This window comes from Cupriavidus oxalaticus (assembly GCF_004768545.1).
Classification (GTDB): domain Bacteria; phylum Pseudomonadota; class Gammaproteobacteria; order Burkholderiales; family Burkholderiaceae; genus Cupriavidus; species Cupriavidus oxalaticus_A.
In genome coordinates this window covers 734,305-791,975 of record NZ_CP038635.1, presented here as the reverse complement: position 1 = coordinate 791,975, position 57,671 = coordinate 734,305, and the positions used below count along the sequence as shown (strand labels likewise).

Here is a 57,671-nt window from a genome sequence, read left to right as displayed (position 1 = left end):
TCGATATTCGCCAGCGCCACGGCCAGGCCTTCCAGCACATGGCCGCGTTCGCGCGCCTTGCGCAGCTCGAACACGGTGCGGCGGGTCACGACCTCGCGGCGGTGCGCGAGGAAGTACTCCAGCATCTGCTTCAGGTTCAGCAGGCGCGGCTGGCGGTCGACCAGCGCCACCATGTTCATGCCGAAGGTGTCCTGCAGCTGGGTGTTCTTATACAGGTTGTTAAGAACGACCTCGGGGACCTCGTTGCGCTTGAGCTCGATCACCACGCGCATGCCCGACTTGTCCGACTCGTCGCGGATATCCGAGATGCCTTCGATCTTCTTTTCCGTAACCAGCTCGGCGATGCGCTCAAGCAAGGTGCGCTTGTTCACCTGGTAGGGCAGCTCGTCGACGATGATCGCCTGGCGCTGGCCCCGGTCGATATCCTCGAAGTGCGTCTTGGCGCGCATGACCACGCGGCCGCGGCCGGTGCGATAACCTTCGCGCACACCCTGGATGCCATAAATAATGCCGGCGGTCGGAAAATCCGGAGCCGGAATCAATTCAATCAGTTCATCCACCGTCGCCTGCGGATTGCGCAGCAGATGCAGGCAGCCGTCGACGATTTCATTCAGGTTATGCGGGGGGATATTGGTGGCCATACCCACTGCAATACCCGAGGAACCATTGATTAGCAGATTGGGAATACGGGCCGGGAGAATAGAAGGCTCTTTTTCGGAGCCGTCATAGTTGCTGTCGAAATCGACGGTTTCCTTGTCGATGTCATGCAGCATCTCGTGGGCGATTTTCGACAGGCGGATTTCGGTATAACGCATGGCCGCGGCGTTATCGCCATCGACCGAACCGAAATTGCCCTGCCCGTCCACCAGCATGTAGCGCAGGGAGAAGTCCTGCGCCATGCGGACAATGGTGTCGTATACAGCAGTGTCACCGTGCGGGTGATACTTACCAATCACATCCCCGACAATACGGGCCGACTTCTTGTACGGACGGTTCCAGTCGTTGTTGAGCTCGTGCATCGCAAACAGCACGCGCCGGTGCACCGGTTTCAGGCCGTCCCGCACATCGGGAAGCGCGCGCCCGACGATCACGCTCATGGCGTAGTCGAGATAGGAGCGGCGCATTTCCTCTTCGAGGGAGACCGGAAGGGTTTCTTTTGCGAATGGATCCATTGCGGCGTGGTTTATGCGGCAGGTTTAAGCGAATGACAGGCCCTTTTGCACGTGGCGCCGGCAGGCGCCTGACGGCTGGGCAACGTGCCATTCTAACATGCCGGCATCCCCGACTTACCGCCCTCGGACAGCCTCGCCGGAGCCAGCCGGCGGCCTTGCCCGAATCCCGGAAACCCTGATGCCACAAGGCTTTGCGGGCGACACAAGACCTATGTTGCACAAACACCACAGGCCCAAAACCCATGGGGCGAATCGAATATATTTACTTCTTAGGAAACGACCCTTGTGGCACAATTCCCCAGCGAAGAGCCAGACATTGTTCGAAGTGGAGCATACACCACATCGAGAATGTTATACTCCGAAGAATGTATGACTTGTTTTCGTCCATTTGCTCGCAGTAACCCTGCGGTGATCTCATCCTGAGAGGAGAAATATGAAAAAATTTGCCAAGCTCGCGCTCGTTGCAGCTACCGCAGTAATGGCTGCATCCGCTCAAGCCCAGTCCGTCCCCTACGAAAAGAAGGCAGTGAACGATAACTGGGGCAACGGTACGAGCGAGTACGTGTGGAAGAATGGCACGAACGAGCTCTGCTGGCGCGACAGCTCCTGGACTCCGGCCACCGCCAACGCCCTGTGCGACGGCGCGCTGGCTCCCGCAGCCCCGGCACCGGCACCGGCCCCGGTGGCTCCGCCGGTCGTGTCGAGCGAGAAGGTCACTTTCGCTGCTGACACCCTGTTCGACTTCGACAAGGCTGTCCTGAAGCCGGAAGGCAAGGCCAAGCTGGACGACCTGGTCTCGAAGCTGCAAGGCATCACCCTGGAAGTCATCATCGCCGTTGGCCACACCGACTCGTTCGGCTCGGACAAGTACAACGATCGCCTGTCGATCCGCCGTGCTGAATCGGTCAAGGCTTACCTGGTGAGCAAGGGCGTTGAAGCCAACCGCGTCTACACCGAAGGCAAGGGCAAGCGCCAGCTGAAGGTCGACCCGAAGTCGTGCAAGGGCAACCGCAAGGCCCAGATCGCCTGCCAGCAGCCGAACCGCCGCGTGGAAGTCGAAGTGGTCGGCACCCGCAGCGCACGTTAATCGGATCCTTTCCGATCAAGAAAGCCCAGCGCAAGCTGGGCTTTTTTTTTGATACAGTTGCCCACACACCTCCTCCGCCGGCGTGGGCAGTTGCCGCCGGCCCGCATACGATGACGTTGCCCTCCCAGACCCTGTCCACCCATCCCGATCCGCTGCGCCGGAACGCCGACCCCAAGGAAATCGACAAGTTCAGCGAGCTCGCCCACCGCTGGTGGGATCCCGAGAGCGAGTTCAAGCCGCTGCATGAACTCAATCCGCTGCGCCTGGGCTGGATCGACGGCATTGCCGGACTGGCGGGCAAGCGCGTGGTCGACGTGGGCTGCGGCGGCGGCATCCTGTCCGAGAGCATGGCGCGCCTCGGTGCGACCGTGCGCGGCATCGATCTCTCCGGCAAGGCGCTCAAGGTCGCGGACCTGCACAGCCTGGAGTCCGGCGTTGCCGTCACCTACGAGGAAATCGCGGCGGAAGCGCTGGCGGCGCGCGAGCCGGGCAGCGTGGAGGTCGTGACGTGCATGGAGATGCTCGAGCACGTACCGGATCCGGCCTCGATCGTGCAAGCCTGCGCGACGCTGGTAAAGCCGGGCGGCTACGTTTTCTTCTCGACCATCAACCGCAACCTGAAGGCCTACCTGCTGGCCATCGTGGGCGCCGAGTACGTGCTGAACATGCTGCCGCGCGGCACGCACGATTATGAAAAATTCATCACTCCGTCGGAACTGGCGCGCTTCGCCCGCAACGCAGGGCTTGACCTGATCGAGATGCGCGGCATGACCTACAACCCGCTGTCGCAGGTCTATGCGCTCGGCCGCGACACGGATGTGAATTACATGATGGCGTTCCGCCGGGTGTCGGCATGAGCGGGGGCATCGCAGGCGTCTTCTTCGACCTCGACGGCACGCTGGCGGACACGGCGCCCGACCTGGCCGCCGCCGCCAACCGGCTGGTCGTCGAGCGCGGCCGCCCGCCGGTGGCGTATGAGAAGCTTCGGCCCGTCGCCTCGCATGGCGCGCGCGGCCTGCTCGGCGCGGCGTTCGGGCTGGTGCCCGACGATGCCGACTTTCCGGCGTTGCGGGATATCTTTCTCGACTATTACGAAGCCGACATCGCCGTGCACACGCGCCTGTTCGACGGCATGCCGCAAGTGCTGTCGGCGCTCGAAGCAGCGGGCATCCCCTGGGGTATCGTCACCAACAAGATTGCGCGTTTCACGGTGCCGCTGGTCGCCGCCATCGGGCTGGCGCCGCGCGCCAGCGCAGTGGTCAGCGGCGACACCACGGCCCACGCCAAGCCCCACCCCGCCCCGCTGCTGCACGCCGCCGCGAGTGCCGGTGTCGACCCACGCCGCTGCGTGTACGTCGGCGACGACCTGCGCGACATCCAGGCGGGCAAGGCCGCCGGCATGATGACGGTCACGGCCGCCTATGGCTACTGCGGCGACGGCGAGCCGCCGGAGGCATGGGGCGCCGACCACCTGGTGCGCCATCCGGCCGAACTGATCCCGCTGCTGGTCCCCGTCGCGGTCGGCTAGCGGCGTGGCGGCCAGCGCACAGCTGGCGGCCATGGAACTCCCCGAGACACTTTCCATCCAACCGGGTACAATCCAGCTTCTTCTCACTGGGGCCGACCTGGTTTCGACGTGGGTTACAAAGCAGTGGAGGGCATACCGAGGACCCGTCACCTCGTTAATCAATGGGAATGCAATAACTGCTAACGACGAACGTTACGCACTGGCAGCCTAAGGGCCGCCGTCCTCGCACTGGCTCGCTGACGGGCTAGGGTCGCAAGACCACGCGAGGTCATTTACGTCAGATAAGCTCCGGAAGTGTCACGGGTCCGGGGACGAAAATTTAGTGACTCGCCGTCGTAGAGCGTGTTCGTCCGCGATGCGCCGGTTAAATCAAATGACAGAACTAAGTATGTAGAACTCTCTGTGGAGGGCTTGCGGACGCGGGTTCGATTCCCGCCGGCTCCACCAGTCAACACTTCGGAGACCTCCATCTCCGAAGCCCGGGAAACCCGTGATGACCAGCGTCTTCACGGGTTTTTTGTTTCCGGCGCACGCGGCGCGGCATGATCGGTTTCCGAGGTGACAACCGGGCGATCAGCCATTCCCATGACTGCGCGATACTACGAGACCAGCCCGGTGGCATCGAGCGGACTCGCAAATATCGTCGCAACGTTCTCGATGAACTACCATTAGCGTTCGCCGAACCGGGAAAGGCGACCGCCGCGCATTGGCGGCGGCACAGCGTTTCCTCGGGCATCCGGACGATTACAATACCCCGCCGAAGTCCTCCACATCTCTCCCCATGTCCGACTATCCCCGCTATACCATCAACCGCGCCATGGTCGCGCTGGTTCCGGAACAGCCGTTCCTGGACTGGATCCAGGCGGTCGATCCACAGCCGGTTGCCGGTCTCACGCTAGAGCAGGTGCGCGAGGACCAGAGCGTGTTCCTGCTGCCCGAAGAACTCGCGGATACGCACGCCAACGCGGTCCACTGGGTCGAGAAGCGCTGGCAGGAGTTCTTCGAATTCATGCTGGGCGAATGGTTCGACGATTCGCTATGGCCCGAGACCCTGACGCTGGAGATGTTCCGGGAGTGGTTCAGCGTACGCTACCACTCCATGGTCTTCGACATGGCGCCAGATGCGCCGATGATGCACGATGATTGGGACGAGGACGACGACTCGTCGGAGATGTTGCATTAGTCCTGCCCGCGCAGGGCACGGGTATTGCATCAACGGGCCGCCGTGGCCCGTTTTTCGTGTCCGCAAGCTGCTGAGCAGCGGTGACATTGTCAGCCTGGGCGCCGCAACTGCCGAAATTTTCCTAACGCATTCGGAATTTTCCGGTCATGGGCACAGAGCGGTACGACTAAAGTTGGCTCGTCCTTCAACCGCAAGGCAGCGCCGACTGCAGCGAACCCGAACTTCGCGCGGTCACAGCCGGCCTCCGCTACTGCCGACACCTATGCACATAGCCCTACCCATCGCCGCTCGCCTGCTCCGTGCGCTCAAACGCGGGCTAATGCTCGCCGCCTGCCTGGCAGCCCCGAGCCTCGCTCATGCCGACTGCACTGCCACGCCTGCCATGCCCTACCTCCAGACCATGAACAACATGGCGGTAGCGGTTAACCTGCCGGTGGGGAGCACCATTCCCGGCACGACGCGCTACTACACATTCACCGGCGCCTGTACCGAGAAACCGCCTGCCGTGGTAGCCGGCGCGCCCATCATCTCCTGCTACTACGGATCAGGCAGTGAAGTCATGCCTGGCGTCTATTCGACCGGTGTGGCCGGCATCGGCATCCGCTTGCGCAACGCCGCAGGGCAGCCGATGACCAATGCGAAAGGCATCAACTGCGATACGCGGACGGCCAACCTTGGCAGCCTGAATAACGACTTGACCTATTCCGTATCGGTATCGGTTGAGTTCGTCAAGACGGGCCCAATCGCAGGCGGCGATCTTGACCCAACCCAGACACGCTTTGGCTTCGGCGTGTACCAAGGCTCGCTTTCAGGCGCGCTCGGTGGCGGCTACGTCAACTACATCGGCTTTTCGGGCAATGCCTCGCCACGTGAGATTGCCTGCACAGTCAACTACCCCGCCGTGGTGACGTTGCCCAATGTCAGCGCCCGCACGCTGGCCACACAAGGCGCCGCCGGTAATACACCCTTCTCGATCCAACTGACCTGCAGCGGGGCTGCCATCGTCGGCCTGACGCTGGACGGCGGGGGGAGCACGCCGGTGCAGTCGGCACCCAATGGCATCCTCGGCATCGCTGGCGCCGGCACGGGCGGCGTGGCCAGCAACGTGGGCGTGCAGATCGTCGACGCCATCGGCAGCGCGCCCGTGCCGCTGCAAGTACGGAATGCCATGGGCAACGTTGCCGCCAACGTGCCTTCCACCTACCGCTTCGGTGCGCGCTATGTCTCGCTGGGGGGCGCGCCATCGCCTGGCAGCGTGTCGAGCGCCATGATATTTACGCTCGACTACCAGTAAACGAAACGCTGCGTCGCCAGCCTGCCGTCAAAGGAACCGGTCCAGCAGCTTGCGGCTGTGCTTGTCCAGCGCCATCAGGTCACGGATCAGGTAATGAATGCCGTGGCTGTCGGACACCATCAGCGTGTTGCCTGACAGGCGACGGATCGCTTCTTCCCCGCGCAGCACGAGAGAGGTACGCCCGCGATCAGTCTGCACGGTCCATACGCTCGGCGTGGCAAAGGTCGACACCTCAACGATGCGCTCGATCTCCGGCATGAACTCGCGCGATGCGAGTTCTTCTTCGATCATCCTGCGCTCGTTGGCGGGAAGGGCCTCAAGCCGCGGAATCCACACCACCTCGTGCCCATCGGCGCTCATCATGCCGATGCCGCCTTGCGGCGCGGAGATCGGAAAGGCCCGCACCGGCACCACCCCTTCATAGATCGTGCCGTCGCCATGGTTCAGCGTCAGGCGGCCAAACGGATTGCGCGACAGCGTGAAGGCCGCGCTGGCTGCGGCATTGGTGTCCGCCAAGGTCATATCAGTGGGCATTGGCCACCTCCGGCAGTTCGGTCACGGCTTCGCGCTCGTCGTCATCCTCGGTATCGACGTTACGCGCCTGCGCCTGGTACAGCTTGAAGTAAGCGCCCTCGCGCAACAGCAGTTCGTCGTGGCTGCCGACTTCGACGATCTTGCCGCGGTCCATCACCACCAGGCGGTCGGCCTTGCGCAGCGTCGACAGGCGGTGCGCGATGGCGATGGTGGTGCGGCCTTGCACCAGGTTGTCGAGCGCCTTCTGGATTTCCTTCTCGGTCTGCGTGTCCACCGATGACGTTGCCTCGTCCATGATCAGGATGCGCGGGTTGATCAGCAGCGCACGCGCGATCGAGATGCGCTGGCGTTCGCCACCCGACAGCGCCTGGCCGCGCTCCCCTACCAGCGAGTCGTAGCCGTGCGGCAGGCGCAGGATGAACTCGTGCGCATGCGCGGCGCGCGCGGCAGCGATGATCTCCTCGCGCGTGGCATCCGGCTTGCCGTAGGCAATGTTGTCGGCGATGGTGCCGAAGAACAGGAACGGCTCCTGCAACACCAGGCCGATATGGCGGCGGTACTCGGACACCGGCAGCGAGCGGATGTCGACGCCGTCGACACGGATCGCCCCCTCGGAAACATCGTAGAAGCGACAGATCAGGTTGACCAGCGTGCTCTTGCCCGAGCCGCTGTGCCCGACCAGCCCGATCATCTCGCCCGGTGCGATCGACAGGTCCAGCCCGCGGATCACCGCCCGGTTGCCGTAGCGGAAGCCCAGGTCGCGCATGTCGATGGCGCCTTCGACCTTGTCGAGCTTGGTCGGACGCACCGGCTCCGGCACGCTCGAGACGTGGTCGAGGATGTCGAAGATCCGCTTGGCCCCCGCCGCGGCCTTCTGCGTCACCGAAACGATGCGGCTCATCGAATCGAGGCGCGTATAGAAGCGGCTGATATAGGTCAGGAAGGCAACCAGCACGCCCACGGTGATGGCGCTGTGCGATACCTGCCAGATGCCGAACACCCATACGATCAGCAGCCCGATCTCGGTCAGCAGGGTCACGGTCGGCGTGAACAGCGACCATACCGCGTTGACGCGGTCGTTGATGGCCAGGTTGTGCTTGTTGGCCTCGCGGAAGCGCGTCACTTCGCGCTTTTCCTGCGCGAAGGCCTTGACCACCCGGATACCGGGGATGGTGTCGGCCAGCACGTTGGTGATCTCCGACCAGATACGGTCGATCTTCTCGAAGCCGTGCCGCAGGCGGTCACGCACCAGGTGGATCATCCAGGCGATGAACGGCAGCGGCACCAGCGTCACCAGTGCCAGCCACGGGTTGATCGAGACCAGGATCACGGCCGTCATCACGATCATCAGCACGTCGGTGGCGAAGTCCAGCAGGTGCAGGGACAGGAACACGCAGATGCGGTCGCTTTCCGAGCCGATGCGCGCCATCAGGTCGCCGGTGCGCTTGCCACCGAAATATTCCAGCGACAGCTTAAGCAGATGTTCGTAGGTCGTTGTGCGCAGATCCGCACCGATGCGCTCCGACACGCGTGCCAGCAGATAGGTACGCGCCCATCCCAGGCTCCATGCCACCAGCGCGGCGCCAAGCAGGCCCCCCAGGTACATGCGCACGCGGTCGTAATCGATCGGTACCCCGTTCTGGTACGGAATCAGCACCTTGTCCATCAGCGGCATGGTCAGGTACGGCGGTACCAGCGTGGCGCCGGTGGACAGCACCGTCAGCAGGAAACCGGCCAGCAGCTGCCAGCGGTAGGGCCGGGCAAAGCGCCACAGGCGCAGTAGCGCCCAGGTCGACGGTGGCGTTTCCAGCTCGCGGTTGCACTGCGGGCACTCCTCTTCATCCGGGGGCAGCGGCGCCTTGCAGGTCGGGCACGCCACTTCGCCAGGCTCGCCAATTTCGGTAGCGGAGGTGGCATCGCGGCGCATCTCGAACTGGTCGGCCAGCCGCAGCGCGGCAGGATTGTAACCAAGCGTATATCGCCAGCTGGCCAGCCGACCCTTTGGGCCGGCCAGTTCGAGGGTGCCGACCCCCGCATGATCGGTATGGGAAAGGCGCAGTTCGGGCGAGATGTTCCATTCCCGCACATTTTTTTCACCTGGCGGGCGGGCAACGATGCGCTGGTCCGTCACAACCAGCCACCCTTGGGTAAAATGCAGCCTCGCGTCGAGGTCCAGCACCAGTCCGGCCAGGACGTTTTCGCCGGGACGGAGCCACGTTCCGGATTCGGCACGCCACGGCTCGTCGGCGGGGAAGGTGTTGAGGGCAGGCAGGGAGGACTGGGTCATGGATGGCGCAGCATGCAGCGTCCAGGGGAAAAGGACATAACTTGAAACAAATTTAGGCCGGGCGCCCACTGGCTGCCCGTGAATTCGCCCGCAGTATACATAACGACGTAAATAACAGCGAACCCGCGGGTTGCCCTGATGCACTGCACAAACACTTTTAATCGAAGAAAGTCAACCTGTACTAAGCTGTAACGTTATTGAAAGGTTAGGCTTCCATTTCTCGGGCGTTCCGCCCACTGCCTCAAGCAAATTCAATGAAAAAGAAGGACATTGAGATTTTCGATGTCATGTCGCTGCGCGGCCCGAATATGTGGACATATCGGCCCGTGCTGGAGGCATGGGTCGATATCGGGGAACTGGAGGACTTTCCCTCCAACACGATTCCGGGGTTCTACGAGCGCCTGTCGGCATGGCTGCCCTCGCTGATCGAGCATCGCTGCAGCATCGGCGAGCGCGGCGGCTTCCTGCAGCGCCTGAAGGAAGGCACCTGGCCCGGCCATATCCTGGAACACGTGACGCTTGAGCTGCAGAACCTGGCGGGCATGCCCGGCGGCTTCGGCAAGGCGCGCGAGACTCCGGTGCGCGGCGTGTATAAAGTGATCGTCCGTGCCTGGCACGAAGAAGTCACCCGCGCCGCCCTGTTCAGCGCGCGCGACCTGGTCATGGCCGCGATCGAGGACCGTCCCTTCGACGTCCCCGCCGCCGTGGACAACCTGCGCCGCCTGGTCGACGAGCACTGCCTCGGCCCCAGCACCGCATGCATCGTCGATGCCGCCGACGACCGGGACATCCCCGCCATCCGCCTGTCGGACGGCAACCTGGTCCAGCTGGGCTATGGCGCGCGCCAGCGCCGCATCTGGACGGCCGAGACCGACCGCACCAGCGCCATCGGCGAAAGCATCTCGCGCGACAAGGACCTGACCAAGAGCCTGCTGGAGTCGTGCGGCGTGCCGGTGCCGGAAGGCCGCATGGTCGACTCGCCCCAGGACGCCTGGGACGCCGCCGAAGACATCGGCGTGCCGGTGGTGGTGAAGCCCTACGACGGCAACCATGGCCGCGGCGTCTTTACCAACCTGGTCACCCGCGAGGAAGTCGAGACTGCCTACGCCGTGGCGCTGGGCGAAGGCAGCGGCGTCATCGTCGAGCGCTTCATCCCCGGCAACGAACACCGCCTGCTGGTGGTGGGCGGCCGCATGGTTGCCGCCGCGATGGGCGAGACCGCCTGCGTGGTCGGCGACGGCAAGTCCACCATCGACGAGCTGATCGAGCTGCAGATCAATTCCGATCCGCGGCGCGGCAGCACCGAAGATCACCCGCTGAACCGCGTGCGCCTGGATGCCGCCGCGCGGCTGGAGCTCAAGCGCCAGGGCATGGATGGCAGCTCGGTGCCGGCGGAAGGCCGCACCGTGCTGATCCAGCGCAACGGCAACGTCGCCTTCGACGTGACCGACCGCGTCCACCCGAGCGTGGCCGCGCATGCATCGCTGGCCGCGCGTGTGGTCGGACTGGACATCGCCGGCGTGGACCTGGTGGCCGAGGACATCTCGCGCCCGCTGGCCGAACAGCGCGGCGCCATCGTCGAGGTCAACGCCGGTCCGGGCCTGCTGATGCACATCAAGCCGGCCGAAGGCACGCCGCGTCCGGTTGGCCGCGCCATCGTCAACCACCTGTTCCCCGAGTCCGAGCAGGACGACTGCGGGCGCATCCCGGTGGTCGGCGTGACCGGCACCAACGGCAAGACCGTGGTGGCGCGCCTGGTCGCGCGCCTGCTGCAGCTGTCGGGCAAGCAAACCGGCCTGGCCAGCAGCGACGGCCTGTTCCTGGACCGCCGCCTGGTGCAGGGCGGCGACCGCGCCAACTGGGACGCCGGCCACCGCATCCTGATGAACCGCGCGGTCGAGGCCGCCGTGTTCGAGAACGACAGCGGCAGCATCCTGTCCGAAGGCCTGGTCTATGACCGCTGCCAGGTCGGCGTGGTCACCAACTTCGACCAGCCCGACCACCTCGGCGACTACTACGTCGAGGACGAGGACCGCATGTACAACGTGCTGCGCACGCAGGTCGACGTGGTGCTCAAGGATGGCGCCGCGGTGCTGAATGCGCGCGACGAGCGGCTGGTCGAGATGGCCGAGCTGTGCGACGGCGACGTGATCTTCTTCGGCCTGACGCCCGAGCTGCCCGCGATCATGTCGCATCGCGCCGCAGGCAAGCGCGCGGTGTATGTGCGCGAAGGCAAGATCGTGCTGGCCGTCGGCAGCAAGGAAACGCCGCTGGTCGACGTGGCCGCGGTGCCGCTGACCTACGCCGGCCGCGTGGCGTTCCAGGTCGAGAACGTGCTGGCGGCCGTCGCCGCGGGCTGGGCGCTGGGCATCTCCAACGACCTGATCCGCGCCGGCGTGGTGACGTTCGACGTCGGCCAGGTCGACGTGCCTGGCCGTTTCACGCTGTTCGAGCGCAACGGCGCCACCGTGGTCGTCGACGACGCCCACAACGCGCCCGCGCTGGAAGCGCTGGCGGCCGCGCTGGACCGCTTCCCGTCCGAACGCCGCATGGTCGTCTACGGCGCCGGCGTGAAGCGCCGCGATGAAGACCTGGTGCGCCAGGGCAAGGTGCTGGGCCAGCATTTCGACCGCGTCTTCCTGTGCGAAGACCGCAGCGTCAAGCGCGACCTGCCCGATGCCGAGGCGCGCGCGCTGCTCAAGCAAGGGCTGTACGAAGGCCGCCGCGTGACCAAGATCATCGACGAAGGCGCACGTGCCAATGCCATCGAGACCGCGCTCGGCCAGCTGGTGCCGGGCGACCTGCTGGTGCTGCAGTGCGACGAGGCCGCCACCGCGGCCACCGTCGACCTGGTGCACCACTGGATGGGCCAGCCTGCGCGCCGCGCCTGACGCGGCGCCCGAACACAGCGCATAGAAGACACGGAACCGTTCCATGGAAGTCTCCCGTATCCGGGCCCTGCGGGGCCCGAACCTGTGGTGCCGCCACACCGCCATTGAAGCCATCGTGGCCTGCCAGGACACCGCCGACATGCTGTCGGACCTGCCCGGCTTCGAAGACCGGCTGCGCGCGCGCTTTCCCGAGATCGGGCCGCTGCGCCCGGACGAGGAATCGGGCGAGCTCTCGCTCGCGCACGTGCTGGAAGTCGCCGCGTTGCGCCTGCAGGCGGCCGCCGGCTGCCCGGTCACGTTCAGCCGCACCGCGCAGACGGTGGAGCCCGGCACCTACCAGGTGATCGTGCAGTACAGCGAGGAAGAAGTCGGCCGGCTCGCGTTCGGGCTGGCCGAGGCCCTGTGCCTGGCCGCGCGCGACGACTCCGCCTTCGACCTGGCCGACGCGCTGCATCGCCTGCGCGACCTGGACGAAGACGTGCGCCTGGGGCCCAGCACCGGCTCGATCGTCTACGCCGGCGTGGCGCGTGGCATCCCCTACCGGCGCCTGACGCAGGGCTCGATGGTGCAGTTCGGCTGGGGCAGCAAGCAGCGCCGCATCCAGGCCGCCGAGACCGACCGCACCAGCGCCGTGGCCGAATCGATCGCGCAGGACAAGGAACTGACCAAGAGCCTGCTGCACGCCGCCGGCGTGCCGGTGCCGCTGGGCCGCTCGGTGCGCAGCGCCGAGCAAGCCTGGGCCGCCGCGCAGGAAATCGACGCCCCGGTGGTGGTCAAGCCGCGTGACGGCAACCAGGGCAAGGGCGTGGCGGTGCGGATCCGCACCCGCGAGGAAGTGATGACGGCCTACGAGGTCGCCTCGGACATCAGTTCCGACGTGATCGTCGAGCGCTACATCCCCGGCCATGACTTCCGCCTGCTGGTGGTGGGCAAGCAGCTGGTGGCGGCCGCACGCCGCGACCCGCCGCAAGTGACCGGCGACGGCGTGCACACCGTGCGCCAGCTGGTCGAGGAAGTGAACCGCGATCCGCGCCGCGGCGAAGGCCATGCCACCTCGCTGACCAAGATCCGCTTCGACGATATCGCGCTGGCCGTGCTGGCCAAGCAGAACCTGACCGCCGACTCCGTGCCGGCCAAGGGCACGCGCGTGGTGCTGCGCAACAACGCCAACCTGTCCACCGGCGGCAGCGCCACCGACGTGACCGACGACGTCCACCCGGACATCGCCGCGCGCGCCGTGGCCGCGGCGCAGATGGTGGGCCTGGACATCGCCGGCGTCGACGCCGTGTGCGAGACCATGCTCAAGCCGTTCGAGGAACAGGCCGGCGGCATCGTCGAGGTCAACGCCGCGCCGGGCCTGCGCATGCACCTGCAGCCGTCGTACGGCAAGGGCCGCGCGGTGGGCGAGGCGATCATCTCGACCATGTTCTCCGATGGCGACGATGGCCGCATCCCGGTGGTGGCCGTCTCCGGCACCAACGGCAAGACCACGACGGTGCGCCTGATCACCCATATCATGGCCACCAGCGGCCTGCGCATGGGCATGACCGGCACCGACGGCGTCTATATCCAGGGCGAGCGCATCGACACCGGCGACTGCAGCGGCCCGCGCAGCGCGCGCAACGTGCTGCTGCACCCCGATGTCGACGCGGCCGTTTTTGAAACCGCGCGTGGCGGCCTGCTGCGCGAAGGCCTGGCCTTCGACCGTTGCGACGTGGCCGTGGTGACCAACGTCGGCGAAGGCGACCACCTGGGCCTGTCGTACATCAATTCGGTGGAAGACCTGGCGGTGCTCAAAAGCGTGATCGTGCAGAACGTCGCGCCGCACGGCATGGCCGTGCTCAACGCCGGCGACCCGATGGTGGTGCGCATGGCCGACGCCTGCCCCGGCAGCGTGACCTTCTTCGCGCACGATCCGAACCAGCCGGCGATGGCCACGCACCGCGCGCAAGGCAAGCGCGTGGTCTTTGTCGACGGCGCCGAGATCGTGGCGTCGGAGGGCGATACCCAGGTGCGCATCGCGCTGGCGGAGATCCCGCTGACTCGCAACGGCACCATCGGCTTCCAGGTCGAGAACGCGATGTCGTCGATCGCCTCGGCGTGGGCGCTGGGCATCGACTGGGCCATCATCCGCCGCGGCCTGGCCACCTTCGTCAATGACGCCGCGACGGCTCCCGGCCGCTTCAACGTGTTCGACTACAAGGGCGCCACTCTGATCGCCGACTACGGGCACAACCCGGACGCGATCCAGGCATTGTGCAACGCGGTCGAGACCATGCCGGCCGGCCGCCGCGTGGTCGTGATCAGCGGTGCCGGCGACCGCCGCGACGAGGACATCCGCCGTCAGACGCAGATCCTGGGCGGCGTGTTCGACGAAGTGGTGCTGTACCAGGACCAGTGCCAGCGCGGCCGTGCCGACGGCGAGGTGCTGGCGCTGCTGCGCGAAGGCCTGCAGGGCGCGCAGCGCACCAGCCAGGTCGAGGAAATCCGCGGCGAATTCCTGGCCATCGATACCGCGTTGTCGCACCTGAAGCCGGGCGACCTGTGCCTGGTCCTGGTGGACCAGGTGGAAGAGGCGCTGGGGCATATTGCCGGGCGCATCGCGCAGGGCTGAGCGCGCGGGCCGGCAACGGCCCGCATTGCCGAAAAGAAGAGCCAGCTCTCCGGAGCTGGCTCTTTTGCTTTGGCAGCGGCGCGGCTCAGTGCCTGCCCGGCAGCGACAGCTTGCGCTCCAGCATATGCTGCAGCCCGGACAGCCCGGTGCTCAACACCCAGTAGATCGCCGCCACCGCCAGGTACAGCGGCAACGGCTGGTATGTCGCCGCGATGACCTCCTGCGCGGTGCGCAGCAGTTCGGTCACCGTGATCACCGACACCAGCGACGTATCCTTGATCAGGCTGATCAGGCTGTTCGACAGGCTCGGCACCGCCAGCCGCAGCGCCTGCGGACCCACCACGTAGCGCAGCGCCTGCGCCGGCGTCAGCCCCAGGCTGTACGCCGCCAGCCATTGGCCCCGCGCCACGCCGAGGATGGCGCCGCGCATGCTTTCCGACAGGTACGCCCCCACGTTCAGGCTCAGCGTCAGCACGCCGGCCGGCGTGGGCTCCAGCGCGATGCCGACGCCCGGCAGCCCGTAGTACACGACGAAGATCTGCACCAGCAGCGGCGTGCCGCGCATGATGCTGACGTAGGCGCGCGCCACCGCCTTGAGCGCGCGGCTGTGGCTGATGCCCATCAGCGCGACCACGGTGCCAAGCACCAGTCCGAACACCATCGACCACAACGCGAACTTGATGGTCAGCAGCGTGCCCTGCAGCAGCACGGGCAGGGAATCGATGACGAGCTGGAGAGCGGACATGGGCGTGGCGGCGGACTGAAGGTAATAAAACAAAGCGGCGCGGCAGCCCTGCAGGCCGCCGCGCCGCGACATGATACCGCCCGCCTCGCGGGCCGGCTTAGTTGATCCGCTTACTTGATGCGCTTACTTGATGCGCTTAGTTGACCGGCTTACTTGACCGGCTTGCCGGCGGGCTTGGTCACGTCGGTGCCAAACCACTTCACCGACAGCTTGCCAAGCGTGCCGTCCTTGCTCAGGTCTTCCAGCGCGTGGTTGATGGCCTGCGCGAACTTGGGATTGTCCTTGCGGAACGGGATGGCCACCTGCGTGGTCGCGCCCGCCACGATCGCGCCCGCCCGCAGCGGCAGGTTGGCGGTCTTGACCAGGTAGGCGACCATGAGCCGGTCATTCAGCGCGGCGTCGACGCGCTGTGCCGCCAGGTCGCGCAGGTACTCGGGCGCGCCGGGATAGGTCTTGACGTCGATGCCGGCCACCGACTTGGCCAGCTCGTTGTAGTTGCTGCCCAGGCTGACGCCGAGCTTGTGGCCCTTCAGGTCTTCCAGCGACTTGAACTGGCGCTTGTCGTCCTTGCGCTGGATCAGCTGCGCATCCGAGTAGACGTAGGGCGTGGAAAAGTCCAGCACCTGCTGGCGCTGCGGCGTGACGTTGACCTGGTTGACGATCACGTCGAACTTGCCTGCCTGCAGTCCGGCAATGATGCCGCTCCATTCGGTGGTGACGAACTCGGGCTTGACCCCCAGCTTGCCTGCGACCGCGCGCGCGACATCGACGTCAAACCCTTCCAGCTCGTTCTTGGCGCCGCGGAAGCCGAACGGCGGGTACGTGCCCTCCAGCCCGATCTTGAGCACGCCGGCCTGCTTGACGGTGTCGAGCAGGTCGGCGGCATGGGCCGCGGTGGCCGCCAGGCCGGCCCCCGCCATCAGCGAGGCCGCCAGCAGCGACTTGAACCAGCCAGTACGAATCGATCGCATATGTTCTCCAGTGGATGCGGATAGGCAGTAAGTGGGCAGGCAACGCCGGCTGGCCTCTCGTGGAAGGCTGCCGGCCGGTTGTGCTGCTATGAGCCTATATCGGGCTCTACACTACCGCAAACGCTATCGATGGCGAAATAACGATTCATTATGGCTATATAACCGCCGGGGCGATGCATCCGCCACGGCGGCTATGCCCTTCGCCGTTACTGGTAGGCCTTGTCGTTGGGCGCCGCGAACAGTGCCTTCATGTCGGCCGACAGCGGGTAGTTCATGTTGATGTTGCGGGGCGGGATCGGCGACATGAACCACTTGTTGTAGAGCTTCTCCGCGCGGCCGCTGGTCTGCAGGTCGGCGATCACGCCGTCGGCCAGCTTCTTGAACGAAGGGTCGTCCTTGCGGAACATGCAGGCGTAGTTCTCGATCTGCAGCGGCGCGCCGACCACCATCCAGTCGCCGGCGCTCTTGGCCTTGGTGCGCTCGCCATACAGCAGCGGCTCGTCCATGACGAAGGCCGCAGCGCGGCCGCTTTCCAGGATCAGGAAGGACTGGCCATGGTCCTTGGTGCTGATCAGGTTCATGTTCATCGCCTTCTCGCCGTTCATCTTGACCAGCAGGCGCTCGCCGGTGGTGCCGGCGGTGGTGACCACGTTGCGGTCCTTCAGGTCGGTGAACTCCTTCACGCCCGAGTCTTTCTTGGTCAGCATCTTGATGCCGTAGACGAACAGGCTGTTGGAGAACGCCACCTGCTTCTGGCGCTCCAGGTTATTGGTGGTGCTGCCGCACTCGATATCGATGGTGCCGTTCTGCACCAGCGGGATGCGGTTCTGCGAAGTGATCGGCGTCAGCCGCACCTGCAGGTTCGGCATCTTCAGCTCGCTCTTCACCTTGTCGACGATCTGCAGCAGGATCTCGTGCGAGTAGCCCATCACCTCCTTGCCGTCGGTGTACGAAAACGGGATCGACGATTCGCGGTAGCCCAGCGAGATCACGCCGCTGTCCTTGATCTTCTTCAGCGTGTCGCCGTCGGCAGCCTGGGCCGCGCCGGCGGCCAGCAACAGCGTGGCAGCCGCGAGCATACGTCGGGTGGCAAGGCGGGTGTGCAATGGTTTCATGTCGCGCTCCTTGTAGTGGGGCTTGGTCATTGAGGCTCGTTTTCTCGAGGTAATGCGGTAATGCGAACTCATGGGTACTGCAGGAACCATTGCTTCATGCCGCTGCGCTACGCGCGCGCGGCATCGAAATCCGCGGCGTCGAGGGCCGGGCGCCGCCCCGCCAGCCGGTCGGCCAGCAGGCCGGCGCTGCCCATCGCCAGCGTGAAGCCCAGCGCGCCATGGCCCAGGTTCAGCCACAGGCCCGACACGCGCGACGGCCCGATCAGCGGCAGCCCGTCCGGCGTGGCCGGACGCAGGCCCGCCCACGGCTGCAGCTGCGCCAGCGGCAGGTCCGGCACGATGCCGTCGAACAAGGCGCGCGTCTGCGCCACCAGCGTGCCGACCCGCTCCGGGTCGATGCGGGTGCCGCCGCGCACCAGGTCGGCCATGCCCGCCACCCGCAGTGTATTGCCGATCCGCGCGTAAACGATCTTGTTGGCGAAATCCGTCACGCTGATATGCGGGGCGCGCGCGCCACTGGCCAGCGGTACGGTGATGCTGTAGCCCTTGAGCGGCCACAGCATCGGCCGCACACCCAGCGGACGCAGCAGCGGCACGCTGCCGATGCCGCCCGCGACCACGACCGCGTCGGCCGGCACCTCGCCGGCATCGGTGCGCACCCCGGTCACGCGTCCGCCCTGCTGCTGCAGTCCGTGCACCACGGTGCCGAAGCGCAGCGACACGCCAGTGCGGCCGCCGCCGTGTTGCAGCAACCGTGCCAGCGACACGCAGAAGCGGTGGCAGTCGCCCACCTCCTCGCTCGGCGTATAAATGGCGCCGGCGATCTCTTCGCGGATGCCGGCCAGCGCGGGCTCCAGCGCGACGCAGGCATCGCGGTCCAGCGCCTGCTGCTCGCAGCCCAGCCTGGCCTGGTAATCCAGCAGCCGGCAGGCCGAGGCGAACGCCGCTTCGTCGCGGTGCACTACCAGCTTGCCGCGCCGCGCAAAATCGAAGCCGAAGCCGCTGTCCTCGTGCTCGTGCTGCGCCACGAACGCCTGCAGCTGGTCGCGCGAATAGAAGCCCAGGCGCAGCAGCTTGCGCGTGGTGGCCTCGCTGGTGCCGGCATTGCAGGCGCCCATGAAGGCCGCCAGCCAGCGCCATTGCGCGGGATCGGCCACCGGGCGGAAGCGCATCGGCGAATCGCGCCGCAGCAGCCAGCCCGGCACCTTGCCCATCACGCCCGGCCCGGCCAACGGCGCCACGTAGCTGTAGCTGAGCTGCCCGCCGTTGGCAAAGCTGGTTTCCTCGCCGGGACCCTGGTGCCGTTCCAGCACCGTCACCTCATGCCCGTCCTGGGCCAGGCGCCACGCCGTTGTCATGCCGACCACCCCGGCGCCCACGATCACTACCCGCATTGACTTCCTTGTTGCATCAAAAGACCGATGCCAGAGGGTAGATCAGCGGGGCCGGCTTGCCCAATGCGAATACGTGCCAGAATATGTCTTCAGGCTATGGATGGCCTGTGCCTATCGTTCCAGACGTCCCTAATTCCAGACGCCCTAAGCCAATGCGCCTGCGCCAGATCGAGGTTTTCCGCGCCGTAATGCTGACCGGCACCGTCAGCGAAGCCGCGCGCCTGCTACACGTGTCCCAGCCCGTGGTCACGCGCGTGCTGCAGCATGCCGAGGCCTCGCTCGGCTTCCGCCTGTTCGAGCGCGTGCGCGGGCGGCTGCAGCCGACTCCCGAGGCCAACGCCTTGTACGGCGATGTCGAAAGGCTATACGGCGAGATCGAGCGCGTGCGCCGCGTCTCGGAAAGCCTGCGCCACAAGGGCGCCGGGCGCCTGCGCGTGGCGGCCACGCCGAGCCTGGCCAACCCGCTGCTGGTGCCGGCGGTGCGGCGCTTCTGCGCGCGCCACCCCGACACCCAGGTGCAGGTGCTGACCCACCATACCGACGAGATCGTCGGCGCGCTGCTGGCCAACCAGATCGACCTGGGTTTCGCCTTCTCGCCGCCGCGCCACGAGGCCATTTCCAGCGAACCGGTGGCCAGCGGCCGCATGTTGCTGGCGGTGCCGCGCGGCCAGCCGCTGCCCGCCGCGGGACGCCGCCGCCAGGTGCCGATGCAGCGGCTGATGGATCGCCCCTTCATCGGCTATGACGACAACAGCTCGCTCGGCCTGCTGGTGCGCCAGACGCTGGCGCGGCACGCGCTCGAGCCGCGCTCGACGCTGGAGGTGCAGACCTATTCGCTGGCGCTGGCGCTGGTCGATGCCGGACTTGGCCTGACGCTGCTGGACCAGTACACCGCGCTCAGCGCCAATCCCGGCCATGTCGCGCTGCATGACGTGGCGCCGGAACTGCCGTTCGAGATCCAGATGCTGCGCGCCAGCCACCGCGCCGGTTCCAGCCTGGCCGACGACCTGCGCGTGCAGTTTGCGCAGGCCGCGCAGGAACTGGCAGCAACGCTGCCGCAACGGCTGGAAGCGCCGGTGGTCAGCCTGGACGGCGCACTGCCGGGCGGCGCCAGGGTGCGCACGGCCATACTGGAATGACGGCCGCGCCGGCGCCGATTTGACAGCTTCACAGGCGGTGCACCATCATCAAGCCGCCTGCACTCGCTGGCCGCATGCGCCACACCGCCTATGTTCGTCCTGACCCTGACCGCCCTTGTCCTGGTCAGCGCCTTCTTCTCCATCTCCGAGATCGCGCTGACCGCCGCACGCCGCACCAAGCTGCAGGTCTTGTCCGAGCGCGGCGATGGCCGCGCCACGCGCGTACTGCTGCTCAAGGAAGAGCCAGGGAATTTCTTCACCATCGTGCAGATCGGCGTCAACAGCGTGGCCATCCTCGCCGGTATCCTCGGCGAGAAGCACGTGTCCGACCTGCTGCTGGAAACGCTGTCGCCGTATATGCAGGTGGTCCACGCGCAGCGCGTGGCCAATATCGGCTCGTTCCTGATCGTGACGCTGCTGTTCATCCAGTTTGCCGACCTGATCCCCAAGCGCATCGCGATGACATTCCCGGAAGCGTGCGCGCTGGCCGTGATCGACCCGATGCTGACGCTGCTGCGCGTGCTCAAGCCACTGGTGTGGGTCTTCAACGCCGCCGCCGATGCCGCGCTGCGGCTGCTGCGCCTGCCGACCAAGCCGGTCGACCAGATCACCACCGAGGACATCGCCGCCATGGTCGATGCCGGCGCCGAGGCGGGTGTGCTGCACAAGCATGAGCTGCACCTGATCGAGAACGTGTTCGAACTCGGCTTCAAGGGCATCACCGCGATCATGACGCCGCGCGACGACGTGGTCTGGCTGAGCCTGGACGAGCCCGCTGACAGCGTGCGGCGCAAGCTGGTCAACCAGCCGCATGCGCAATACCCGGTGTGCGGGCACGACCTGGACGATGTGCAGGGCTATATCGATTCCAAGGACATCCTGCAGCTGCTGCTGGCCGACGAGAGCGCCGCGGTGATCGGCAATATCGGCCGCCACCATGACAAGAACGTGCTGGTGATCCCCGACACGCTGACGCTGTCCGAGGGACTGACGCGCTTCCGCGAGATGCACCAGAACTTTGCCGTGGTGATGAACGAGTACGGGCTGGTGGTGGGCATCGTCACGCTCGACGATATCGTCGGCGCGCTGATGGGCGACATCCTCTATTCCAGCGAAGACGAGCAGATCGTGCGCCGCGACGACAGCTCGTGGCTGGTCGACGGCCTGACGCCGCTGGTGGACCTGAAGAAAGCGCTGGAACTCGATACCCTGCCCGGCGAGGACTATGTCGACACCGCCGGCGGGCTGGTGATCTACGCGCTCAAGCGCATCCCGAAGAAATCCGAGTCGATTACCGTGGCGGGCTATCGCTTTGAAGTGCTGGACATCGACCATCACAAGATCGACCAGCTGCTGGTATCGCGCCTGCCCGCGCCAGAAGAGCCTGCTGCGCGGTAACTGTAGCTGTAACCGCGCCTGCCTGCCGATAACGCTCCAGCGTATCCGGCATGCGGAACCAGGCCACGTAGCCGAACGCCACCACCACCGCGGCTGCCGCCACCGCGCCGAGCCGCCACGGCGCCACCGCATCCCGTGGCGCCGGCGCATGCAGCGTATGGTAGGCGGTGCCGAGCAACGCGATCCACGCGAATCCCAGCGCGTAGCCCGCGGCCACGTCGGACAGCCAGTGCATGCCCAGGTACAGCCGCGACACCCCGATCGCCGCCACCGCCACCGCGGTCAGCGCCAGCACCGGGATGCGCACGCGCCATGGCTGGCGCAGGCACAGCAGGAACGCCAGGAAACCGTACGTCACCATGCTGCTGGTGGCGTGGCCGCTGGGAAAGGAATACGACTCCAGCCCGCTGTAGATGCTGGCTGGCCGTATGCGCGCCATACCGAGCTTGAGCGCCATCACGCAGGCGCGCGCGCCAAGCAGCGCCGCGGACCAGTACAGCGCCGTGACCCACGCGCGCAGCCACCACAGCCACGCGAACACCGCCACGCCGACCGCGACCGAGATGCGCGCACCGCCCAGCTCGGTCACCGCGACCATGGCGATATCGAGCCAGTCGCGGCGCCATGCGCGCCCCTGCGCGAACACAAGCTGGTCGAGACGGACCACTTGGTCGCCCTGCGCGATTTCGGCGGCGAGCCAGAACAGCGCTGCCCCGCAAGCCAGCAGCGCGGCGCCGGCCACGAGCACCAGCAGCAATTCGGCGATATCGCGTTCCAGCACGCGCAGCGTCAGCGTGCTCACGCGGCGCGGGCGATCCTGTGCGGCCACGCGCGTCGACAAGGCACCGGCGCCCCAGACGCGCATGCCGTCGAGCCAGCGCACCAGCGGGCGCAACAGCGCCACCAGTAGCGGCACCAGGCACAGCAGCAACACCGTGGCGAGCGTGAACAGGCCGAGCAGACCCAGCGCCGTCCCGGGCGTCAGCCAGGCATCGGCAACCGTGCCCACGCGCGCCGGCAGTTCAGGCACGCGCAGCCTGCGCGCCGCCGATGCGCGCGATATTGGCGCGCGCGGGCGCCTCGCAGTCGGCAAAGGGCGGCGTCAGGAACAGCCGCGGCCGCTGCGCCAGCTCGCCCAGGAAGGCCGCGCGCCGGCGCCCGAACTCCGCCAGCAGCGCATCGCCATGCAGGCCGGTGCGCGCGGCCAGCATGGCGCGGTTCTCGGCGAAGACATCGGCACTGTGGGCATCGAATACATCAGGGGGAGCGGCCAGCCGGAACAGGTCGAGATCGAGCACGGTGTCCGCGCCGTCGATGGTCGACGTATGCGTGCGCGTGTCGCGCACGATCTGCGCGGCCCGGCCGAGCACCGTGCGGTCCACCTCCGGTGCAATCGTCTCGACCAGGTCCGCCGAAGCCGACTCGTTGTGCTCGCAGCCCGGCACATAGACCGCGTCGTGGCACAGCACCGCCAGCGCCTGCGCCGGATCCAGCGTGACGCCGCGCGCGTGGGCGACTTCGAACATTTCCAGGATATGGCGGGGGCCGTGGTAGTGCCGGTACGGCGTGTCATGCAGCCCCAGCACATCCAGCACCGTCTTGCGCGGCAGGAAGTCGAGGCAGGCCAGCGCCGCGGGCCAGTCCGGAGCGAAGCGCGGCACCTCTCCGTGCGGCGTCGCCACGGGCTCGCTAAACACGTCGGCGCGGCGCACCCAGAGCAATGCGGGATCGCGCAGCGCGCGATAGACGACTGCCGGCGCGAGGTCGGCCTCCAGGCGTCCGATGCCGACCACCGCATAGGCACCGCCCTTGTGGTGGCGGTACGGCATGCCGGCAATCAGATTGGGGTCGTCGGGAAGTTCCGCGGGATCGCCGTGGAATTCGGCAGGCGTGGGGGATGGCTGTGTCATCGGTGGCCTCGTTCATGGCGGTCCGCTGGATCGCCATGATAGTGCACCGCCAGGCGCTGGCAGCGATGAAACCGACCGCCGGAAAAAAACAAAACCGACGCTCACTTGCGTGGGCGTCGGCCTGAGTTTTACTACACTGTTGTTGCCTGTCCGGTGGTCGAGACCGGGCAGCTTCTTGTCTGGCGGAGAGGGTGGGATTCGAACCCACGGTACCGTCGCCGGTACGCCTGATTTCGAGTCAGGTACATTCGACCACTCTGCCACCTCTCCGGTAACTGCTTTGCCGTGTGGCGAAACCGAGATTATAGCCACACCGCACCAGCCAGCGCAAGAGGCCGGAAACAGATTTTTTACAGCTCCGGTTCCAGGCGAGTGACGCCGCCCATGTAAGGCTGCAGCGCGGCCGGCACCGTGACCGAGCCGTCGGCGTTCTGGTAGTTCTCGAGGATGGCCACCAGCGTGCGGCCCACAGCCAGGCCCGAGCCGTTCAGCGTGTGCACCAGCTCCGGCTTGCCCTGCCCCGCGCGCATGCGTGCCTGCATGCGGCGCGCCTGGAAGTCGCCCATGTTCGAGCACGAGCTGATCTCGCGGTAGGTGTTCTGCGCGGGGATCCACACTTCGAGGTCATAGGTCTTGGTGCTGCCGAAGCCCATGTCCCCCGTGCACAGCACGATGGTGCGGAACGGCAGTTCCAGCTTCTTCAGGATCGCCTCGGCGTGGCCGGTCAGTTCTTCCAGCGCGTCGAACGATTGCGCGGCCGGAACGATCTGCACCATCTCGACCTTGTCGAACTGGTGCTGGCGGATCATGCCGCGGGTGTCCTTGCCGTACGAACCTGCTTCCGAGCGGAAGCACGGCGTATGCGCGACGAAGCGCAGCGGCAGCTTCTCGCCGGCGACGATGGCGTCGCGCACGATATTGGTCAGCGGCACCTCGGCGGTCGGGATCAGGTAGAAGTTTTCGATGCGCTCGCCTTCCTCGCTGCCGACCTTGCGCGGCACCTTGAACAGGTCTTCCTCGAACTTGGGCAGCTGGCCGGTGCCGCGCATCGACGCGGCGTTGACGATATACGGCACGTACATTTCGGTATAGCCGTGTTCCTGCGTATGGGTGTCGAGCATCAGCTGCACCAGCGCGCGGTTCATGCGCGCCACGCCGCCGCGCAGCATCGAGAAGCGCGAGCCGGTCACCTTGACCGCGGTATCGAAGTCCAGGCCCAGCTTTTCGCCCACGTCGACGTGGTCGCGCACGGCAAAGTCGAACTGGCGCGGCTCGCCCACGCGGCGCACTTCGGCGTTCTGGGTCTCGTCATTGCCCACCGGCACGCTTTCGTGCGGCAGGTTGGGGATCGACAGCATCAGCTCCGCCAGATGCGCCTGGATCTCGTCGAGCCGCGCGGCCGAGGCCTTGAGTGTGTCGCCGATGCCACCGACTTCGGCCATCACGGCCGAGGCGTCCTCGCCCTTGCCCTTGAGCATGCCGATCTGCTTGGACAGGCTGTTGCGGCGCGCCTGCAGTTCCTCGGTCTGGGTCTGCAGTTGCTTGCGTTCGGCCTCGAGTGCCTGGAACGCCGCCACGTCGAGTTGGAAGCCGCGCGTGGCAAGGCGTTGCGCCACGGCGTCGATGTCTTTGCGGAACAGCTGGATGTCGAGCATGTTGCTTGAGGTGAAGTGCAGGGCCAGCGACATGCCGGCGGACCCGCCATTTTACTGCACCCGCATGGGCCGGGACGAGCGAACTGGCGGCGGAAGACGCCGCTGGCCCGCGGAAGCTACTGGTCCTTGCCGCCGCCCTTGTCGCCGTCCTTGCCAGCTTTCTCCCGCGCTTTGACCGCGCGCTGCTCGCGATGCCAGGCGTCGTCCAGCTCGCGCAGGTGGCGCAGCTTCTCTGAAATCTTGCCTTCCAGCCCGCGCGGCACCGGCTGGTACCAGCCCTGCGCCTTCAGGTCGTCCGGAAAATAGTGCTCGCCGGCGGCGTAGGCTTCGGGCTCGTCGTGCGCGTAGCGGTAGGCATGGCCGTAGCCAAGCTCCTTCATCAGCCTTGTCGGCGCATTGCGCAGGTGCACCGGCACCGCTCGCGACTTGTCCTTGCCGACGAAGGCGCGTGCCGCGTTGTACGCGTTGTAGCCGGCATTGGACTTGGGCGCGATGGCCAGGTAGATCAGCGCCTGGCCCAATGCGAGTTCACCCTCAGGCGAGCCCAGCCGCTCATAGGTCTCGGCCGCGTCCAGCGTGATGCGCGCGGCGCGGGGATCGGCCAGCCCGATGTCTTCCCACGCCATGCGCACGATGCGCCGCGCCAGGTAGCGCGGATCGGCGCCGCCGTCGATCATGCGGCAGAACCAGTACAGGGCGGCGTCGGGATCCGAGCCGCGCACCGACTTGTGCAGCGCGCTGATCTGGTCGTAGAAGGCATCGCCGCCCTTGTCGAAGCGGCGCAGGTTTTCCGACAGCGCGCTGCCCAGCAGCGCGGTATCGATCTGCGCGGCCCCGGCGGTGCGTGCGGCACGCGCCACGATCTCTATGTTGTTCAGCAGCTTGCGCCCGTCGCCATCGGCCGAGGCCACGATCAGCTGCAGTGCCTCGTCCTGCCACGCGATGCCGCCGAGCTCTTCGCTGGCGCGCAGGGCCAGCTGCGTCAGCTCGGCATCGTCCAGGCTCTTGAGCACGTAGACCGCCGCGCGCGACAGCAAGGCGCCGTTGACCTCGAAGGATGGATTCTCGGTGGTCGCGCCGATGAAGGTGAACAGCCCGCTCTCGACGTGCGGCAGGAAGGCATCCTGCTGGCTCTTGTTGAAGCGGTGCACCTCGTCGACGAACACCAGCGTGCGCCGCCCGTGCGCGCGGAACTGCTCGGCGCGCTCTACCGCCTCGCGAATGTCCTTGACGCCCGACAGCACCGCCGACAGCGCGATGAACTCGGCGTCGAAGGCATCGGCCATCAGCCGCGCCAGCGTGGTCTTGCCCACGCCGGGCGGGCCCCACAGGATCATCGAATGCGGCTCGCCCGACTCGAACGCCACGCGCAGCGGCTTGCCCGGGCCCAGCAGGTGCTGCTGCCCGATCACCTCGTCGATGGTGCGTGGGCGCAGGCGCTCGGCCAGCGGTTGCCGGGAACGGTCAGGGGTATCGGAGAACAGCGAGTCCGCCACGTCATCAAACCTTGCGATTGCAGAACGCCACAGTGTAGACCATCGGCGCGCCGCGCTTGGTGCCGCGCTTGGTGCCGCGCCTGGTGCCGGGCCTGGGCGCCGGGCTAGGCGGCAAAGGCGACCACGTCCTCGATCTCCGCGCGGATGCCGATGCGCTCGCCCACCGCGTGGTTGTGGTGCGAGGGCACCAGCGCCAGCACCCGGCCGCCGCTGGCCAGCCGCAGCGTGTACAGGATCTCGGCGCCCCGGAAGGCCTTGTGCATCACCTCCGCCTGCATCGGGCTGGCGTCGTCGTGGACGATGTCGTCAGGACGTACCAGCACGTCGACCGGGGCATCCGCGGGCAGCTGCAGGGGCACCGCCGGGTGCAGCATGCCCAGCTCCACTTCGATCCGCCCATCGCCGCGCAGGTGCCCCGGCATCAGCACCCCCTGCCCGATAAAGCCGGCGACGAAGCGCGACGCCGGGCGGTGGTACAACTCGTGCGCACTGCCCCACTGCTCGATCACGCCGTCATGCATCACGCCGATCTCGTCGGCCATGGCAAAGGCCTCGTACTGGTCATGCGTAACCAGGATGGCGGTGGTGCCTTGTGCCTTCAGGATCGCGCGCACTTCCAGGCTCAGGCGCTCGCGCAGATCGACATCGAGGTTGGAGAACGGCTCGTCGAGCAGCAGCAGTTCGGGCCGCGGCGCCAGTGCGCGCGCCAGCGCCACCCGCTGCTGCTGGCCGCCCGAGAGCTCGTGCGGATACTTGCGGCCCGAGCCGGCAAGCCCGACCAGCTGCAGCACCTCTTCCACCCGCTCCGCACGCTCTGCACGGCCGGCGCGGGTCAGACCGAAACCGACGTTGGCGGCCACGTCCAGGTGCGGGAACAGCGCGTAGTCCTGGAACACCATGCCGATGCGGCGCTGCTCCGGCGGCACCAGCGCGTCCGACGACGACACGGTCCTCCCGTCCAGCACGATGCGGCCGTCCTGCAACGGCTCGAAGCCGGCGATGGCGCGCAGCACGGTGGTCTTGCCGCAGCCGCTGGGACCCAGCAGGCAGGCGATGTTGCCGCGCGCCAGCGCAAACGACAGGCCCTTGACCACCGCTTGCCGGCCGAACGCATGCCGGATACGGTCGACCTCGATAACGGCGGCGCCGGCGGCAGCCTCGTGGGTGACGCTGCGGGCCATCGGCCGCGTGCGTGCCTGGGCTCCGGGTAATCGGGAATAGGAATCGGTTCGCATGTGCGCATTATAGGGACGTGGCGTCGCGCCGCGGGCCCTCTAGTGCCCGGCATTGCTAAAATGGGGCAGCCCGCTGCCGCGCCGGCGCCACATTGTCCGGGCGCGCTCCCATCGAATCCACCGCATGCTCCTACCCAGCCGCCGCCGCTTCCACCCCCTGACCCTGGCCACGCTCACAATGGCGCTGCTGATCGCCGTGCCGGTGCTGGTGGTCGCCTCAGCCGTGCTGCTGCCCGCCGGCGAGACCTGGCGCCACCTGATCGACACGGTGCTGGCAGAGTATGTGATCAACACCATCTGGCTGCTGCTGGGCGTGGCCGCGGGCGTGCTGCTGCTTGGCGTGACCACCGCATGGCTGGTCTCGACCTACCGCTTCCCAGGCCATGCCGTGATGGAATGGGCGCTGGTACTGCCGATGGCGATGCCGGCCTATGTGATCGCCTACGCCTACACCGATGCGCTGCAGTTCGCCGGGCCGGTGCAAGGCTGGCTGCGCGAACTGACCGGCTGGAAGGCGCGCGACTACTGGTTCCCGGACATCCGCTCGCTGGGCGGCGCCATCGCGCTGTTTTCGCTGGTGCTGTATCCCTACGTCTACCTGACGGCGCGCGCCGCCTTCCTGCAGCAGACCCAGAACACGATCGAAGCCGCGCGCCTGCTCGGCCACGGCACCTGGAGCCGGCTCTGGCGCGTGGTGCTGCCGCTGGCCCGGCCCGGCATCGTCGCCGGCACCGCGCTGGCGATGATGGAAACGCTGGCCGACTTCGGCACCGTGGCGTACTTTGCCATCCCCACGTTTTCCACCGGCATCTACCGTGCATGGTTTTCGCTCGGCGACAAGAATGCGGCGGCACAGCTGTCGGCATGCATGCTGCTGTTCGTCGCCGCGATCCTGCTGATGGAGCGCGCCAGCCGCGGTCGGGCGCAGGTCTACGGCAACCAGCGCCGCGCCGCGGCATGGACACTCGGCGGCACGCGCGGCTGGCTCGCGCTGGCGGCCTGCGCCGTGCCGGTGCTGCTGGGCTTCCTGGTGCCGGCGCTGATGCTGTGCCGCATGGCCTTTACCGACGGCGATGCCCAGTTCGGTCCGCGCTTTGTCGGGCTGGTGCGCAACAGCTTCCTGCTGGCCAGCGCGACGGCACTGGCGGCCGTGCTGGTGGCGCTGGCAATCGGCTACGCCGGACGCGCCGCGAACGGCCAGCGCGGGTGGCTGGTGCGCGGGCTGACGCGGCTTTGCGGCATGGGCTATGCGCTGCCCGGCTCGGTCATCGCCGTGGGCGTGCTGGTGCCGGTGGCGCGCTTCGACAACGCGCTGTCGGCGTGGCTGCAGCAGCAGTTCGGGCTGTCGGTCGGATTGCTGCTGACCGGCGGCATCGCCGCGCTGGTGTATGCGCTGCTGGTGCGTTTCCTGGGCGTGGCGCTGCAGACGGTCAATGCGGGCCTGGGCAAGATCACGCCCAGCATGGACGCCGCCGCGCGCAGCCTCGGCCACGGCCCCGGCGCCACGCTGCGGCGCGTGCATTTCCCGATGCTGCGCGGCAGCCTGCTGACGGCGGCGCTGATCGTCTTTGTCGATGTGATGAAGGAGCTGCCGGCTACCTTCGTGATGCGGCCGTTCAACTTCGATACGCTGGCCGTGCAGGCGTACAACCTCGCTGCCGACGAACGCCTGACCGAAGCCGCGACCGCGTCGCTGGTGATCGTCGCCGTCGGCCTGCTGCCGGTGATCGTGCTGTCGCGCACGATCCGGCGCGAGGCGCAGCGCTGAGCCGCCCCACTAGCCCACTCGCTCAGTAGCCCGCTAAAGTCCCGCCGTGCCGCGCCGATAGCCTTTCATGGCCCGGCGCTCGCCCGGGGACAAGAACAGCGGCACGCCGGATCCTTTCGCGCCTGCCGCCGGAATGCCTGACGGGGGCGTATGCTGCGATACCACATCCTGTTGTTCAAGCTGAACCGGCTGGCCAGCCGCAACACGCTGAGCGGCGTGGAAGAAATCTCGCTGGCCGGCCAACTGGCCGAGATGATCGGATCCGCCGATACCGCGGCGCGCATCATCGACGACCTTGCCGACCACGCCAACCCGCAGGTGCGCCGTATCGCGCTCAACGCCATCCGCCGCGGGCGCCAGTTCACCTCGCCCAGCCTGCAGCCCGCGCTGATACGCCGCATGGCGGATGCCGAAGCGGCAGTGCGCCATGATGCGGTGTGGATCGTGCAGGAATCGCGCATGGACGGCGCCGAACTGCGCGCCGCGCTGCGCCGGCTGGCGGGCAAGGTGCGGTTGCCATGGGACGCCGAGCGTGCCCGCGCCAATCCCGGCGACACGGCGCTCGCCGCGCAGGTGCGCGCCCGCATGGCGCTGGACAAGCTGCTGGAAAAGAGTGCGGCGGAGCGCAACCAGGCGCTGGCCACAATGGCGCTGGGAACGGTCGGGAACCAGCCCTATGCGGAAGGCACGGTCGGCCACAAGGGCCTGCTGCACCGCGCGCTGATCCGGCGCCAGGCGGGGCGGCGGCTCGACAGCAGCGTCAAGCTGACGTTCCGCAAGGTCGAGCCGGCCGGGGTGAAGGGCAACAAGCGGTTCCTGCTGTAACTCGGAACCGGCCGGCCGCCCTCATGCAGGGACGGCCGGCCTGACCCGCGGCTTACTTGAAGCCCGCGCGGTCCAGCAGCTTCTGCGCCTGCGGCTGGTACTTGCCCAGCTCGGCCACGTTGATGCTGTCGGCCTTGAACTCGCCGAGCGAATCGAGCGCCGGATTGCTGACCTTCACGCCCTGCACCACCGGCCATTCATTGTTGCCGTCGGCAAAGTAGCGCTGCGCATCGTCGCTGGCCAGGTATTCCAGGAACTTGACCGCGGCCTCCTTGTTCGGCGCGTGCTTCAGCATGCCGCCGCCGGAGATGTTCATATGCACGCCCTGGCTTTTCTGGTTGGGCCACACCACCCCCAGCTTGTCGGCCACGGCCTTGTCTTCCGGCTTGGTCGACTTCAGCAGGCGTGCGATGTAGTAGGTGTTGGAGATCGCCACGTCGCACTCGCCCGCGGCCACGGCCTTGAGCTGGTCGGTATCGCCGCCCTTGGGCGCGCGCGCCAGGTTGGCTGCCACGCCGCGTGCCCATTGCTCGGTGCGCGCCTCGCCGTCGTGCGCGATCAGGCTGGACACCAGCGACAGGTTGTAGACGTGCCCGCTGGAACGCGTGCACACCTTGCCCTTCCACTTGGGATCGGCCAGGTCCTCGTAGGTGGCGATGTCGCCGGCCTTGACCGCGGTCTTGTTGTACGCGATCACGCGGCCGCGCGCCGAGAAGCCGAACCACTCGCCGTTCGGATCGCGGTAGTTGGCGGGAATGCGCGATTCCAGCACCTTGGACTTGACCGGCGCAAACACGCCGGCCTGCTGGGCCCGCCACAGGCGGCCGATATCGACGGTGATGAAGACGTCCGCCGGGCTGTTGGCGCCCTCATTGCGGATGCGCTCAAGCAGCGGATCTTCCTGGCCTTCGATGCGGTTGATCTTGATGCCGGTCTGCTTGGTGAAGTTGGCGTACAGCGCCTCGTCGGTCTGGTAGTGCCGTGCGGTATAGAGGTTCAGCACCTTTTCCTGCGCGGCGGCCGCCAGCGGCAGCGTCAGCAGGGCCAGCGCCGCGACACGCGGCAGCAAGGTTCGGATAGTGGTCTTCACGCGGATGGCTCCCCAGCATGGTTGGGCAGTCGCCAGCATCCGGGACACCCGGGACTGCCCGGTTATTGGATTCCGGACAGCCAGAAACAATATTGATTCTTGTTCAGCCGGTCAAATTACATTTTTGTCATGTTGGCGCATGTTGAGCAATCAATAATTGCGCGCCCGACGCACCATGTGGACGCGCTTGCACATCGCTTCAGCCGCGCCGCACCCACGCAACCTTGCCAGCCTTGATGCCGAGGGTGCGGCGCTGGGGGTTGTAGTCCATCGTGCCGGGAAACTGCTGCCCGTCGCGTTCGCCCAGCCGCCATGCACAGCCTTGCAGCAGGCCGACGGCCTCGGTCTCGCTCTTGCCCACCAGCGTGTCGTCGGCAACCTTGTCGGCGGCACAGCCGGCCGGGGTGCCCCACGCACCTTGCGGGCCGGGCATTGGTGCCGGCTCGTTGGGCTGCGTCGCGCAACCGGCCAGCAAGGCCGCGCCCGCGGCCAGCCAGAGCAGTCGACGGGCATGTACTGTGGTTCGGATTGCAGGCATGTCGCTTCCTTTTTTGTTTCCGCTTGGATGTGGACGGTTCGACACATGTCCGCTGGCGGCGTTCCAATCGCAACGCATCAGCGCTGAAGCCGGCGCAATCAGCCTTTGGCGCGGTTGGCCAGCCTCTTCATCGCGTCGGCCGGCAACGGACCGTGGCACGTCCGTTCGCCGCCTGACTCGCTGACAACTAACCAGACCTGTTCGGGCTTGCCCTTGGGATGCAGCAGCCAGGCGGGGCCGCGCGCGTTGCTGCTGGGCGGCAGGTCTTCCAGCACGCCGGTGCTGGCGGACTGCAGCATGGCCGCGCATTCCGATGCGGGCACGCGCGTGGACTTCAGGAACTCCGCGTTGCCGAGCACTTCGGGCAACGCCGTGTCCGGCGCGCGCAGGAAGGAATCGACATCGAACTTGCTGGCGCCGCCGCTGGCGCTGGCGCAAGCCGCCAGCGCCAGCGCCAGCGCGCCGGCACCCGCCAGGATCACTGCGCCGTAACGTCCGCGGGCAGCGACGATGCGAACGGCCATGGCTGAGTTGGCGATCATGGCGGGCCTCATTGCTTCATCACGTCGGCGCCCTTGGGCACCGTGAACCGGAATGCATCGGCCGCCAGCGGCGGGTTCTTCTGCATGTTCGTGAAGGTCAGCAAGGTGGTGTTGCCGAAGGCGTCGCGCAGTTCCATCGCTTCGAGGTTGCCGCCCTTGAAGCCAATGCCGATACGCTCAAACTGCGTGTCCTTGGCCTTGGGCGTCAGTTCCAGCCATTCCACGCCATCCCGGGTCGGGCCGTTCTTGATGGCGAAGTTCTTCTCCAGGTCGTTGCTGCCGAACAGGATCGCGGCCGGACTGGAACCCAGCGCGGCATCAAGCTTGCGCTCGGTGACCTGGTTCAGGTCCTTGTCGTAGATGTACAGGGTCTGGCCATCGGCCTGCAGCAGTTGCTCGTAGGGCTTGGTATAGCGCCAGGTGAACTTGCCCGGGCGCGCAAACACGAAGGTGCCGCTGGAGTTGCCGGTCACCTTGACGTTGGCGCCCTGCCCCTTGACCTGGCGCTGCGTGAACTCGCCGCGCGCGCTCTTCACACCGGTGACGAAGCTCTGCAGCTGGTCGGTAGCTGCGGCATGGGCCGGCGCCTGGATGGCAAACATCGCCAGCGCGGCGCAGGCCGACACGAGGATGCGGTTGCGCATGATTTGGATCCTGGTTGTTATCGAATGCGTTGACCCTGTGCGGCGTCTGACAGGCAGTCCACTGCACGGTCAACGTGTCTTGTTAGAGCCAGCTGCTGGTGCAGGATTCCGCGCCGCCCCTGCTTCGCGGGTAACCGGATATTACGGCAGATGGTGCGCGAACTGCGCCGGCTCAGGCACGAAAACTCTCAATTTGCGGTAAAGGACCCCGTAAAGCGAATCTCGTATCAGGACGAAACGCTTCTTTACTTGGCGTGGAAGACAATGCAGTGCATGTACGTAGAGCACTCGCCACGCCGCCTCTTGCTCGCTGCTTCGCCGGGAGGCGGCCAAATCCACTGGGCCAGCAATATGACCAACGCCAAACCTGCTGCCGGGCGTCAGCCATTCCGGCACGACGCCAGGCGTCTCGACCGCGACGAGATGAAGAGGATCGCGACACGCCAGGTCAGGATTGAACTCGACGCCTGGCAGGAAAAGACCGCTGCCAAGCCCTTTAATCCCGCCATGGTAGTCACGGGCATTCTGGCCGGTGTAGCGTTCGTCTTTTCCGTGATGTCGTGGCTGAATGAGAGCACCCAGGACAAGATCGAAAAGGCCACCGGTCCGCTCGCCTCTCGGATCACCGAAATGGACCGCCGCCTCACGGGTCGCCTGGACGCAGTTGATTCGCGCATCGAGCGCCTGGAGGTGCGGGTCGAAAAGGGCTTTGAAGAATTCAACGAGAAGTTAGAGAACGTCAACGCCAAGCTAGGGAACGTCAACGCGAAGGTCGACAACGTCAACGCGAAAGTCGACAACGTCAACGCCAAGGTCGACAACGTCAACGCCAAGGTCGACAACGTCAACGCGAAGCTCGACCTACTGCTTAAGCGCCGCTAGCACGCTCAGGCTGCGCAATCCACGGCCAGCCTGAATGCCCGCCTCCGCTAGTCACTCATCATCCCGCGCAGCCGCGCCACCGCCCTGCACCAGGATGTCGCGATTGCCATTGCCCGACATGGCCGAAACCAGCCCCGCCTTCTCCATATCCTCCAGCAGCCGCGCGGCGCGGTTGTAGCCGATGCGCAGGTGGCGCTGCACCAGCGAGATCGACGCGCGGCGGTTCTTCAGCACCACTTCCACGGCCTGGTCATACAGCGGATCCGCCTCGCCACCGCCACCGCCGATACCGGCGCCGCCGCCAAAGCCATCGCCGCCACCATCGTCCGTCAGGCCGCCTTCGAGGATGCCCTCGATGTAGTTGGCTTCCCCGCCTTCCTTCAGCTTCTCCACCACGCGGTGGACTTCATCGTCCGAGACAAAGGCGCCATGCACGCGCACCGGCAAGCCGGTGCCCGGCGCCAGGTACAGCATGTCGCCCATGCCCAGCAGCGTCTCGGCGCCCTGCTGGTCGAGGATGGTGCGCGAATCGATCTTGCTGCTGACCTGGAAGGCAATGCGGGTCGGCACGTTGGCCTTGATCAGGCCGGTGATCACATCCACCGACGGGCGCTGCGTGGCCAGCACCAGGTGCAGGCCGGCGGCGCGCGCCTTCTGCGCGATGCGGGCGATCAGCTCTTCCACCTTCTTGCCGACCACCATCATCAGGTCGGCCAGCTCGTCGATGACGATGACGATGGTGGGCAGCTTGTCCAGCGGCTCCGGCGCGTCCGGGGTCAGGCTGAACGGATTCGGGATCTTCTCTTCCCTGGCCGCGGCCTCGTCGATCTTCTTGTTGTAGCCCGCCAGGTTGCGCACGCCCAGCTTGCTCATCAGCTTGTAGCGCCGCTCCATCTCGCCGACGGCCCAGTTCAGCGCGTTGCCGGCCTGGCGCATATCCGTCACCACCGGGCACAGCAGGTGCGGAATGCCTTCGTAGACGCTCATTTCGAGCATCTTGGGGTCGATCAGGATCAGCCTCACGCTCTCAGGCTTGGCCTTGTACAGCAGCGACAGGATCATCGCGTTGATGCCCACCGACTTGCCCGAGCCCGTGGTGCCCGCGACCATGCAGTGCGGCATCTTGGCCAGGTCGGCCACCATCGGCTTGCCGGCGATGTCCTTGCCCAGCGCCATGGTCAGGCTGGAAGCGCTCTCGTTGTAGACCTGCGAGCCCAGGATCTCCGACAGGCGCACGGTCTGGCGCTTCGGATTCGGCAGCTCCAGGCCCATGTAGTTCTTGCCGGGGATGGTCTCGACCACGCGGATCGACACCAGCGACAGCGAACGCGCCAGGTCGCGCGCCAGGTTGACCACCTGGCTGCCCTTGACGCCGGTGGCCGGCTCGATCTCGTAGCGCGTGATGACTGGCCCCGGGTAGGCCGCCACCACCTTGACCTCCACGCCAAAGTCCTTGAGCTTCTTCTCGATCAGGCGCGAGGTGAATTCCAGCGTCTCGGCGCTGACCGTTTCCTGGTGCGGCGGGATCGGGTCGAGCAGCGACAGCGGCGGCAGGTCCGAGTCCTGGATATCGGCAAACAGCGGCTGCTGCTTCTCGCGTTCCACGCGCTCATGCTTGGGCACGGCCTGCGGACGCACGATCTGCACCGGCGGTGCCTCTTCGATGCGCACGCGCTGCACCTCGACGGTTTCCTTGCGCTCGACCTTGGCGGCCTCGCCGATGATGCGGTCCTGCTTGCTCTCGCGGCGTGCCTTGAAGCCCAGGAACATGGTCTCGACGAAACCGCCGATATGCTCGGCCACCGACAGCCACGAGAAGTGGAAGAACAGCGACAGCCCGATCGCGAACAGCAGCAGCAGCAGCAGCGTCGCCCCGGTGAAGCCCAGCGCCACCTGCATCCAGCCGCCCAGCGTGTCGCCCAGCACCCCGCCCGGCGCGCGCGGCAGCGCGGCGCGCAGCGGGTACATGCGGATCGCCTCCAGCCCCATGCTGGACAGCAGCGTCAGCACGAAGCCGATCCAGCTCACCGTCACGCCCTGGCGATGCTGGCGGTCGTCCGCGCGCTCGGGCAGCTCGGCCGTCAGCGTGCGCCAGCCGCGCCAGCAGCGCCGCACCAGCAGCACCGCCCACCAGTAAGCCGAGAAGCCGAAGATAAAGAACAGCACGTCGGCCACCCAGGCCCCGACACGGCCGCCCAGGTTATGGATATCGGCGACCTGGTTCGCATGCGACCAGCCGGGGTCGGTCTTGCTGTAGCTGGCCAGCACGCACAGGAAACCCAGCGTGACGGCCAGCAGCAGGAACCAGCGTACCTCGCCCAGCAGTTTGCCGATGCGGGATGGCAAGGCCGATGGATCGGTGCGGGTGGTCGTGGTAGCTCGGGCCATGCCTGGATAGGACTCTTTTAGGGTGATTCCGGATGCGTTTGGCGCCGCCGTCGGCCTGAGTCAGCGGACTGACGAGGTGACTGACGAGGTGACTGACGGGCATCGTGGCGGCCATTTTAACGTGGGCGGCGGCTATCGCACCCATTGGAATTTGCAACAGTGGGCAAATGCGGCTCCTCTTATAATGTCGGTTTCGAGCAATGCCGGTGGGCATCATGCCGCACCGGCCACAGGAACGCATCATGGCAAAACACGCAAAAGTGCTGATTCTCGGTTCTGGTCCCGCCGGCTATACCGCCGCGGTCTACGCGGCCCGCGCCAACCTCCAGCCGGTGCTGATCACCGGACTGGCCCAGGGCGGACAGCTGATGACCACCACGGACGTCGAGAACTGGCCGGGCGATGCCAAGGGCGTCCAGGGTCCCGAGCTGATGCAGCGCCTGCTGGCGCATGCCGAAGAGTTCAAGACCGAAATCATCTTCGATCACATCCACACCGCGAAGCTGGTGGATGAAAACGGCAAGCCGGCCCGCCCCTTCACGCTGATCGGCGACGCCGGCGAATACACCTGCGACGCCCTCGTCATCGCCACCGGCGCCTCGGCCCAATACCTGGGCCTGCCGTCGGAAGAGTCCTTCATGGGCCGCGGCGTGTCGGCCTGCGCCACCTGCGACGGCTTCTTCTACAAGAACCAGGAAGTCGCCGTGGTCGGCGGCGGCAACACCGCCGTGGAAGAAGCGCTGTACCTGTCGCACATCGCCAGCAAGGTCACCGTGATCCACCGCCGCGACAGCTTCCGCGCCGAGCCGATCCTGGTCGACCGCCTGCTCCAGCGCGAAAAGGAAGGCCGCATCGAGATCCGCTACGACAACGTGCTGGACGAAGTGCTGGGCGACGATTCGGGCGTGACCGGCATCCGCATCCGCAACGCCAAGACCGGCCAGACCGAAGACCTGAAGCTGGCGGGCGTGTTCATCGCCATTGGCCACAAGCCCAATACCGACCTGTTCGCCGGCCAGCTGGAAATGAAGAACGGCTACCTGGTGACCAAGTCGGGACTGCAGGGCGACGCCACCGCCACCAGCGTGCCGGGCGTGTTCGCCGCCGGCGACGTGCAGGACCACGTCTACCGCCAGGCAATCACCAGCGCCGGCACCGGCTGCATGGCCGCGCTGGATGCGCAGCGTTTTGTCGAAGCCCTGAAGTAATCCCGCCTCTCCGAACCGGCCACCGCGGCCGGTTCACCCCTTCCCCGCAGCCTCCGTGGCTGCCCTGCCCCAGTCGATATAATCCCGGCGAGTACCCGGAGATTTTTCATGACGCAAGGCGCCCGCAAACCCGACCGACCGACCCAGCGCTTCGGCCTGAACGACCTGTCCAGCCTGCGCGACAACCTCAAGGCCGATGCCGAGCGGCGCGAAGCCGAGCGCCTGGCCGCCGAGCAGGCGGCGCAGCGCGCCCGCGAGGAAGCCGACGTGTTTCGCGCCAGCGTGGGCCAGGTCAGCCAATTGCGCGACCGCAACCGCGCCCACCACCCCGTCAGCAAACCCGCGCCGGTACCGGTGCAATCGCAGCGCAACGACCAGGCGGTGCTGCAGGCCTCGCTGTCCGACGAGTTCGATGTCGAAAGCCTGCTGGAGACCGACGAGACGCTGTCGTTCCGCCGGCCTGGCATCGGCATGGACGTGATTCGCAAGCTGCGCCGCGGCGAATGGGTGCCGCAGGACAAGGTCGACCTGCACGGCCTGCGCAGCGACGAGGCGCGCGAAGCGCTGGCCGAATTCCTGCGCCGCTCGGTGCGCAACGGCGTGCGCTGCGTGCGCGTGATCCACGGCAAGGGCCTGGGCTCGCCCGACAAGCTGCCGGTGCTCAAGGGCAAGGTGCGCAGCTGGCTGGTGCAGAAGGAGGAAGTGCTCGCCTTCGTGCAGGCGCGCGAGGCCGAAGGTGGCGCCGGCGCGCTGATGGTGCTGCTGCGCCAGCCGAAGCCCTGATGCGCCGGGCCTGACCAGCGCCACGGATGCATCTCCCGCTCGAATTGCTGATGGGGCGGCTGCCCCTGATCCTCCATATCATGGAGGTCATCGGCGTACTCGCCTTCGCGGTATCGGGCGTGGTCGACGCGCGCAAGCAGCGGCTCGACGTGGTCGGCACCTTCGTGGTGGCGTTCGCCACGGCCTTTGGCGGCGGCACGCTGCGCGACGTGCTGCTGGACCGGCGCCCGTTCTACTGGGTCGAGCATGAAGGCTATGTGCTGCTGATCTTCGCGATGTCGTTTGGCGCGTCATTCGTGCTGCGCGTGGTCAGCCGCGTGGCGTCGGACCGGGCCTTGATCGTCGCCGACGCGATCGGGCTGGGGCTGTTCTCGGTCACCGGCACCTCGCTGGCGCTGGTGGGGCAGATGACGCCGACCGTGGCGGTAATGATGGGCATCATCTCGTCGGTGTTCGGCGGCGTGGTGCGCGACGTGCTGTGCAATGAAGTGCCGATGATCCTGCGCGACCGCTCGCCCTATGCGACCTGCTCCTTCGTCGGCTGCTGGATCTACATCGGCCTGACCTGGATGGAAGTGCAGCAGGAGGCGGCGCTGATGACCGGCGCGCTGGCGATCATCGCGATGCGGCTGGTGTCGGTGCGCTACGGCTGGAAGCTGCCGAGCTGAACAAGCCCCAAAAGAAAGAAAGCCGCCCGGTTGGGCTAATGCCGTTCAGTTAAGGTCCTTTCTGAGGAAGCGGACGGTGTAGCGCTTAGGCAGGGCTTTGACTTCACGGGGGCACTTACGCCCCCGTCGCTTTTGGACGATCGCCAACTGAAGTTTGGCGCGCATGCGCTGCAGGTGGGCCGGCAGCTTGCCTGGGGCCATGCCGGCTGCCCAGATCAACTCGCCCTGTATCAGGCGCAAGGCCAGCACAAAGCTCAGGTCGGTGGGCTCGGCGCGGGCCTCGAGCGCAGCCTTGGCCATCTCCAGACGCACCAGGTTGTACGCAATCAGTGCCCCCCAGATTTCCTGATGCACGCCCTCAGGCTGGCGGCTGCGCAAGGTCAGTTCGGCCCCGAGCATCGTCTGCTTCAGTTCTCGATAGCTGGTTTCGATTTCCCAACGGCGCTTGTAGCACCCAATGATGTCGGCTGCCTTGAAGCGCCGACGGTCTGTCAACGAGGTCAACAGGACGCGGTCTGAGTCCTCGTCCCGGATCGCGCGAGCTGTCCAAGTCTCTGGCAAGGCAGGATTCTTGCGGCGAGCCTGAGGCGAGACCTTCATCTGGACGATGCCATCGCCCTCGTTGCCTGAGAGCAGCTCCCACTGCAGATTCTTCTTGGCGGGGATCAGGAAGTGGCGCTCGCTGCCGCCCATGCGCAAGCCCCACAGGATCTCTGCGGCCAGAAAGCCCTTGTCAAAGATCGTTAACGAATGATCCGGGATCCGCTCAATGAGCTCCTTGGCATAGAGCATCTCGTTGCGCCCATAGCAGCCAAAGGCGATATCGGCAACAAGATGGGTGGGAACAGCCGTGAGCGAGACCCCGCGGACTTGTGGATAGCTGGCGACCTTGCCGCTGGCGTAGCTCTGCGCGCCAAAGTGGAGGCGATTCTCAGGGCTATCGGCAGTGCGGAAGGTGGTCCCATCCATGGCGTAAAGCGCCAAGCCCTTCCATTTGTAGTGCGCAGCATCCTGAGCCACCCACGCCCGTGCGGTCTGCTCGAACAGCCACAACAGAGGCTTGTCTCCAAGCCGCTCGCGGGCTTGGGCGATCCCGCTCTTGCTGACACAGGCGTTGGCATCGTTGGGCAGTGCCAGGTCCAGCGTCTCCAGCACATCGGGAATCGATTGGTGCCGATAGAGCGCCAGCGCGATGACCAGCCAGACCACCTGCTCTGCTGGCAGTCGGCGCCGGCGAACGGACGCTGTCCCCGAGGCTGCCAGCGCTTGCTCAATCCAAGCCATCGGCAGGTGCTCGCTGAGCCGGGCAAAACTGGCCGGCTCACTAAGCTCAAGGGTGGCGTGGACTTGTTCCGATAGCATCGGAACGGCAAGTTAACAGCTCGACACCTTGTTTACAACCCCTGCAAAGAAAAATGCCGTTCAGACTTAACTGAACGGCATTAGCCCGGTTGGGCGGCTTTCTCGCATTTGCAGCCGGCGCTATCAGACCGCGGCTTCGTCCTGCTCGCCGGTACGAATGCGGATCACGCGTTCGATCTCGGTCACGAAGATCTTGCCGTCGCCGATCTTGCCGGTATGCGCGGCCTTGACGATGGCGTCAAGTACGGTGTCCAGCTGGTTCTCGGCCACCACCACCTCGATCTTGATCTTGGGGAGGAAGTCGACGACGTATTCGGCGCCTCGGTAGAGCTCGGTATGCCCTTTCTGGCGGCCAAATCCCTTCACCTCGGTCACCGTCAGCCCGGTCACGCCGACGTCAGCCAGTGCCTCACGCACCTCGTCGAGCTTGAACGGTTTGATGATGGCGGTAATCTGCTTCATGACTGGCCCCTGGTTATGTTTGTTCACGCGCCTGGCGGCGCACCACCGCGGACGCGGCGCTCTCCGGCTGGCATTTTAACAGCCATTGGCGCCATGCATTCCCCGCAATCCCGCGCCCGGCGCGGCCGGAACGTTCGACAGCGCGCATCGCAGGGCCGCGCGATGCCGCTTGTGCCTGTGGACAACCCTGTGGACAGCCCCCGGGAAATCCTGTGCAGAGCCTGTGCAAACCCTGTGCAAATCACCCGGTCACGCCGTGCTGAGGAAGCGGCGCCGATAGTCCGAAGGCGCCACTCCGACACGACGCAAAAAGGCGCGCCGCAGGTTGTTGGGATCGCCAAGCCGGCCAGGGCAGCCACGCGCTTGAGGGGATGGCGCGAACCTTCATCCGGCGCCTGCTTCCATAGCGTGGGGCCGCCCGCCACCAGCAGCGTGTCGATGTCGTCACTGGCGGTCTCCAGCGTCGCGTCCGGTTCGATGCGCATGCCGCTGGAGGCAGTGAGCATCCCAGGCGCCGGCGCGATGATCTCGAACTGGTACGCATCCGGTTGCCCGGCCTGGCGTGCAAATCCGCCAGCTCGGTATGCCTGCCCGCGCGCTGCAACGCCACCAGCCGGCTGCGCTGGTCACCTATCAGCGCAGCGTCGCCGCCGGCTTCGCGCACCCGGGAGGCAACCCGCTTCAGCAGGAAGCGCTCGCCGATCCACCCCTCCGCGGTTTCCACGGTGGTGTAGGCCAGCACCTCGTATGGTCGCGGCGGCTCGCCCCGCATCCAGAAGTCGACGCCGCCGACGTGTTCCCGTGCGCCGCCCTGGCGGTGCCGCAGCAGCGGCTCGCCTTCGTGGCGCCGGATCGGCGCCTGGATGCAGGCCGCGAGACCCACGCAGCACAACAGCAGCAGGGCGGGAACCCTGGCCCGCTTCGTCAAAGTTGGCTTCATCTGATTTCCTCTGCTTCGAATGCAAACGGCGCGCAGTCTAGGCAGGAAATCCGGCGCTGCGTGGCCAGTGGCGGCGAGCGCTTGCCGCCTGACGGCGCTCCCGCAGGAAAATGGCCCGCACAGTGCTGGCCATTTCACTGCTCAGCGACACTGGGGCATCAGTCCGGCACCTTCTCCAGGTCCGCCAGCCACACCGCCGACTCCGAATCGCTCGGCGCGCGCCAGTCGCCGCGCGGCGACAGCGAACCGCCCGACCCCACCTTGGGCGCGTTCGGGATGCAGGACCGCTTGAACTGGCTGGTGCGGAAGAAGCGGTCGAGAAAGATCGCGAGGTTGCGCTTGATCTCTGCTAGCCCGTACTGGTTGCGCGCCACCTCGGGCCCGTACGGCCACACGCCGCGCTCGCGGTCGGCCCAGGCGTGCTGGGCCAGGAAGGCGATCTTGGACGGCGTGAAGCCGAAGCGCAGCGTGTAGTAGAGGTTGAAGTCCTGCAGCTCGTACGGCCCGATGGTGCTTTCGGTCTTCTGCTCCGGGCCATGGTTGCTGTCGCCGGGCACCAGCTCGGGGCTGATGTCGGTATCGAGCACTGCCAGCAGCACGTCCGCCCCACCCTCGCCGATCTGGCCGGTTTCGGCGACCCAGCGCACCAGGTGCGAGATCAGCGTCTTGGGCACGCTGGCGTTGACGTTGTAGTGGGACATGTGGTCGCCCACGCCATAGGTGCACCAGCCCAGCGCCAGCTCGCTCAGGTCGCCGGTGCCGATCACGATCGCGCCCTGGAAATTGGCCAGCCGGAACAGGTGGTTGGTGCGCTCGCCGGCCTGCACGTTCTCGAAGGTCACGTCATAGACCTTCTCGCCGGCGGCGTACGGATGGCCCAGGTCCTTCAGCATGGCCAGGCAGCTGGGACGGATATCGATCTCGGTGGCGCTGCAGCCCACCACCTGCATCAGCTTGCGCGCCTGGTCCAGCGTGCGGTCGCTGGTGGCGAAGCCGGGCATGGTGTAGGCGAGTATATTGGCGCGCGGCAGTCCCAGCCGGTCCATTGCCTTGGCGCAGACCAGCAGCGCGTGCGTCGAATCCAGCCCGCCCGAGACGCCGATCACCACCTTGCTGATCTTGCTGGCCGACAGCCGCTGCACCAGCGCCTGCACCTGGATGTTGTAGACCTCCATGCAGCGCTCGTCGCGCTGGCGCGGATCGGCCGGCACATACGGGAAGCGCGCCACGTTGCGTGCCAGCGGCAGCGACTTCTCGCGCGGCAGGTCGAGCGCGAAGGTGACCACGCGGAACGCTTCCACCTCGGCCTTGTGCCGGCGCACCGAATGGCCGAAGGTGACCTGGTGCATGCGCTCGCGCGACAGGCGCTCGACATCGACGTCGGCGAACAGCAGGTGCGAGTCGTCGGAGAAACGCTCGGATTCGGCCAGCATTTCGCCGTTCTCGTAGATCAATGCCTGCCCGTCCCAGGCCAGGTCGGTGGACGACTCGCCCTTGCCGGCCGAGGTGTACAGGTACGCCGCCAGGCAGCGCGCCGACTGCTGCGACACCAGCTGGTGCCGGTAGCCCGATTTGCCGATCACGATATTCGATGCCGACAGGTTCACCAGCACGGTTGCGCCCGCCATCGCGGCGAACGACGACGGCGGCACCGGCACCCACACGTCTTCGCAGATCTCGGCATGGAAGCGGAAGAACGGCAGCCCTTCGATATCGAACAGCAGCCCGGCGCCGAACGGCACGTCCTGGCCCAGCAGCCGCACGCTGTCGACCGTGGCGCAGTCGGCCGCGCTGAACTGGCGCCCTTCATAGAATTCCCAGTAGTTGGGCAGGAACGACTTTGGCACCACGCCCTGCACACGGCCCGCGGCCACCACCACGGCGCAGTTGAACAGCTGGTGCTGCACGCGCAGCGGCATGCCCACCACCATCGCCAGCGGCAGCTTGCGCGAAGCTTCGACGATGGTGCCGAGCGCCGCCTCGCACGCATCGAGCAGCGTGCGCTGGTGGAACAGGTCGTCGCAGGTGTAGGCCGACAGGCCCAGCTCGGGGAACGCGGCCAGCACCGCGCCGCGCTGCGCAGCCTGCGTGGCCAGCGCCAGCGTCTCGCGCGCATTGAAAGCCGGATCGGCCACGCGGCAGACCGGCACGCCGACCGCCACGCGGGCAAAGCCGTGGGAATAGAGGTTGAAAAACGGAGTCTTCATTTCGGGCCCTGGGGTATGGCAGGCATGGGGCGGGTCATCCGCGCCTGAACCTGGGGGTGACGCATATCCGCCATTCTACGTCGCTACCCGGGGGCGCGCCGCCCGTGCCTTGCCGCAGCGCCTGCACGCCGTTTCCGGTAGACTCGAGCCGCGCCATGCGCCGTCGCGCGCGGCAATCCCGTCTCCACCCCTTCAGCTACAGCCCATGCAGTCGGATTCCGGCGACACGGCGGCCACAGGCAGCCGCGCAGACGACCAGAAGGTCCACCAAGCGGACATTTCGGACTACCAGACGCGCATCGTCTCCGACCTGGCCGAGATCGACCCGGCCGCCTGGGACGCGCTGCTGGCGCGCCAGCCCGAACCCACGCCGTTCCTGCGCCACGCTTTCCTGCATGCGTTGCATGCCAGCGGCAGCGCATGCGCCGAGACCGGCTGGCATCCGCGCTTCCTGACGTTGTGGGCGGGCGACCGGCTGGCCGCGGCAATGCCGCTCTATGCCAAGGCGCATTCGTACGGCGAGTACGTGTTCGACTGGGCCTGGGCCGATGCGTATGCCCGCCACAACATCGAGTACTACCCCAAGTGGCTGTCGGCGATCCCGTTCACGCCGGTGCGCGGCGCGCGGCTGCTCGCTGAAGATGCGCAGGCCCGCCGGCTGCTGCTGGAGGTGGCGCTCGCGCTGGCGGCGGAAAGCGGCATGTCGTCGCTGCATGTTCTTTTTCCCGACGAGGCCGAAGCCGGGCTGATGCAGCAGGCCGGCATGCTGATGCGGCACGGCGTGCAGTTCCACTGGACCAATGGCGGCGAAGGTGGCAGCAAGCCCTACGCCAGTTTCGACGACTTCCTCGCCACGCTGTCACAGAAGAAGCGCAAGAACATCCGCGCCGAACGGCGCCAGGTGGCGCAGGCCGGCATCACCTTCCGCCACCTGCGCGGCCACGAGATCGATGAAGAGGCCTGGCGCTTCTTCAACCGCTGCTACCGCCAGACCTATCGCGAGCACCATTCCACGCCCTACCTGAACCTGGACTTCTTCCGGCGCATCGGCGCGGCGATGCCGCAGCACCTGCTGCTGGTGGTGGCCGAGCGCGCGGGCCAGCCGATCGCCTCGTCGCTGCTGGTGTACGACGATGCGCCGCAGGTCAGCACGCTGTACGGCCGCTACTGGGGCGCGCTCGAATACCACCCCTGCCTGCACTTCGAGACCGCGTACTACCAGCCGCTGGAGTTCTGCATCGCCCACGGCATCCGCACCTTCGAAGGCGGCGCGCAGGGCGAGCACAAGATGGCGCGCGGCTTCCTGCCGGTGGCGACGCGCTCGGCGCACTGGCTGGCGCATCCCGACTTTGCCGATGCCGTGGAGCGCTTCCTCGCGCGCGAGCGCCACGGCATCGACGCTTACCTGGACGAACTGGGCGAACGCAATCCCTTTGCCCGTTCCTGAGCCGCCGTGGCGCTCAGCGCCACATGCGCCGCAGCGTGTTGTCGCCCAGCATGTAGTGGTGGAACAGCGAAGCCATCGCATGCAGCCCGATGACGAGGTAGAACGCGGTCCCCAGCGTTTCGTGGATGGCCTTGACCGTTTCCTTCAGCGCGGGGTCCGCCGCCACCAGCGCGGGCACTTCGATCCCCAGCGAAGGCAGCGCCAGCAGGTGCCCGCCGGCATTCATCGCCAGCAGTCCCAGCAGCGGCTGCGCCAGGATGAACAGGTACAGCACCCAGTGCATGGCTTCTCCCGCCAGATGCATCCAGCGCGGGCCGGGTTCCGGCGCCGGTGCGCCGCGCACCAGCCGCCACAGCAGCCGCGGCACCGCCAGAACCAGCACCAGCGCCCCGGCCCATTCATGGATGTCCATGGCCAGCACGCGCGCCGGCGTGCCCTTGTCGAAGTTGCCCTTCAGTTCGATGGCCGCATACGCCAGCGCCACCAGCACGAACACCGCCCAATGGAAGCACACCGCGAGCCGGTCATAGCGGCGCGATGGCGACAACACTTCCGGCAGGCCCTGCATCGGCTTGATGCCCTGAGTAGCGCGGTTCATGGTGGGTTCTCCTTCCTGGTTGACACGGACCCAGCGTAGCGCAAGCGGCACGGACGGGTCCTAACCGCCATCAAGCGACGGGCAACAAAAAACCCCGCCGCGGCGGGGTTTCTTCAGCGACGGTTCAGCTTACTTCTTGTAGTTGGCCACGCCGTCGGTGATTTCCTTGTGGGCTTCCTCGATGCCGGCCCAGCCTTCGACCTTGACCCACTTGCCGGCTTCCAGTGCCTTGTAGTGCTCAAAGAAGTGCTTGATCTGGTCCAGCAGGTTCTGCGGCACGTCCGACAGGCCCTTCATGTAGGCGGTGGCGGGCGACAGCTTGTCCACCGGCACGGCGACCAGCTTGGCGTCCACGCCCGACTCGTCGGTCATCTTCAGCATGCCGAGTGCACGGCAGCGCACCACGGCGCCGGCCAGGATCGGGAACGGGGACAGCACCAGCACGTCCACCGGGTCGCCGTCGCCCGACAGGGTCTGCGGAATGTAGCCGTAGTTGGCCGGATAGCGCATGCCGGTGCCGATGAAGCGGTCCACGAACAGCAGGCCGGTTTCCTTGTCTGCCTCGTACTTCACCGGATCGCTCTGGGCCGAGATCTCGATGATGACGTTGAAATCGTTGGGGATGTCCTTGCCCGGGGTGACGAGGTTGAAGCTCATGCGGTTCTCCAGATGCCTGCGCTGTGTTGTCGGATGGCGGGCATTATAACGGCTCGCGCCTGACCGGTTGCTGACAAGCCAGGCCCGTTCTGACTTCCCTGCTCGCTGCAACGCGTTGCAGCGACGCCCGCGTGCGCGATAATGGCGCATTCTTCAGCCGACACTGAATAGCCGCAGCCTTCGTGCTGCGCCGGAGCCACCCATGCATGCCCAGCACTTTGTTGCCAACCGCCTGATCGCGCCGGACAACGGCCTGCGCATCAAGGTGTTCGACCCGTCCAACGGCGAGCCCTTCGCCGAGATCGCCCGCGGCAACGCCACCGACGTCAACGTTGCGGTCCACGCCGCGCGCCAGGCCGCCGAGGGCGCCTGGGGCCAGATGGCCCCGGCCGAGCGCGTGCGCCTGCTCAACCGCGTCGCCGTGGCGCTGATCGCGCATGAAGAGGAACTGGCCGCGCTGGAAGCGCGCGATACCGGCAAGCCGCTGCGCCAGGCCCGCGCGGACGCCCGCGCGGTGGCGCGCTACTTCGAGTTCTACGCCGGCGCGGTCGACAAGCTGCACGGCCAGACCATCCCCTACAACCCCGGCTACACCGTGCTGACGGTGCGCGAGCCGCACGGCGTGACCGGCCACATCATCCCGTGGAACTACCCGCTGCAGATCTTCGGCCGCAGCGTGGGCGCGGCGCTGGCTGCCGGCAATGCCTGCGTGGTCAAGCCGGCCGAGGACGCCTGCCTGTCGCTGCTGCGCGTGGCCGAGATCGCCGCCGAGGCCGGCCTGCCCGAAGGCGCACTCAATATCATCACCGGCTACGGCCACGAAGCCGGCGCCGCGCTGGCGCGCCATCCCGGCATCCACCACATCTCGTTCACCGGCTCGCCGCAGACCGGCAAGCTGGTGTCGCAGCTGGCCGCCGAGAACCACGTGCCGGTCACGCTGGAACTGGGCGGCAAGTCGCCGCAGATCGTGTTTGCCGATGCCGACATCGATGCGCTGGTGCCGGTGGTGGTCAACGGCATCGTGCAGAACGCCGGCCAGACCTGCTCGGCCGGCAGCCGCCTGCTGGTGGAGCGCCCGGTCTATAACGCGCTGCTCGACCGCATTGCCTCGGTGTTCGAGTCGCTGCGCGTGGGCCCGGCCGAACTCGACCTCGAATGCGGCCCGCTGATCAGCCGCAAGCAGCAGCAGCGCGTGTGGGACTTCGTCTCCGACGCGCAGCACGCCGGCGTGGCGGTGATGGCGCAGGGCCAGATCGTGGCCGAGGCGCCCGAGGCCGGCTACTACCAGGTGCCGATGCTGTTCCGCGATGTGCCGCCCGCGCATCGGCTGGCACAGGAAGAAGTGTTCGGCCCGCTGCTGGCGGCCATGCCCTTCGACACCGAGGCCGAAGCCATCGCGCTGGCCAACGGCACGCCCTACGGCCTGGTCGCCGGCGTCTGGACCCGCGACGGCGGACGCCAGCTGCGCCTGGCGCACAAGCTGCGCGCGGGCCAGGTCTTTATCAACAACTACGGTGCCGGCGGCGGCGTTGAGCTGCCCTTCGGCGGCAGCGGCCAGTCCGGCTACGGCCGCGAAAAGGGCTTCGAGGCGCTGTACGGATTCACCACACTGAAAACCATCGCCATCCAACATGGGTAACATCAATTTCCTTTCCGTCGCATTTGCCATCTTCTTTTTCTGGATGGCGTGGCACGTGCGGAACAAGCGCGCCACCAATCCCTCCGGCATGCCGCGGCTGCAGGTGTTCAAGCGCAAGTGGGGCGATGTGGTGGGCGACCGCGTGCACTGGTGCCTGTATGTGGCGCTGCCGTTTTTGCTGGCGGTGATGATGGTCGCGAATGCGTTGCGCGGGCGGGGGCCGTTTTCGCATTGATATCGCCGCACTGAACGATTCCCCGCACCGATCACCGAAAATCACAACACAAGGAGACAAGCGATGAGACTGGCCAACAAGGTAGCGATCGTCACCGGCGGCGGTTCCGGCTTCGGCGAAGGCATCGCCCATACCTTCGCCCGCGAGGGCGCCAGCGTGCTGGTGGCCGACCTGCGCGAAGACGGCGCCGAGCGCGTGGCCGCGGCGATCCGCGAGGCCGGCGGCCAGGCGCGCGCGGTGCGCGCCGACGTCTCGCGCGGCGACGATACCGAGGCCATGCGCGAGGCCGCGCTGGCCGCCTTCGGCGACGTGCATATCGTCGTCAACAACGCCGGCACCACCCATCGCAACAAGCCCATCCTCGACGTCACCGAGGATGAGTTCGACCGCGTCTATGCGGTCAACGTCAAAAGCATCTACTGGTCGGCGCGCGCCTTCATCCCGCACTTCCGCCAGCGCGGCGGCGGCGTGTTCGTCAATATCGCCTCCACCGCCGGCATCCGCCCGCGGCCTGGGCTGGTCTGGTACAACGGCAGCAAGGGCGCGGTCATCACCGCCAGCAAGGCCATGGCGGCCGAGCTGGGCAAGGACAATATCCGCGTCAACTGCGTCAACCCGGTGATCGGCGCCACCGCGCTGCTTGAAGAATTCATGGGCATGCCCGACACGCCCGAGAACCGCGCGAAGTTCCTCGCCACCATCCCGATGGGGCGCATGTCGACGCCGCAGGACGTGGCCAATGCCTGCCTCTACCTGGCTTCCGACGAAGCCGCCTTCATCACCGGCACCTGCATCGAAGTCGACGGCGGGCGCTGCGTCTGAGCCCTGCTTCACCGGCATTTCCTTGTCGTAACACCGCTGTACCGCGTCGCAAGAACGCAAACATCCTCAGGAGACGGCATGACAACGACCGCAGTAACCCCCGGCGTCGGCGACGCCGCCTTTGAAGATGCCACCTACCGCAAGGTGAGCTGGCGCCTGGTGCCTTTCCTGCTGCTGTGCTACGTGGTGGCCTACCTGGACCGGGTCAACGTCGGCTTCGCCAAGCTGCAGATGCTCAACGACCTGAAATTCAGCGAGACGATCTACGGGCTGGGCGCAGGCATCTTCTTTATCGGCTACTTCCTGTTCGAAGTGCCCAGCAACGTGATCCTGCACAAGGTGGGCGCGCGCATCTGGATCGCGCGCATCATGATCACCTGGGGCGCGATCTCGGCGGCGATGATGTTCGTCACCACGCCGACCATGTTCTACGTGCTGCGCTTCCTGCTTGGCATTGCCGAGGCCGGCTTCTTCCCCGGCATCATCCTGTACCTGACCTACTGGTACCCGGCCAACCGGCGCGGGCGCACCACCACCTTCTTCATGACCGCGATCGCGCTGTCGGGCGTGATCGGCGGCCCGCTGTCGGGGTGGATCATGCAGTCGTTCGACGGCCACAACGGCTGGTCGGGCTGGCAGTGGATGTTCCTGCTGGAAGGCGTGCCGTCGATCCTGGTGGGGCTGTGGGTGCTGGCCTACCTGGATGACCGCATCGCGCACGCCAAGTGGCTGACAGGCGAGGAAAAGGCGCTGCTCGAGCGCAACATCGCCGCTGAAGACGCGCACAAGGAAGACCCGCCGATCCGCACCGTGATGTTCAGCCCGCGCGTCTGGCTGATGAGCGCGATCTACTTCTGCTTCGTCATGGGCCTGTACGGCGTCAGCTTCTGGCTGCCGACCATCATCAAGCAGACCGGCGTGAAGAGCGCGCTCGACATCGGCCTGCTGACCGCGATCCCGTATGGCTGCGCGGTGATCGGCATGGTGCTGGTGGCGCACAGCGCCGACCGCAGCGGCGAACGGCGCTGGCATATCGCAATCCCGGCGCTGCTCGGCGCGTTCGGCCTGCTGCTGTCGGTGCATTGGGCCACCGATACCACGCTGGCCATGTTCGCGCTGACGCTGGCCACCATCGGCATCCTGACCACGTTGCCGCTGTTCTGGAGCCTGCCCACGTCGTTCCTGGCCGGCACCGGCGCGGCCGCGGGCATTGCGCTGATCAACTCGCTGGGAAACCTCGCCGGCTTTCTCAGCCCGTATGCGGTGGGCTGGCTCAAGGACCTGACCAGGAGCACGGACTCCGGCATGTACCTGCTGGCCGCGTGCCTGGTGGTAGGCGCGGCGCTGACGCTGTCGGTCCCGGCCCGGCTGGTGAGCCGCAGGTAGGCAAGGGCGTCGCGGGTAGCCTGCAACGGCGCTTTCCGGCAAGGAAAGCGCCGTTTTTTCATGGGATCTGCGCAAGTGCCTGGCGCGGCGCTCGTGCGGCGACGATGCGCCATCCGCTGACGCCGATGTAGGACCACACCCGGCAGTGTGGCCCCGGCTTGCGCCCTAGCATGGAAAGGAAGACACCCGGAGTGATCCACACGGGGTCCTCCGGGCACGTGAATCCTGAAGATTGCCAAGGAGGCCACGATGCCGCACCTGCCCCCGTTTGCCCCTACCCAGTCACTGAAGCGCGTCGAAGCGCGGCTCGCACGCCGCACTCGCGTCAAGCGCCTTGTGATCGCGCTCAGCGCCGGCGTGGTCGCGCTGCTGGCCCTTGTCCCGGCGGCCAGCCATGCCCAGGCACCCGTGGTCGAAGCCGCGCCCGCATCCGCCACGCCTGCGCCAGCTCCGGCAGCTACTGCTCCGGCACCGGCTGCTCCGGCAGCGACCGCCCCTGCCCCGGCTGGTGCCATCGCGCCAACGCCGGGCGTGAGCCCGCCCGCGACGCAGCAGCCCACCACCATGCCGCCGCCAGTGGCCCAGCCTGCGCCGCCGGCACCGGCACCGGGTACTGCAGCCCCGCCGCCAACGGCCTCGCCGGCACCGGCACCGGGCGGCGCCGCACCTGCCGTGCCCGCTCCGCCGCCGACCGCGGCCCAGCCACGCCCGCCGCTGACCACGCCGCCGCCTCCGCCGCCACGGGACGCCATGGTGCAGCGTACCGCGGGACCGGTGACCTATATCTGCGGCGGCGTCGCCGAGGACGAGCAGGTCGCGCTGCAACGGCTGGCACGCAACTTCAACATGAGCCTGCTGTTTACCCAGGGCGATCGCGGCGAGTACCTGTCCGATGTCGACGTGAAGCTGATGCGCGGCAACAAGGAAGTGGCGAGCTTTGTCGCCGACGGGCCGCGCTGCCTGCTGAGGGCGCCGAGCGGCACGTACAGCGTGCGGGCGACTTACCAGGGCCGTACCAAGACGGCCACGGTGAGCACCGGCGGGCGCAACAACCAGATGCGCTGGTAGGTTTCAGGGTGGCAGCGCCGCGACGCGGCGTTGTTGGAGGAGAGGAACAGCGCGGCGTCTTGCGATGCCGCGCTTTTTCTTTTGGCGGGATGCTTTTTGCCGAATGCCTTACGCAAACTGACGGTGGTCTCCCTCTCCCGCAAGCGGGAGAAGGGAGCAAACACTCAGGCGGGCGGCCCCTCGCCCAGCATCTGCGCCACCGATGCCGCCGTCCCCGCAGCGCGCGCGCCCAGCAGGCGCTGCAGCGTGGCCAGCAGGTGGTCTTCGTTATACGGCTTGCCGAGGTAGACGTTGACGCCGATCTCCTCCGCATAGCGGCGATGCTTGTCCGCCGTGCGCGAGGTGATCATCACCAGCGGCATGTGCGCGGTACGCGAGTCGGACCGCACGTTACGGGTCAGGTCAAAGCCGTCCATGTTCGGCATCTCGATGTCCACCAGCATCGCATCCGGCATCACGTCCTGCAGCTGCTTGAGCGCATCCACGCCGTCGCGCGCCAGCACCACCTGGTAGCCGGCGCGGCCGAGCAGACGCTGGGTCGCCTTGCGCACGGTCAGCGAATCGTCAACCACCATCACCGTGGGCTGCAGCGCCAGGCCCCGCACCGGCGCGGCGCTGCCGTCGCCGGCCAGTTCGGCGACCGCGCCCAGCGGCCCGGCCACCGGTTGCGCCAACTGCGGCGCCAACTGCGGCGCCAAGTCCGGCGCGGACTCCGCGGGAACCACCTGCTGCGGCGCGGGCTGGCCGCGCTCGCGCAGCAGCCGCTGCGCCAGCACCACCGGGTTGTAGATCAGCACGATCTCGCCGTCGCCGAGCGTGGTCGCGCCGGCAATGCCTTCCAGCCGCGCCAGCTGCGGCCCGATGTGCTTGACCACCACTTCGCGGTTGCCGACCACCTCGTCCACGTGCACGGCGACACGTTCGGCGCCGCTGCGCACCAGCACCACCGGCGAGTACTTGCGGCCGGCTGCCACGCCGTTGCCCTCTTCCAGCAGCGCGCCGAAATAGAAGAACGGCACCTCGGCGCCGGCCACGGCGAAGCGTCCCTGGTTGTAGGCCTCCACCAGCGCCGGCGCGCGCAGCTGCTGCACCTGGTCGATCATGCCGCTGGGTACGGCATAGCGCCGCGCGCCCAGCGAGAACACCAGCACCTGCGTGATGGCCGTGGTCAGCGGCAGGTGCACGGTAAAGGTGGTGCCCTGCCCGGCCTTCGAGGCCAGCGTGATGCGGCCGCCCAGCGCCACGGTCTCGGCGCGCACCACGTCCATGCCGACGCCGCGCCCGGCGAGCTCGGAAACCGTGTCCGCCGTGGAAAAGCCGGGGGTGAAGATCATCTCGGTCAGGCGTGCCTCGCCGGCGTCGTCGTCCGGCGCGAGCAGGCGGCGCTCGACCGCGCGCGCACGGATGCGCGCCAGGTCCAGCCCGTTGCCGTCGTCGACGAAGTGCAGCACCACTTCGTTGCCTTCCTGCTGCACCTCGAGCGTCAGCGCGCCCGTGGCGGGCTTGCCGGCGGCGCGGCGTTGCGGCGCGGGCTCGATCCCGTGCACCACCGCGTTGCGGATCAGGTGTTCGATCGGGCCGGCCATGCGGTCCAGCACGGAGCGGTCGATCTCCACCGTGCCGCCCTTGATCAGCAGCCGCACTTCCTTGCCGGTCTCCGCGGCGGCCTGGCGCGCCACGCGGTACAGGCGCTCGGCCAGCGCGTCGAACTGCACCATGCGCGCCTGCATCAGGCTGCGCTGCAGCCCGCGCGTCAGCCGCGCCTGTGCGGCCAGGTCGCCGGCGGCGCGGTCGAAGCCGCGCTGCAGGTTCTGCTCGACGGTGGCCACGTCGTTGACCGATTCGGCCATCATCCGCGTCAGTTCCTGGAAGCGGGTGAAGCGGTCGAACTCGAGCGGGTCGAACTCCTGCTTGTGCTGCGCGTCGGCGATGCGCGACGCCATCTGCGATTCGGCCTGGATCTCGATCTCGCGCAACTGGCCGCGCAGGCGCGCCACGTTGTCGTTGAGTTCGCCCAGGTAGGTGCGCATCGCGTCGAGTTCGCTGTCGAGCCGCGCGCGCGTCGCGCCGACTTCACCCGCCTCGTTGATCAGCGTATCGAGCGCGCGCGCCTGCACGCGCACCAGCGCACGCTGCGGCTCGGCGGCCGGCGTGAGCCCGGTGGGCGGCATCGGCACCATCACGTCCGCGGGCCCGGGCATGACCGGCAGCATGGAGCCCGCACCGGCAACGTCGGCGGCAGGATCCAGGGCCGCTTCAGGGTGCGCTTCGGCAGCGGGTTCCGCCTCATCCTGCGGCGACACGCTGAGGCCGTTGATCACATCGGGGTCGTCGGCGGGCAGCAGGCGTCCGGCCTGCAGCGCTTCGGCGTGCGCGAGGATGCGGTCGTACCAGGCGTAGAGGCGCGCGAACAGCTGCGGCCCGGCGCCCTGCCCGGCCTGCGCGCGCAGGCTGGCATCGAGCAGCGTCTCCATCTCGTGCGCGGCCTGCCCCAGCGCCATCGCGCCCGCCATGCGCGCACTGCCCTTGAGCGTATGCAACGCGCGCAGCACCAGTCCGCCGTGGCGCGTGTCCGCCGGCGCCGCTTCCCAGGTGCGCACCAGCTTGCCGAGTTCGGGCAGCGTGCCCTGGGCTTCCTCGAGGAATATCTGGACCAGCGCCGGGTCAGGCGCGGCGTCAGACGCGCGGGCCGCAGCGTCGCCGGCCGCCACCGCGACCGGCGGCCGGTGCGAAGTCGGCAGCGCGATCACCACGGCATCATGCTGCGCAGGCGGCGCGGGCTGGGCCGGCGCAGGCGCGGGCTCAGCCACCAGCGGCACTTCGTCGTCCCCGTGCGGCGGCTGGCCATAAAGCTGCGCCATGTCATCCACCGGCGCGGACGCTGCGGGCACGGCCACGCGCGGGCGCAGCAAGGCGCGTTCGCCGAATTCCACCAGGCTGCGGCGCAGGCCGGCGTCGGCTTGCGGCCACACGCCGGCGGCAAACTGGTGCAGCATGCCGCGCAGCCGTTCAACCGCCTGCTCCAGCAGGCGGAAGTCGCCCGGATGCATCGCCACCGGGTGCGAGCCCAGCTGCAGCAGCAGTCCTTCCAGCGCTTCGGCGATCTCGCGCACCGGCTCCAGCCCCACGGTCGAGGCACTGCCCTGCAGCGTGTGCGCCACGCGCAGCGCCAGTTCGCTCGGGCACGGATGGTCCTCGTGGCGCCATTCGGAAACATCGGTGGCGAACTGGCGCAGCAGGTCGTCGGCCTCTTGCAGGTAGACGTTGTAGAGCGCCAGGCCGATGCGCACCGGGCCGATGACCTTGTAGTTGTCCTCGTCGCTGGACAAGCCGCCGGCCAGGCGGAACGGAATGACGTTGTCGTCGTCGGCGGGCGTGTCCTGCGGTGCCGCCGCGCCCGGCTGGCTGTCGTCCGCGGACGCTGCGCGCGGAGCTTCTTCGGGGATGGAGGGCTCGGCTGGCACCGCCTCGTCGGCCGTCGCCAGGCCGCCGTCGCGCACCGCCTCGGCGGTCGCCACCAGCGGCGCAATGTCGTGCGCCGCAGCTGCATCGCGGTGCAGCTGTGCCACCCACACCGAGAGCTCGGCGTGCGCGCGGCGCAGCAGCGACAGCAGCGCCGGCGCCGGCGCGCGCGCCTCGGCGATCCACAGGTTCATCACCTGCTCCACCGCCCAGGCGGCTTCGCCGTAGCGATGCAGCCCGACCATGCGGCTCGAGCCCTTGAGCGTATGGAAGGCGCGCCGCACGCGGCTGAGCGTGTCGGCATCGCCCAAGGCATCGACACCTGCGTTGAGGTCGCCGGCAATACCGCCCAGTACCTCGTCGGCTTCGTTCAGGAAGATGTCGAGCAGCTCGGCATCGACCGCCGCGCTGTCGCCGGCGGCGGGCAGGGCCGGCTCTGCGGCAGCGGCAGGCAGGGGCGCGGGTTCGGGTTCGCCCGCGGCATCTGCCAGCGCCAGCATCAGGCGGCCGGCGGCATCGTCGCTGCCAGCCAGCCAGGCATTGCATTGGGTGGTGGCATCGGCGGCGCGGCGCCGCAGCGGCGCGTTGTCGTCGATTGCGGCCTGGTCTGCCAGTGCCTGCAGCGCGGCACGCAGCCGCTGCACCTGCGGTGCGTCGGGCATGGGGCCGGCGTGCAGCGCTTCGGCCGCGGCGTCGCGCGCGGCAGCGAGCGGATGCTGGAAAGCGCGCCCGTCATCGGCGGCTGCGACTTCGGCGGGGATGTCTTGACGGCGGGCGCGGCCGAATTCAAGCGCATCGGCAAAGGCATGGACGGTGCCCAGCTCTGCCGCCACGGCGGCGAGCAGTTCGGTGCGCAAGGCGGCATCGGAAGCGTGGGAGGCATCGCCAACCGCGGCCAGCCGCTCATTGACAGCCTGCACCGCAGCCATGGCCCTGCCCGCGTCGCCGGCCAGCGCGGCCGGTAGCGCCGGCGACGCCTGCAGCCGCTCCAGCGTGTTGCCCAGCGCCGCGAACGCCTGGCGCGCATCGCGCAGGTGGCCGGCGCCGTCGGCACGCGCGGCGTTGCGGTCATAGCTGTCCAGCCACGATTCGCCGCTGTCGAGGTGCGCGCGCAGCTGCGCCACGGCCTCGCCGCGCAGCGCCTGCGCGCGCGCATCGTCGACCATGCTGGCCAGCCACGCCGGCGCGCCCACGGCGGGATCCGACAGCGACTGGTGCAGGCAGTCGGCCAGTGCCTCGCACTGCGCGGCAAAGCGCGCCGCGGCGGGATGGGCGGATTGTCCGTGCACGCGCCACGGCAAGGCGAGCGCACGCGCCAGGAACAACGCGATGCCGGTGGCGCCCAGCGCTGCGGCACGGCTACGCTCCCAGTCGGGCCCCGCGGCCGACACCGCCGCCTGCGACAGGCAGCGCTGCAGCGGCGGCTGTCCCAGCGGCTGCGCGGCTTCGGCGAGCGCCGCCAGCGCGGTTTCCCAGCCGGCCTGGTCGCCGGCAGCGGCCTGCTCCAGCCCCGCGGCGGCCTGCTGCAGGTTGCGCGTATCGATCGGGTCGAGCCAGCCGTAGTAGCGCAGCCGGAAGTCGGCATCGGCCACCGCGTGCGCGGCGTCGAGCCGGAAGGCCGCCAGCGTACGGGCGATGACGCTGCGCGCGGCAGCCGCGCCATCGGCCTGGACCGCGTCTGCGGCAGCCGTTTTCGCCAGCCCCGTGCACACTAGCAGGAACACGGCATCGTTCAGCAGCGCCTGCGGCACGCGCACATGCCCTTGCTGGTACTGGCGCAGCAGCAGGTTGGCACGCCCGGCAAAGCGCTTGGCCAGCAGGTCGGACGGCAGCAGTCCATATGCAAGCGCGCGGAACACCAGCCCCAGCACATGCCACACGTCGCGGTCCGGGTGGTCGGCGGCGCGGCGCGGCTCCTGCTCGTTGGCGCGCACTTCATCCAGCGCCGCATGCAGTGGCAGCCAGGCCTCGCGCAACAGGGCCGGGTCCTGGCACGCGGCGGGCAGGCGCATGGCCTTCAGCAGCGTGGCCTCGAACTGCTGGCGCGCGCGCGTGATGGCGGCGGGGCTGCGCGCCGGCAGCAGCATGCCGGGCAGCATCTGCAGCTCGTCGAGCCACAGGTCGGCCGGATGCACGCGCTCCTCGCGCAGTTGCGCCAGCACGCCGGCGTAGGGCTGGAACAGCCGCAGCGGGGCCTCGTCGTCGCCGGCCATCAGGTCGTCGACATACTCGGCCAGTGCCTGCACGCCGGCGCGGAACACCGCCAGCGCCTGCGCATCGGCGGCAAGCTGGCCGGCATCGATGGCCTCGAGCAGGCGCCGCAGCGCCTGGCAGTACGGATCGGTGCCGCGCAATCCGACGATATGCACCGCGCCGGCGGCCTGGTGCAGGTGCTGGCCGGC

At 67.3% G+C, this 57,671-nt stretch carries 45 protein-coding genes, 1 tRNA gene and 1 other RNA gene (2 of these 47 only partly in view); 22 read left to right on the top strand and 25 right to left on the bottom strand.

The window, feature by feature from the left end; genetic code table 11:
• Positions 1–1,172, bottom strand: partial view of a DNA gyrase subunit A gene (gene gyrA / locus E0W60_RS14445; protein ID WP_133094003.1) — the start only. It extends 1,480 nt beyond the left edge of the window; the window shows 1,172 of its 2,652 coding nt (coding positions 1–1,172); the start codon lies at positions 1,170–1,172; its stop codon lies beyond the left edge, outside the window.
• 433 nt (positions 1,173–1,605) lie between these two features.
• On the opposite strand from gyrA, the gene ompA reads away from it, so the two are divergent.
• The 6 genes from ompA (at position 1,606) to E0W60_RS14415 (ending at position 6,264) form a co-directional block, all read left to right on the top strand.
• Entirely contained in the window at positions 1,606–2,259 is a 654-nt protein-coding gene (ompA, locus tag E0W60_RS14440) for an outer membrane protein OmpA (RefSeq protein WP_029045719.1), read from the top strand.
• A 110-nt stretch (positions 2,260–2,369) separates the two neighbouring features.
• Positions 2,370–3,116, top strand: coding sequence for a bifunctional 2-polyprenyl-6-hydroxyphenol methylase/3-demethylubiquinol 3-O-methyltransferase UbiG (gene ubiG / locus E0W60_RS14435; RefSeq protein WP_133094002.1), 747 nt, complete (start codon positions 2,370–2,372; stop codon positions 3,114–3,116).
• Positions 3,113–3,787, top strand: a complete 675-nt coding sequence (gph, locus tag E0W60_RS14430) for a phosphoglycolate phosphatase (protein ID WP_133094001.1) — start codon at positions 3,113–3,115, stop codon at positions 3,785–3,787. The genes ubiG and gph overlap by 4 nt, the downstream gene beginning before the upstream one ends.
• Before the next feature lie 88 nt (positions 3,788–3,875).
• Positions 3,876–4,234, top strand: a transfer-messenger RNA (tmRNA) gene (gene ssrA, locus E0W60_RS14425).
• A gap of 334 nt (positions 4,235–4,568) precedes the next feature.
• Positions 4,569–4,970, top strand: coding sequence for a hypothetical protein (locus E0W60_RS14420; RefSeq protein WP_133094000.1), 402 nt, complete (start codon positions 4,569–4,571; stop codon positions 4,968–4,970).
• 382 nt (positions 4,971–5,352) lie between these two features.
• On the top strand, positions 5,353–6,264 hold the full coding sequence (locus E0W60_RS14415) for a fimbrial protein (protein WP_240745931.1): 912 nt from the start codon (positions 5,353–5,355) through the stop codon (positions 6,262–6,264).
• A gap of 27 nt (positions 6,265–6,291) precedes the next feature.
• On the opposite strand, the gene E0W60_RS14410 is transcribed toward E0W60_RS14415, so the two are convergent.
• Positions 6,292–6,798: a DUF1854 domain-containing protein gene (locus E0W60_RS14410; protein ID WP_240745930.1), complete on the bottom strand. Its 507-nt coding sequence runs from the start codon at positions 6,796–6,798 to the stop codon at positions 6,292–6,294.
• Positions 6,788–9,085 (bottom strand): ABC transporter ATP-binding protein, encoded by a 2,298-nt coding sequence (locus E0W60_RS14405; RefSeq protein WP_135704772.1) that lies wholly within the window; start codon positions 9,083–9,085, stop codon positions 6,788–6,790. Before E0W60_RS14405 ends, E0W60_RS14410 begins: the two co-directional genes overlap by 11 nt.
• A 254-nt stretch (positions 9,086–9,339) precedes the next feature.
• Here E0W60_RS14405 and cphA (E0W60_RS14400) point away from each other — a divergent pair, with 254 nt between their 5' ends.
• Together cphA (E0W60_RS14400) and cphA (E0W60_RS14395) are read left to right on the top strand one after the other, a co-directional pair.
• Positions 9,340–11,976 (top strand): cyanophycin synthetase, encoded by a 2,637-nt coding sequence (gene cphA / locus E0W60_RS14400; RefSeq protein WP_135704770.1) that lies wholly within the window; start codon positions 9,340–9,342, stop codon positions 11,974–11,976.
• A gap of 43 nt (positions 11,977–12,019) precedes the next feature.
• On the top strand, positions 12,020–14,590 hold the full coding sequence (gene cphA / locus E0W60_RS14395) for a cyanophycin synthetase (protein WP_135704768.1): 2,571 nt from the start codon (positions 12,020–12,022) through the stop codon (positions 14,588–14,590).
• 85 nt (positions 14,591–14,675) lie between these two features.
• On the opposite strand, the gene E0W60_RS14390 is transcribed toward cphA (E0W60_RS14395), so the two are convergent.
• From E0W60_RS14390 to E0W60_RS14375, 4 genes are all read right to left on the bottom strand, one after another.
• Positions 14,676–15,335, bottom strand: coding sequence for an amino acid ABC transporter permease (locus E0W60_RS14390; protein ID WP_133093995.1), 660 nt, complete (start codon positions 15,333–15,335; stop codon positions 14,676–14,678).
• A gap of 149 nt (positions 15,336–15,484) precedes the next feature.
• Positions 15,485–16,306: a transporter substrate-binding domain-containing protein gene (locus E0W60_RS14385; RefSeq protein ID WP_133093994.1), complete on the bottom strand. Its 822-nt coding sequence runs from the start codon at positions 16,304–16,306 to the stop codon at positions 15,485–15,487.
• Positions 16,307–16,512: 206 nt separating this feature from the next.
• Positions 16,513–17,421 (bottom strand): glutamate/aspartate ABC transporter substrate-binding protein, encoded by a 909-nt coding sequence (locus tag E0W60_RS14380; protein ID WP_135706219.1) that lies wholly within the window; start codon positions 17,419–17,421, stop codon positions 16,513–16,515.
• Between the two features lie 107 nt (positions 17,422–17,528).
• The gene (locus tag E0W60_RS14375) at positions 17,529–18,815 is read right to left on the bottom strand and encodes a D-amino acid dehydrogenase (RefSeq protein WP_135704766.1); all 1,287 of its coding nucleotides are present in this window, start codon (positions 18,813–18,815) and stop codon (positions 17,529–17,531) included.
• 152 nt (positions 18,816–18,967) lie between these two features.
• Here E0W60_RS14375 and E0W60_RS14370 point away from each other — a divergent pair, with 152 nt between their 5' ends.
• Entirely contained in the window at positions 18,968–19,954 is a 987-nt protein-coding gene (locus E0W60_RS14370; RefSeq protein WP_133093992.1) for a LysR family transcriptional regulator, read from the top strand.
• A gap of 90 nt (positions 19,955–20,044) precedes the next feature.
• Complete coding sequence (locus tag E0W60_RS14365) at positions 20,045–21,352, top strand: hemolysin family protein (protein ID WP_135704764.1); 1,308 nt, start codon at positions 20,045–20,047, stop codon at positions 21,350–21,352.
• Here E0W60_RS14365 and E0W60_RS14360 read toward each other — a convergent pair.
• The 6 genes from E0W60_RS14360 to E0W60_RS14335 all read right to left on the bottom strand — a co-directional run bounded on the left by E0W60_RS14360 (position 21,246) and on the right by E0W60_RS14335 (position 27,594).
• A complete protein-coding gene (locus tag E0W60_RS14360) occupies positions 21,246–22,382 on the bottom strand; it encodes a phosphatase PAP2 family protein (protein ID WP_135704762.1) in 1,137 nt (378 codons plus the stop codon). The genes E0W60_RS14365 and E0W60_RS14360 overlap by 107 nt on opposite strands.
• The gene (locus E0W60_RS14355; RefSeq protein WP_135704760.1) at positions 22,375–23,262 is read right to left on the bottom strand and encodes a DUF1653 domain-containing protein; all 888 of its coding nucleotides are present in this window, start codon (positions 23,260–23,262) and stop codon (positions 22,375–22,377) included. Before E0W60_RS14355 ends, E0W60_RS14360 begins: the two co-directional genes overlap by 8 nt.
• Before the next feature lie 180 nt (positions 23,263–23,442).
• Positions 23,443–23,532, bottom strand: a tRNA-Ser gene (locus E0W60_RS14350).
• Positions 23,533–23,612: 80 nt separating this feature from the next.
• The gene (gene serS, locus E0W60_RS14345) at positions 23,613–24,917 is read right to left on the bottom strand and encodes a serine--tRNA ligase (RefSeq protein WP_135706218.1); all 1,305 of its coding nucleotides are present in this window, start codon (positions 24,915–24,917) and stop codon (positions 23,613–23,615) included.
• A 116-nt stretch (positions 24,918–25,033) separates the two neighbouring features.
• Positions 25,034–26,413 (bottom strand): replication-associated recombination protein A, encoded by a 1,380-nt coding sequence (locus E0W60_RS14340; protein WP_135704758.1) that lies wholly within the window; start codon positions 26,411–26,413, stop codon positions 25,034–25,036.
• Between the two features lie 104 nt (positions 26,414–26,517).
• The gene (locus E0W60_RS14335) at positions 26,518–27,594 is read right to left on the bottom strand and encodes an ABC transporter ATP-binding protein (RefSeq protein ID WP_240745929.1); all 1,077 of its coding nucleotides are present in this window, start codon (positions 27,592–27,594) and stop codon (positions 26,518–26,520) included.
• A 178-nt stretch (positions 27,595–27,772) separates the two neighbouring features.
• Between E0W60_RS14335 and E0W60_RS14330 the strand changes: the two genes are divergently transcribed.
• Together E0W60_RS14330 and E0W60_RS14325 are read left to right on the top strand one after the other, a co-directional pair.
• Positions 27,773–29,416, top strand: a complete 1,644-nt coding sequence (locus E0W60_RS14330; protein WP_135704754.1) for an ABC transporter permease — start codon at positions 27,773–27,775, stop codon at positions 29,414–29,416.
• 150 nt (positions 29,417–29,566) lie between these two features.
• Positions 29,567–30,241, top strand: a complete 675-nt coding sequence (locus tag E0W60_RS14325; protein WP_135704752.1) for a HEAT repeat domain-containing protein — start codon at positions 29,567–29,569, stop codon at positions 30,239–30,241.
• Between the two features lie 52 nt (positions 30,242–30,293).
• On the opposite strand, the gene E0W60_RS14320 is transcribed toward E0W60_RS14325, so the two are convergent.
• The 4 genes from E0W60_RS14320 to lolA all read right to left on the bottom strand — a co-directional run bounded on the left by E0W60_RS14320 (position 30,294) and on the right by lolA (position 33,058).
• Complete coding sequence (locus E0W60_RS14320; RefSeq protein WP_133093984.1) at positions 30,294–31,331, bottom strand: Fe(3+) ABC transporter substrate-binding protein; 1,038 nt, start codon at positions 31,329–31,331, stop codon at positions 30,294–30,296.
• Positions 31,332–31,530: 199 nt separating this feature from the next.
• Positions 31,531–31,869 carry a hypothetical protein gene (locus E0W60_RS14315; RefSeq protein WP_135704750.1) on the bottom strand — a complete coding sequence of 113 codons (339 nt, stop codon included), beginning with the start codon at positions 31,867–31,869 and terminating at the stop codon, positions 31,531–31,533.
• 98 nt (positions 31,870–31,967) lie between these two features.
• Positions 31,968–32,411, bottom strand: coding sequence for a hypothetical protein (locus E0W60_RS14310; RefSeq protein WP_135704748.1), 444 nt, complete (start codon positions 32,409–32,411; stop codon positions 31,968–31,970).
• A gap of 8 nt (positions 32,412–32,419) precedes the next feature.
• Positions 32,420–33,058: an outer membrane lipoprotein chaperone LolA gene (gene lolA / locus E0W60_RS14305; RefSeq protein ID WP_276609609.1), complete on the bottom strand. Its 639-nt coding sequence runs from the start codon at positions 33,056–33,058 to the stop codon at positions 32,420–32,422.
• Between the two features lie 147 nt (positions 33,059–33,205).
• Between lolA and E0W60_RS14300 the strand changes: the two genes are divergently transcribed.
• The gene (locus tag E0W60_RS14300) at positions 33,206–33,937 is read left to right on the top strand and encodes a hypothetical protein (RefSeq protein ID WP_135704745.1); all 732 of its coding nucleotides are present in this window, start codon (positions 33,206–33,208) and stop codon (positions 33,935–33,937) included.
• A 51-nt stretch (positions 33,938–33,988) separates the two neighbouring features.
• Here E0W60_RS14300 and E0W60_RS14295 read toward each other — a convergent pair whose 3' ends face one another.
• Positions 33,989–36,325 carry a DNA translocase FtsK gene (locus E0W60_RS14295; RefSeq protein ID WP_135704743.1) on the bottom strand — a complete coding sequence of 779 codons (2,337 nt, stop codon included), beginning with the start codon at positions 36,323–36,325 and terminating at the stop codon, positions 33,989–33,991.
• Positions 36,326–36,567: 242 nt separating this feature from the next.
• Between E0W60_RS14295 and trxB the strand changes: the two genes are divergently transcribed.
• The 3 genes from trxB (at position 36,568) to E0W60_RS14280 (ending at position 38,984) form a co-directional block, all read left to right on the top strand.
• Positions 36,568–37,533 (top strand): thioredoxin-disulfide reductase, encoded by a 966-nt coding sequence (trxB, locus tag E0W60_RS14290; RefSeq protein WP_133093979.1) that lies wholly within the window; start codon positions 36,568–36,570, stop codon positions 37,531–37,533.
• A 108-nt stretch (positions 37,534–37,641) separates the two neighbouring features.
• Positions 37,642–38,316, top strand: a complete 675-nt coding sequence (locus E0W60_RS14285; RefSeq protein WP_133093978.1) for a Smr/MutS family protein — start codon at positions 37,642–37,644, stop codon at positions 38,314–38,316.
• A gap of 26 nt (positions 38,317–38,342) precedes the next feature.
• Positions 38,343–38,984, top strand: a complete 642-nt coding sequence (locus E0W60_RS14280) for a trimeric intracellular cation channel family protein (protein WP_133093977.1) — start codon at positions 38,343–38,345, stop codon at positions 38,982–38,984.
• Between the two features lie 45 nt (positions 38,985–39,029).
• Here the strand turns inward: E0W60_RS14280 and E0W60_RS14275 are convergent, their stop codons facing one another.
• From E0W60_RS14275 to E0W60_RS14255, 4 genes are all read right to left on the bottom strand, one after another.
• A complete protein-coding gene (locus tag E0W60_RS14275) occupies positions 39,030–40,346 on the bottom strand; it encodes an IS4 family transposase (protein ID WP_135704128.1) in 1,317 nt (438 codons plus the stop codon).
• Between the two features lie 123 nt (positions 40,347–40,469).
• A complete protein-coding gene (glnK, locus tag E0W60_RS14270) occupies positions 40,470–40,808 on the bottom strand; it encodes a P-II family nitrogen regulator (RefSeq protein ID WP_006162803.1) in 339 nt (112 codons plus the stop codon).
• A gap of 241 nt (positions 40,809–41,049) precedes the next feature.
• On the bottom strand, positions 41,050–41,748 hold the full coding sequence (locus tag E0W60_RS37345; RefSeq protein WP_205751647.1) for a hypothetical protein: 699 nt from the start codon (positions 41,746–41,748) through the stop codon (positions 41,050–41,052).
• Between the two features lie 158 nt (positions 41,749–41,906).
• Complete coding sequence (locus E0W60_RS14255; RefSeq protein WP_135704741.1) at positions 41,907–43,955, bottom strand: NAD(+) synthase; 2,049 nt, start codon at positions 43,953–43,955, stop codon at positions 41,907–41,909.
• Between the two features lie 205 nt (positions 43,956–44,160).
• Here E0W60_RS14255 and E0W60_RS14250 point away from each other — a divergent pair, with 205 nt between their 5' ends.
• Entirely contained in the window at positions 44,161–45,402 is a 1,242-nt protein-coding gene (locus E0W60_RS14250) for a GNAT family N-acetyltransferase (RefSeq protein WP_135704739.1), read from the top strand.
• A gap of 13 nt (positions 45,403–45,415) precedes the next feature.
• Here the strand turns inward: E0W60_RS14250 and E0W60_RS14245 are convergent, their stop codons facing one another.
• The gene (locus E0W60_RS14245) at positions 45,416–46,000 is read right to left on the bottom strand and encodes a cytochrome b (RefSeq protein WP_431189900.1); all 585 of its coding nucleotides are present in this window, start codon (positions 45,998–46,000) and stop codon (positions 45,416–45,418) included.
• Positions 46,001–46,129: 129 nt separating this feature from the next.
• Complete coding sequence (gene ppa, locus E0W60_RS14240) at positions 46,130–46,657, bottom strand: inorganic diphosphatase (protein WP_029045751.1); 528 nt, start codon at positions 46,655–46,657, stop codon at positions 46,130–46,132.
• A 202-nt stretch (positions 46,658–46,859) separates the two neighbouring features.
• Here ppa and E0W60_RS14235 point away from each other — a divergent pair, with 202 nt between their 5' ends.
• The 5 genes from E0W60_RS14235 to E0W60_RS14215 all read left to right on the top strand — a co-directional run bounded on the left by E0W60_RS14235 (position 46,860) and on the right by E0W60_RS14215 (position 51,807).
• Complete coding sequence (locus E0W60_RS14235; protein ID WP_135704737.1) at positions 46,860–48,296, top strand: aldehyde dehydrogenase family protein; 1,437 nt, start codon at positions 46,860–46,862, stop codon at positions 48,294–48,296.
• On the top strand, positions 48,289–48,531 hold the full coding sequence (locus tag E0W60_RS14230) for a hypothetical protein (RefSeq protein WP_133093973.1): 243 nt from the start codon (positions 48,289–48,291) through the stop codon (positions 48,529–48,531). The genes E0W60_RS14235 and E0W60_RS14230 overlap by 8 nt, the downstream gene beginning before the upstream one ends.
• A gap of 63 nt (positions 48,532–48,594) precedes the next feature.
• Positions 48,595–49,353 (top strand): SDR family oxidoreductase, encoded by a 759-nt coding sequence (locus tag E0W60_RS14225; RefSeq protein WP_133093972.1) that lies wholly within the window; start codon positions 48,595–48,597, stop codon positions 49,351–49,353.
• Positions 49,354–49,431: 78 nt separating this feature from the next.
• Complete coding sequence (locus E0W60_RS14220) at positions 49,432–50,739, top strand: MFS transporter (RefSeq protein WP_133093971.1); 1,308 nt, start codon at positions 49,432–49,434, stop codon at positions 50,737–50,739.
• A 249-nt stretch (positions 50,740–50,988) separates the two neighbouring features.
• Positions 50,989–51,807 carry a hypothetical protein gene (locus E0W60_RS14215; protein WP_135704735.1) on the top strand — a complete coding sequence of 273 codons (819 nt, stop codon included), beginning with the start codon at positions 50,989–50,991 and terminating at the stop codon, positions 51,805–51,807.
• Between the two features lie 164 nt (positions 51,808–51,971).
• Here the strand turns inward: E0W60_RS14215 and E0W60_RS14210 are convergent, their stop codons facing one another.
• Positions 51,972–57,671, bottom strand: partial view of a hybrid sensor histidine kinase/response regulator gene (locus tag E0W60_RS14210; RefSeq protein WP_135704734.1) — the 3' portion only. Its footprint extends 285 nt past the window's final position; the window shows 5,700 of its 5,985 coding nt (coding positions 286–5,985); its start codon lies off the right edge, out of view — the gene reads right to left on this strand; it ends in the stop codon at positions 51,972–51,974.

Excerpts from the sequence above, each read along its gene's own strand:
- E0W60_RS14235 (WP_135704737.1), top strand. The coding sequence starts at position 46,860 with ATGCATGCCCAGCACTTTGTTGCCAACCGCCTGATCGCGCCGGACAAC.
- E0W60_RS14230 (WP_133093973.1), top strand. The coding sequence starts at position 48,289 with ATGGGTAACATCAATTTCCTTTCCGTCGCATTTGCCATCTTCTTTTTC.
- E0W60_RS14380 (WP_135706219.1), bottom strand. The coding sequence starts at position 17,421 with ATGAAACCATTGCACACCCGCCTTGCCACCCGACGTATGCTCGCGGCT.
- E0W60_RS14255 (WP_135704741.1), bottom strand. The coding sequence starts at position 43,955 with ATGAAGACTCCGTTTTTCAACCTCTATTCCCACGGCTTTGCCCGCGTG.
- serS (WP_135706218.1), bottom strand. The coding sequence starts at position 24,917 with ATGCTCGACATCCAGCTGTTCCGCAAAGACATCGACGCCGTGGCGCAA.
- gph (WP_133094001.1), top strand. The coding sequence starts at position 3,113 with ATGAGCGGGGGCATCGCAGGCGTCTTCTTCGACCTCGACGGCACGCTG.
- E0W60_RS37345 (WP_205751647.1), bottom strand. The coding sequence starts at position 41,748 with ATGAAGCCAACTTTGACGAAGCGGGCCAGGGTTCCCGCCCTGCTGCTG.
- E0W60_RS14375 (WP_135704766.1), bottom strand. The coding sequence starts at position 18,815 with ATGCGGGTAGTGATCGTGGGCGCCGGGGTGGTCGGCATGACAACGGCG.
- E0W60_RS14280 (WP_133093977.1), top strand. The coding sequence starts at position 38,343 with ATGCATCTCCCGCTCGAATTGCTGATGGGGCGGCTGCCCCTGATCCTC.
- E0W60_RS14405 (WP_135704772.1), bottom strand. The coding sequence starts at position 9,085 with ATGACCCAGTCCTCCCTGCCTGCCCTCAACACCTTCCCCGCCGACGAG.
- E0W60_RS14335 (WP_240745929.1), bottom strand. The coding sequence starts at position 27,594 with ATGGCCCGCAGCGTCACCCACGAGGCTGCCGCCGGCGCCGCCGTTATC.
- E0W60_RS14225 (WP_133093972.1), top strand. The coding sequence starts at position 48,595 with ATGAGACTGGCCAACAAGGTAGCGATCGTCACCGGCGGCGGTTCCGGC.
- E0W60_RS14325 (WP_135704752.1), top strand. The coding sequence starts at position 29,567 with ATGCTGCGATACCACATCCTGTTGTTCAAGCTGAACCGGCTGGCCAGC.
- E0W60_RS14370 (WP_133093992.1), top strand. The coding sequence starts at position 18,968 with ATGCGCCTGCGCCAGATCGAGGTTTTCCGCGCCGTAATGCTGACCGGC.
- E0W60_RS14215 (WP_135704735.1), top strand. The coding sequence starts at position 50,989 with ATGCCGCACCTGCCCCCGTTTGCCCCTACCCAGTCACTGAAGCGCGTC.
- cphA (WP_135704770.1), top strand. The coding sequence starts at position 9,340 with ATGAAAAAGAAGGACATTGAGATTTTCGATGTCATGTCGCTGCGCGGC.
- cphA (WP_135704768.1), top strand. The coding sequence starts at position 12,020 with ATGGAAGTCTCCCGTATCCGGGCCCTGCGGGGCCCGAACCTGTGGTGC.
- E0W60_RS14275 (WP_135704128.1), bottom strand. The coding sequence starts at position 40,346 with ATGCTATCGGAACAAGTCCACGCCACCCTTGAGCTTAGTGAGCCGGCC.
- E0W60_RS14390 (WP_133093995.1), bottom strand. The coding sequence starts at position 15,335 with ATGTCCGCTCTCCAGCTCGTCATCGATTCCCTGCCCGTGCTGCTGCAG.
- ppa (WP_029045751.1), bottom strand. The coding sequence starts at position 46,657 with ATGAGCTTCAACCTCGTCACCCCGGGCAAGGACATCCCCAACGATTTC.
- E0W60_RS14410 (WP_240745930.1), bottom strand. The coding sequence starts at position 6,798 with ATGCCCACTGATATGACCTTGGCGGACACCAATGCCGCAGCCAGCGCG.
- ubiG (WP_133094002.1), top strand. The coding sequence starts at position 2,370 with ATGACGTTGCCCTCCCAGACCCTGTCCACCCATCCCGATCCGCTGCGC.
- E0W60_RS14250 (WP_135704739.1), top strand. The coding sequence starts at position 44,161 with ATGCAGTCGGATTCCGGCGACACGGCGGCCACAGGCAGCCGCGCAGAC.
- E0W60_RS14310 (WP_135704748.1), bottom strand. The coding sequence starts at position 32,411 with ATGATCGCCAACTCAGCCATGGCCGTTCGCATCGTCGCTGCCCGCGGA.
- E0W60_RS14330 (WP_135704754.1), top strand. The coding sequence starts at position 27,773 with ATGCTCCTACCCAGCCGCCGCCGCTTCCACCCCCTGACCCTGGCCACG.
- E0W60_RS14315 (WP_135704750.1), bottom strand. The coding sequence starts at position 31,869 with ATGCCTGCAATCCGAACCACAGTACATGCCCGTCGACTGCTCTGGCTG.
- E0W60_RS14285 (WP_133093978.1), top strand. The coding sequence starts at position 37,642 with ATGACGCAAGGCGCCCGCAAACCCGACCGACCGACCCAGCGCTTCGGC.
- E0W60_RS14245 (WP_431189900.1), bottom strand. The coding sequence starts at position 46,000 with ATGAACCGCGCTACTCAGGGCATCAAGCCGATGCAGGGCCTGCCGGAA.
- E0W60_RS14365 (WP_135704764.1), top strand. The coding sequence starts at position 20,045 with ATGTTCGTCCTGACCCTGACCGCCCTTGTCCTGGTCAGCGCCTTCTTC.
- E0W60_RS14295 (WP_135704743.1), bottom strand. The coding sequence starts at position 36,325 with ATGGCCCGAGCTACCACGACCACCCGCACCGATCCATCGGCCTTGCCA.
- E0W60_RS14420 (WP_133094000.1), top strand. The coding sequence starts at position 4,569 with ATGTCCGACTATCCCCGCTATACCATCAACCGCGCCATGGTCGCGCTG.
- E0W60_RS14355 (WP_135704760.1), bottom strand. The coding sequence starts at position 23,262 with ATGACACAGCCATCCCCCACGCCTGCCGAATTCCACGGCGATCCCGCG.
- trxB (WP_133093979.1), top strand. The coding sequence starts at position 36,568 with ATGGCAAAACACGCAAAAGTGCTGATTCTCGGTTCTGGTCCCGCCGGC.
- E0W60_RS14415 (WP_240745931.1), top strand. The coding sequence starts at position 5,353 with ATGCCCTACCTCCAGACCATGAACAACATGGCGGTAGCGGTTAACCTG.
- glnK (WP_006162803.1), bottom strand. The coding sequence starts at position 40,808 with ATGAAGCAGATTACCGCCATCATCAAACCGTTCAAGCTCGACGAGGTG.
- E0W60_RS14220 (WP_133093971.1), top strand. The coding sequence starts at position 49,432 with ATGACAACGACCGCAGTAACCCCCGGCGTCGGCGACGCCGCCTTTGAA.
- E0W60_RS14385 (WP_133093994.1), bottom strand. The coding sequence starts at position 16,306 with ATGCGATCGATTCGTACTGGCTGGTTCAAGTCGCTGCTGGCGGCCTCG.
- ompA (WP_029045719.1), top strand. The coding sequence starts at position 1,606 with ATGAAAAAATTTGCCAAGCTCGCGCTCGTTGCAGCTACCGCAGTAATG.
- E0W60_RS14300 (WP_135704745.1), top strand. The coding sequence starts at position 33,206 with ATGGTGCGCGAACTGCGCCGGCTCAGGCACGAAAACTCTCAATTTGCG.